This window comes from Kocuria sp. LHG3120, from assembly GCF_049897445.1.
Lineage (GTDB): Bacteria > Actinomycetota > Actinomycetes > Actinomycetales > Micrococcaceae > Kocuria > Kocuria rosea.
This window is the reverse complement of record NZ_JAFCWG010000008.1, coordinates 54,646-110,690: the sequence shown is the minus strand read 5'-3', so window position 1 is coordinate 110,690 and position 56,045 is coordinate 54,646. Positions and strand designations below refer to the sequence as shown.

Here is a 56,045-nt window from a genome sequence, read left to right as displayed (position 1 = left end):
CCCAGTGTACGCTTGCGAACTCCGCCGGCCCGCCGGAGCCTCCCTCCGTGACCGTCCCCACTTGGGCGGACGCCGAGGGGCCCGCCGCGCGGTTGCGCGACGGGCCCCTCGGCGGACACCGGGCCGGCTCAGCCCTCGGAGCGGTTCTCACCGTCGCCGCGGGCGACGTCGACGTCCTCGAGGCCGCCCATCGGGTCGACCATGCCGTCGCCGGTGAGGTCGGACATCGGGGTGGAGGAGAAGGTCAGCTTCTCCGCGTCCCCCTCGCCCTCGGTGTCCACGAAGATCTTCTCCCCGGTGCTGATCTCCCCGAAGAGGATCTTCTCGGACAGCTGGTCCTCGATCTCCCGCTGCATGGTGCGGCGCAGCGGGCGGGCGCCCATGGACGGGTCGTAGCCCTTGCGGCTGACCCACCGCTTCGCGGCGTCGGAGAGCTCGATCGACATGCCCTGGTCGCGCAGCCGCTCCTGCAGCCGGGCCACGAACAGGTCCACGATCTGCACGATCTCGTTCTCGGTGAGCTGCGGGAAGACGATGATCTCGTCCACGCGGTTGAGGAACTCGGGCCGGAAGTGCTCCTTGAGCTCGTCCTGCACCTTCGCCTGCATGCGCTCGTAGTTGGACGCGGGGTCCACGCCGGTCTGGAAGCCGACCGGGACGGCACGGGAGATGTCCTTGGTGCCCAAGTTCGTGGTCATGATGATCACGGTGTTCTTGAAGTCCACCACCCGGCCCTGCGAGTCGGTCAGGCGACCGTCCTCGAGGATCTGCAGCAGCGAGTTGAACAGGTCCTGGTGCGCCTTCTCGACCTCGTCGAAGAGCACCACCGAGAACGGCTTGCGGCGCACCTTCTCGGTGAGCTGGCCGCCCTCCTCGTAGCCCACGTAGCCCGGAGGGGCGCCGAAGAGCCGGGAGACGGTGTGCTTCTCCTGGTACTCGGACATGTCCAGGGTGATGAGGGCGTCCTCGTCCCCGAACAGGAACTCCGCCAGCGCCTTCGCGAGCTCGGTCTTGCCGACGCCCGTGGGCCCGGCGAAGATGAACGACCCGCCCGGGCGCTTGGGGTCCTTCAGGCCCGCCCGGGTGCGGCGCATCGACCGGGAGAGCGCCTTGATGGCGTCGTCCTGGCCGATGATGCGCTTGTGCAGCTCGTCCTCCATGTGCAGGAGACGGCCCGTCTCCTCCTCGGTGAGCTTGTAGACGGGCACTCCCGTGGAGGCGGAGAGGACGTCGGAGATGACCTCGGGGGTCACCTCGGCGAGCTCGTCGCCGCCCTCGCGCCAGGCACGGTCCTTGTCGTCCCGCTCCGCGATGAGCTTCTGCTCCGTGTCGCGCAGCGAGGCGGCCTTCTCGTAGTCCTGACCGTCGATCGCGGCCTCCTTGAGCCGCTTGACCTCGACGATGCGGTCGTCGAGCTCCTTGATCTCCGGCGGGGCGGTCATCCGCTTGATGCGCAGGCGCGCACCGGCCTCGTCGATCAGGTCGATCGCCTTGTCCGGCAGGAACCGGTCGGAGACGTACCGGGCGGCCAGGTGCACCGCCGCCTCGAGGGCGTCGTCCGAGATCGAGACGCGGTGGTGCGCCTCGTACTTGTCGCGCAGGCCCTTGAGGATCTCCACGGCGTGCGCCTCGGAGGGCTCGTCCACCTGGATCGGCTGGAAGCGGCGCTCGAGAGCCGCGTCCTTCTCGATGTGCTTGCGGTACTCGTCGAGGGTCGTGGCGCCGATCGTCTGCAGCTCGCCCCGGGCCAGCATGGGCTTGAGGATCGAGGCGGCGTCGATCGCGCCCTCGGCCGCGCCGGCGCCCACGAGGGTGTGGATCTCGTCGATGAACAGGATGATGTCCCCGCGGGTGCGGATCTCCTTGAGCACCTTCTTGAGCCGCTCCTCGAAGTCGCCGCGGTAGCGGGAGCCCGCCACCAGGGACCCGAGGTCCAGGGTGTAGAGGTGCTTGTCCTTGAGCGTCTCCGGGACGTCGCCGCGCACGATGGCCTGGGCCAGGCCCTCGACCACCGCGGTCTTGCCCACGCCGGGCTCGCCGATCAGCACCGGGTTGTTCTTGGTGCGCCGGGAGAGGATCTGCATGACCCGCTCCATCTCGCGGAACCGCCCGATGACGGGGTCCAGCTTGCCCTCGCGGGCGGCCGCGGTGAGGTTGCGGCCGAACTGGTCCAGCACGGCCGAGCCCGCGGGCGTGCCCTCGGACTGGCCGGCCGAGCGCACGCCGGCGCCCTCCTTCTCGGGGGTGCCCCCGCCCTGGTAGCCGGAGATCAGCTCCAGCACGGTGGAGCGCACCTTCTGGGGCTCCGCGCCGAGCTTGGTCAGCACCTGCGCCGCCACGCCCTCGCCCGCGCGGATGATGCCCAGCAGGATGTGCTCGGTGCCGATGTAGTTGTGGCCGAGCTGGAGGGCCTCGCGCAGCGAGAGCTCGAGGACCTTCTTGGCCCGGGGGGTGAAGGGGATGTGCCCGGACGGGGCCTGCTGGCCCGGTCCGATGATGTCCTGGACCTGCTCGCGGGCGCCGGTGAGGGTGATGCCCATCGAGTCGAGCGCCTTGGCGGCCACTCCCTCGCCCTCGTGGATCAGCCCGAGCAGCAGGTGCTCGGTGCCGATGTAGTTGTGGTTGAGCATCCTGGCCTCTTCCTGGGCCAGCACCACGACCCGGCGGGCGCGGTCGGTGAAGCGTTCGAACATGGATACTCCTCAGTCGATGTCTGCACCCGATGCTACGCACCCGAGGGGGTGATCGGGGTGCTGTTCGCCACCGGCGAGAAGACCGGACGGCCGGGGCGCGGGCCGTCCCCGGAACAGCCCGGGGGAAATGCCGGTGTTCGCGTCCGCACCGGCAAAGGCGCAGGTCATCAAAAGAATGCCGGGGCATTTCGTGCCCGGGCCCCGCGGCGGCCGATAGGGGCACGGGCCCGGCGGAAGGAAAAGGGAAAGGAGGGACCGGCGGACCGGCCCCTCCTCTATTCCGCCGGACGCGGAACGCGCGCTCTTATTTGTGGGCGTCGTAGTACGCCTTCTGCACGTCCTGGTGAATACGGCCGCGGTCGGAGACCGGGTGGCCGTTCTCTCGGGCCCACTGCCGGATGGCGGCGGTGTCCGGATTGGACTTGCCGGTGGGCCGGGCCTGCTTGGACGTCTGCTTGCCCTGCTGGGCGCGCCGGGCCTTGGCGATGAAGGGCCGCACGGCGTCGCGCAGCTTGGCGGCGTTCTCCTCGGAGAGGTCGATCTCGTACTGCGCGCCGTCGAGGCCGAAGCGCACGGTCTCCTCCGCGGGCCCGCCGTCGAGGTCGTCCTCGAGAATGATCTGCACGGTCTGTGCCATAACTGGAACTCTCCTCCGCCTTTCGGCGCTCGTCTCTGCCCGGCCGCGCCGAGAGCGGCGCTTCCTGAGGCGGTGCTGATTCCCCCGTGTGATACCGGATGATCCTGATCGTGAATTCCGGAGAACTCCGACGGACCCGAACACCCGGCGTCGTCGAGTTTATCCTACAATTACCGGGCGGAATTCAACAGCACGAAAAGGCGGACAAACAGGGCGCCAATTCGAATTCATTCGAAAGACGGTGCGGCGGGGGCCGGGAGCTCAGCGCTCCGTCCGGCGGCCGCGGCGCGGGGAGTGGCCGAACGGCAGGTCCTCGCCGTCGCGCTGCTTGAGCTCCTCGTACCAGCGCTCGGCGTCCTCCTGCGAGCGGGACTCGACGGCGCGCTCCGTGCGGTCGCCGCGGAAGATCCAGCGGAGGATGAACCAGAAGATGATGCCGATGCTGATCGAGGGCAGCAGGACAGCGATGTATTCCATGGGTGCGATTCTCCCGGGGAGATCTGGGCGGAGGCTGGGGACGGCGAGGGGCCGCGGCACGGCCGCGGCCCGGGCTCAGTCCTGCTCGGGCTTCATGAGGGGGAACAGGATGGTCTCCCGGATCCCCAGGTCGGTGAAGAGCATGATGAGCCGGTCCAGGCCCAGGCCCAGGCCGCCCATGGGCGGGGCGCCGTGCTCGAGGGCGCGCAGGAAGTCCTCGTCCAGCCGCATGGCCTCGTCGTCGCCGGCCGCGGCCCGGTGGGACTGCTCGGTGAGCCGCTCGCGCTGGACCACGGGGTCGATCAGCTCGGAGAACGCCGTGCCGCGCTCCATCCCCCCGATGATCAGGTCCCACGCCTCGATCAGGCCGTGCTCGGAGCGGTGCTGGCGGGCGAGCGGCTGCGCCGAGGGCGGGTAGTCGCACACGAAGGTCGGCTGGACCAGGGTGGGCTCCACGATCTCGCCGAACAGCTCGAGCACGTACTTCTCCGCGTCCCACATCGGGCCGACGGGGACCTCGTGCTCCTCGGCGATCCGGTGCAGGGTCTCCACGGGGGTCTCCGGGGTGATCCGCTGCCCCACGGCCTCGGAGAGGGCGGGGTAGACGGACAGCCAGCGCCAGTCCCCGCGCAGGTCGATCGTGCCCTTGTCCGTCTCGATGGTGTCGACGCCCAGGGCGTCGGCGCACGCGAGGATGATCTCCTTGATCCGCTCGGCCATCGTGAACTGGTCGGCGTAGGCCTCGTAGGCCTCCAGGGTGGTGAACTCGGGGCTGTGCGAGGAGTCGACGCCCTCGTTGCGGAAGACCCGCCCGATCTCGAAGACCCGCTCGATCCCGCCGACCACGGCGCGCTTGAGGTAGAGCTCCGTGGCGATGCGCAGGGTCATGTCCTGGTCGAACGCGTTGAGGTGCGTCTCGAACGGCCGGGCCGTGGCCCCGCCGTGCACGAGCTGCAGGATCGGCGTCTCGATCTCCACGTAGCCGCGCTCCACCAGGACGTTGCGCACCGTCTGGATGATCCGCGCCCGCTGCACGACGACGTCGCGGGCCTCGGGCCGGACGATGAGGTCGAGGTAGCGCCGGCGCACCCGGGTCTCCTCGCTGAGCTCGTTGTGCAGCGTGGGCAGAGGCCGGAGCGCCTTGGACGCCATGGTCCAGGCGTCGGCCATCACGGAGAGCTCGCCGCGGCGGGAGGCGATCACCTCGCCGTGCACGGCGACGAAGTCGCCGAGGTCCACGAGGGACTTCCACTCGCCCAGGGACTCCTCCCCCACCTTCGCCAGGGAGAGCATCACCTGCAGGCGGGTGCCGTCCCCCTCCTGGAGGGTGGCGAAGCACAGCTTGCCGGTGTTGCGCACGAAGACCACGCGCCCGGCCACGCCGACGAACTGCCCGGTCTCCTCGCCGGGCTCGAGGTGGCCGTGGGCCTCCCGCACCTCGGCGAGGGTGTGCGTGCGCTCCACGCCCACGGGGTAGGCCTCCCGGCCCGACTCGAGGAGCCGGGCGCGCTTGGCGAGGCGGAACTGCATCTGGTCCGAGAGCTCGGCCTGCTCGGCCTCTGCCTGGGCGGTCGGGGAGGTGTTCTGCGCGTTGGTCACAGTTGTCCAGGATAACGGGGAGGGTCAAATCCCGGCCGGGGCCCTCACAGCACGAGGTTGTCGATCAGCCGGGTGCCGCCCACGTGGGCGGCCACGAGGGCAAGGGCGCCGGGCGCCGGCTCGACCGGCGCCAGGGTGCGGGGGTCGACGACGACGAGGTAGTCGAGCCGGACCCCGTCCTCGGCGGCGATCCGCCGCCGGGCGGCCTCGAGCTCCAGCTCCCCGGCGGCGAGCGCCCGCAGGGTGCGCGGGAGCACGAGCGCGGAGCGGCGCTGCGCGGCGTCGAGGTAGCGGTTGCGGGAGGACAGGGCCAGCCCGTCCTCGTCGCGCACGATGGGCACGGGCCGGACGGTGACGGGCAGGTCGAAGTCGGCGACCATCCGGCGCACGAGGAGCAGCTGCTGGGCGTCCTTCTCCCCGAAGTACGCCCGGAACGCGGCCGGCCCGGGCGGGGCGGTGATGTTGAGCAGCTTGTTGACCACGGTCAGGGCGCCGTCGAAGTGGCCGGGGCGGCTCGCGCCGTCGAGCACGGCGCCGAGCCGGCCGGAGGTGACGCGCACGAGGGGCTCCCCGTCCGGGTACATCTCCGCCGTCGACGGGGCGAAGACGAGGTCGGCGCCGAACCGGCCGAGCAGCTCGACGTCGGCCTCGAGGGTGCGCGGATAGCGCTCGAAGTCCTCGTCGGGGCCGAACTGCAGCGGGTTCACGAAGACCGAGACCGCGACCACGGTGTTCTCCTGCCGGGCGAGGCGCACCAGGTGGCCGTGCCCCTCGTGCAGGGCGCCCATGGTGGGCACGAGGCCCAGGGACGCCCGCTCACCGGGCGCCCCGTCCCGGGCCGCGCCGAGCCGGTCGGCCAGCGCGGCCCGGAACTCCTCGATGCCCCGGCAGACGCGGGGGACGCCGGTGGGGGCGCCGGTGGGGTCGCTCACAGGGTGTCCTCTCCGTCGGTGCCGCGGGTGCCGTCGGTGCCGTCGGTGTCCCGGGTGAGCTCGAGGGCGGCGAGCACGGCGTCGTAGCGCGGGCGGTCGAGCAGGCCGCGGTCCAGGGCACGGCGGGCGGTGACGCGGGCGAGGTCCAGGTAGGCGAGCAGGACGTCGTCGCTCCCGTGGCCGTGGGCGTACTCGTCGAGGGCGTCCCGGTGGGCGGCCACGGTCCCGGCGTCGCCGCGGGCCACGGGTCCTGTGAGCGCGGACTCCCCCGCGGCCAGGGCGTTGTCCAAGGTCGCGCGCAGCAGGGGCCCCACCATCCGGTCGGGGCGCTCGACGCCGATGTCGCGGAGCACCTGCATGGACTGTCCGGCGACGGTCATCAGGTGGTTGGCGCCGTGGGCGAGGGCCGCGTGGTAGAGCGGGCGGTCGGCCTCCGCGACGACCACCGGCTCGGCGCCCATCTCGACCACCAGCGCCTGGGCGATGGGCAGCACCGGTCCCGGGGCCGTGATCCCGAACGAACAGTCGCTCAGCCGGGCAAGGTCCAGGCTCATGCCCGTGAAGGTCATGGCCGGGTGGATCGCGAGCGGGATCGCCCCGAGCCGGCGGGCCGGGTCCAGGACGCGGGTGCCCCAGCGGCCCGCGGTGTGCACCACGAGCTGCCCGGCCTGCCACAGCCCGGCGTCGGCGAGGCCCTGCACGAGCCCGGGCAGCTCGTCGTCGGGCACGGCGAGCAGCACGAGCTCGGCGCGCTCGAGCACGGACGGGACCTCAAGGACGGGCACGCCGGGCAGGAGGGCCTCGGCGCGGTCCCGGCTGGCCTCGGAGACGGCGTTGACGCCGACGACGGCGTGGCCGGCGGCGCGCAGCGCGGCGCCCAGGACGGCGCCCACCTTCCCGGCGCTGACGACCCCGACCCCGAGGCGTCCCGGGCGGTCGGACGGGTGGCTCATGGTCTCTCCTGGCGGGGGGTGTGGGGGTGGCTCGGGCCGTCGGCCAGTCTACGGGCCCCGGCCGCGTGCACCGCCTGGGCCGCGGCGAGCGCCCGGGCGTCCCCGGCGTCGAGATGCGGGACCATGACGCTCACGGGCCCCGGCGTGGAGTGCAGCTGGACGTCGGCGAGCCCCAGGGCCCGCTCGAGCGGGCCCTGGCTCACGGCCACCGACTGGGTCTTCTCGTGCGGCAGCACGGCGGTGCGCCGGCTCAGCCGCCCGGACCGGACCGCGAGGACGTCCTCGGTCGCGGCGAAGCCGGTCCGGCGGTGCACGAGGGGGTCGAGCCACCGGGCCCGGCGCGGAGAGGTGGTGAACCGGCCCTGCGCGCCCAGGCCGTGCAGGCCCTCCCGCAGCAGCGCGGCGAGGTCACCGTCCCGGGCGCCGGGCAGCGCGAGGTGCAGGACCTGGTGCACCTGGGGCAGGGTGCCGACGGGCAGCAGGGTCGAGCGCATGGCGTCGCCCTCCCCCGCCGCGGGCCCGTAGCCGGCCACGTTGACCCGCACCCGGTACCAGCCGAAGGGCCGCCAGAGCAGCGGCTGGTCCACGCCCACCGCCTGGATCCGCCCCGCCGGGACGGTCTGGGAGCGGACGCTGAACAGGCCGTAGCGCACGCGCATGCCCTCGGGGACGCGCAGCAGCCGGAAGTGGTAGCCCTGCTCGACCCGGCGGTAGGAGACCGCACCGAAGCTGATCAGCCCGGGCAGCCAGGCGGCGAGCATCGCCGGGGCGGCACGGGCGTCCACCAGCAGGGCGGCCGGTGCGGCGGCCAGCAGCACGGCCAGGGCGACCGACGAGCCCGAGGCGAGCACGGAGCCGATCAGCCGCGGCACCGGCACGCCGAGCACCGGGCGCTCCTGGTCCCCGGTGACCGCCCAGGGGGCCGGTCGCCGCGCGGGCAGGCCGGGCGCCGCACCGGGTGCCGGGGCGGCGGGGTCCTGGCCCGGGGCGGCCAGGCCGAGCCGGCCCAGCAGCTCCCCGCGCAGCACGCGCGCCTGGGGGTGGGTGAGGTAGGACAGGGACACCGCGGACTGCCCGGCGTCGGCCACCTCGAACTTCAGCTCCGCCAGCCCCAGCAGCCGGGGCAGGAACGGGCGGTGGATGTCGATGGCCTGCACCCGGTCCAGCCGCGCCTGGCGCTCCTGCCGGAAGAGCACCCCGGAGCGGATCCGCACGTGCTCCGGGGTCACCTGGTAGCGGGTGAACCACCAGGAGACCAGCACGGCCGCGGCGAACACGAGGAGCACGACCGCCACGAGCCCGGCCAGCACCCACCAGAAGACGGCGCCCATCCGGGCCGGGTCGAAGTCCTGGGGCGGCACGGCGTCCCCGCGGCCGAGGAAGGCGTTGAGGAAGTCGTCGAGGAGGATGTTGACGAAGGCGCCCGCGATCACGACCATCGCGAGCCACCCCTTGACCACCGGGGTCAGCGGGTGGACACGGTGCCACTGCGGGGCCGGCGCGGGGGCGGGGGCAGCGCTCACAGGCCCGCCAGGAGGGCCTCGCCGCGCGCGGTGAGCCGCTCGCGCAGCCGGGACGCCTCGGCGTGCTCCACCCCCGGGATCTCGGCGTGGCTGCCCACGGCGGCGGTGTGCAGCTTCACGGTGGCCAGGCCGAAGCTGCGCTGCAGCGGGGAGACCGACACGTCCACGTACTGCATCCGGCCGTAGGGGATCACCGTGACCCGCTGGTAGAGCAGGCCGCGCCGCACGAGCAGGTCCTCGCCGCGCTCGGCGTAGCCGATCGCCCGGACCCGCCGCGGGGCCAGGAGCACGGAGAGCAGCCCGGCCGCCAGGACGGCCGCGGGCGGCAGCAGCAGCAGGCCCAGGGGGGCGCCGGACCACACGCCCGTGGCCGCCAGCACCGCCGGCCAGCCGAGGGCGGCGAGCCAGAAGAGGGTGCTGAGGAGGGTGGAGAGCACCACCACGGAGAGGTGCTTGGGCGAGACCCGGGTCCAGGCCAGGCCCTCGGGGTCGATCGCGGGGTTGCTCAGGGGCACCCGGTCACCGGGCGTCCCCGCCACGGGGCCGCCGACGGGCCCGTGGGCGGATCTCTCGGGCATAACCACCTTCTCCCTCGGGAAGCTCCTTCTGCCGCCCCCTACGGTACTCGGCGCCCTCCTCCGCGTCGGGATCGTCCGGCGGCAGCTTGCAGAAGCCCTCCACGATCCAGCCCACCACCACGAGCACGAGCCCGGCCCCGGCGTGCACCAGGCTGGCCCACAGCGGGCCCTGCTCGGAGCGCACGGTCACCAGCGCGAGCTGCTCGACGGCCACGGCGGCGTGCCAGCCGGTCAGCATCGCCCCCGCCCAGGCCACCGCCTGCGCGCCGGCCGCGGTGCGGGCGGCCACGAGCGGGTCGAAACGCTCCGGGCGCGCTCCGTCCTGGTGCCGCTTGACCCGCACGCCCAGCACCAGCAGGGCCGCGGCCACGGCGGCGAGGGCCGCGAGCGAGGCCCACGGCAGGATCAGCAGCGGCCCGCCCGCGCCCGTGGACAGCCGGTTGGCGGTCCAGCCGACGGCACCGGCGGCGGCGGCGCACATCAGCAGCGCCGGGACCGTGAGCACGTGCACGGCGGCTCCCCCTCAGTCCCCGTCCCCGCCGGGAGCGGGGTCCTCGGGCAGCAGGGGGATCGTGTCCGGCCCCAGGCCGCCGAGGTCCTCCGCCCGGCGGGCCAGCTCGGCGACGCTGCGCCCCTCGAGCGTCGCGCCGGGGTCCATGAGGGCCCAGGGCACGAGCACGAACGCGCGGGTGCCGGCGCGCAGGTGGGGCACGGTGAGGTCCGGCTCGTCCAGGCGCAGGTCCCCGTAGACCACGATGTCGACGTCGAGGGTGCGCGGGCCCCAGCGCTGCGTCCGGGTCCGGTGGTGGCGCTCCTCCACCTCCTGGCACGCCCGCAGCAGCCCGAAGGGGCTCAGCTCGGTCTCCACCTCGACGACCGCGTTCAGGTAGTCCCCCTGGCCGGCCGGTCCGCCGACCGGCCGGGAGCGCACGATGGGCGAGGCGCGGACCAGCGTGATCCGCGGGTGGGCGGCCAGCTCGAGGGCGGCGCCGCGGAGGGTGGCCTCCCGGTCGCCGAGGTTGGCGCCGAGGGCGAGGACGGCCCGGGTGCCCACCTCAGCGCTCCCGGTAGATCGTGACGGAGACGTCGGAGAACGTCACCTCGATGGGCGCCTTGGGCTTGTGCACGGTGACCTCCACCGCGTCGAGCGGGAAGCGGGCGAGCAGCCGCCGGGCGACCTGGTCGGCGAGGGTCTCGAGCAGGTTGACGCTGGGGCCGATGACGATGTCCCGCACCTCCTCGGCGACCTCGCCGTAGTGGGCGGTCAGGGCGACGTCGTCCGAGGCCCCCGCCGCGGCCAGGTCCAGGTACATGACGAGGTCCACGAAGAAGGGCTGGCCGCTGCGCTTCTCCTGGTCGAAGACGCCGTGGTAGCCCACCGCGCCGATGCCCAGGAGGTTGATCCGGTCCCGGCGGTCGGGGGCCCTGGTGGTGGACACCGGGACGTGCTGGCGGCCGGCCCGGTCCCCGGCGCGCATCCGGGCGGCGTCCGCGTCCTCGCGCGGCACGCGGTTCACCGGTCCGCTCCGGAGGACGCCGGCAGCACGCCGGCGTCGGCGGCGGGGCGCAGCAGGGCCGGCTCCACGCCGCGCCAGGCGTGCGCGGCGGCCACGGCGTCGGCGCTCGGGCGCACGGCGTGGACGCGCACGCACCACGCGCCCGCGTGGGCGGACAGCGCGCTGATCGCGGCCGTCGCCGCGTCCCGCCCGGCCGCGGGGCGCGGTGCGCCGTCCTGCTCGAGCAGGGTGCCGAGGAAACGCTTGCGGGACGCCGCCACGAGCACCTTGTGGCCGGTGGCCGTGAAGCGCGGCAGCGCCCGGAGCAGCTCCCAGTTCTGCGCCCCGCGCTTGTCGAAGCCCAGCCCGGGGTCCAGGACCAGCTTCTCGGGGGCCAGGCCGGCGGCCAGGCAGCGCTCCGTCAGCGCCTCGAGCTCCCCGAGCACCTCCCCGGCCACGTCGTGGTAGACGGCCCGGGAGTCCTGCACGTCGGGCAGGCCGCGGGCGTGCATGAGGACGTAGGGGGCCTGCCGCTCGGCGACCAGGTCGATCATGTCCTGGCTCGCGCGCAGCCCCGAGACGTCGTTGACGATGTGCGCCCCGGCGTCCAGGACGGCCTCGGCGGTCCCGGCGTGGAGGGTGTCGACGCTGAGCACCGCGCCCGCGGCGGCGAGGGCCTCGACCACGGGCAGGATCCGGCGCCGCTCCTCGGCGGGGTCGATCCGCTCGGAGCCGGGCCGGGTGGACTCGCCCCCGACGTCGACGATGTCGGCGCCCTCGGCGAGCATGCGCAGCCCGTGCGCGATCGCGGCCTCGTGCCCGGCGTGCTCGCCGCCGTCGCTGAAGGAGTCGGGGGTGACGTTGAGGATGCCCATGACCAGCGTGCGCCCGATGGGCAGGTTCTCGAAGGAGCCCCAGCCGGAGGGCCGGTGCGCGGGGTCGGTGCGGAGGGGGGTCGTCATGTGCTCAGCGCCCCAGGATGAGGCTCATCGCCTCGGCGCGGGTGGCGGGCTCGCGCAGCTGTCCGCGCACGGCCGAGGTGACGGTCTTGGCGCCCGGCTTGCGCACCCCGCGCATGGACATGCACAGGTGCTCGCACTCGAGCACCACGATCACCCCGGCCGGCTGGAGGTGCTCCACGATCGCCTCCACCACCTGGGTGGTCAGCCGCTCCTGGACCTGGGGCCGGCGGGCGAAGAGGTCCACGAGGCGGGCGAGCTTGCTCAGGCCGGTGACCATCCCGTCGTGGCCGGGGATGTAGCCCACGTGGGCGTGCCCGTGGAACGGGACGAGGTGGTGCTCGCAGGTCGAGTAGAAGGGGATGTCCTTGACGAGGACCATCTCGGAGTGGCCGATGTCGAAGTTCGTCCCGAGGATCTCGGCGGGGTCCTGGTGCAGGCCCGCGAACATCTCCGCGTACGCCCGCGCCACGCGCCCCGGGGTGCCCTGCAGGCCGTCCCGGTCCGGGTCCTCGCCGATCGCCAGCAGCAGCTCGCGCACGGCCGCCGCGACGCGCGGCTGGTCGACCGCCCCGGCGCCGGCCTCCAGCGCGGGGGCGGGGTCGGGGTACGGCGGGTCGAACGCCTCCGCGCGCAGGTCGTGCGCGCTCGTCTGCTTCGTGCGGGCCTCGTGGGGCAACGCGCCCTCCTTCGGGATCTGCCGGTGCGGCGGGGTCTGCCGGACGGGACGGGAGTCGGCGGACGCGACCGGCTGTCGCTCCATCCTAGGCCCGACTCAGTCCGTGCCGGCCCCCGGGGCGCGCTCCGCGGAGGGTCCGGTGGTGCTCGAGGAGCCCGCCCCCTCCCCCGGGGGCACCGAGTGCCCGCGCTCCGGGACCTCGAGGGGGTGCTCCGGCTTCGCGGCGGCCGCCTGGTCCTGCGGGGCCAGGGTCGCGGGGTCCTGGGCGTGCAGCCGCCGGGCCTCCTCGCGCTCGGCCTGCGTGACCACGGGCGGGTCCTCGGAGAGCGGCCGGGTGTCCTTGGACAGCCACACGGGCCGCAGGTCCCGCTTGCGGATGTCGTGGAAGAGGTCCGCGATCTGCGCCTCGTTGAGCGTCTCCTTCTCGAGCAGCTCGAGGGCGAGCCGGTCGAGGACGGGACGGTTGTCCATGAGGATCGCGTGCGCCTCGTCGTGGGCCTGGTCCAGCAGGGCCCGCACCTCCTCGTCGACGATCGCGGCGGTGCGCTCGGAGTACTCCCGGCCCGAGCCGGCGGCGTCCCGGCCGAGGAACGGCTCGGAGCTGTCCCCGCCCAGCTTGATCGAGCCCACACGGGCGCTCATGCCGTACTGGGTGACCATCTTGCGGGCCGTGTCGGTGGCCTTCTGGATGTCGTTGGACGCGCCGGTGGACGGGTCCCGGAACACGATCTCCTCCGCCGCGCGCCCGCCCATGGCGTAGGCCATCTGGTCGAGCAGCTCGTTGCGGGTGGTCGAGTACTTGTCGTCCATGGGCATGACCATGGTGTAGCCCAGGGCCCGGCCGCGGGGCAGGATGGTGATCTTCGTGACCGGGTCCGTGTTGCGCAGGGCCGCGGCCACGAGCGCGTGCCCGCCCTCGTGGTAGGCGGTGACCTTGCGCTCGAGCTCCTTCATGATCCGGCTGCGCTTCTGCGGACCGGCGATGACCCGGTCGATCGCCTCGTCCACGGCGCGGTCGTCGATGAGCTGGGCGTGGGAGCGGGCCGTCAGCAGCGCGGCCTCGTTCATCACGTTGGCGAGCTCGGCGCCCGTGAAGCCGGGGGTGCGCTTGGCCACGGCGGCGAGGTCCACGTTGTCCGCGAGCGGCTTGCCCTGCGAGTGCACCCGGAGGATCTGCAGGCGGCCCTTCATGTCGGGGGCCTCCACGCCGATCTGGCGGTCGAAGCGGCCCGGGCGCAGCAGCGCCGGGTCCAGGACGTCGGGGCGGTTGGTCGCGGCGATCAGGATGACGTTGGTGGTGGCGTCGAAGCCGTCCATCTCGACGAGCAGCTGGTTGAGGGTCTGCTCGCGCTCATCGTTGCCGCCGCCCATGCCCGCGCCGCGCTGGCGGCCCACGGCGTCGATCTCGTCCACGAAGATGATGGCCGGCGCGTTCTCCTTGGCCTGCTGGAACAGGTCTCGGACCCGGGAGGCGCCCACGCCCACGAACATCTCGACGAAGTCGGAGCCGGAGATCGAGAAGAAGGGCACGCCGGCCTCGCCGGCCACCGCCCGCGCGAGCAGGGTCTTGCCGGTGCCGGGAGGGCCGTAGAGCAGCACGCCCTTGGGCACCTTCGCGCCGAGGGCGGTGAAGCGCTCCCGCTCCACCAGGAACTGCTTGATCTCGTCGAGCTCCTGCACGGCCTCGTCCGCGCCGGCGACGTCGGCGAAGGTCACCGTGGGGTTGTCCTTGTCGAACATCTTGGCCCGCGAGCGGCCGAAGCGCATGACCTGGGACCCGCCCCCCTGCATCCGGGAGAACACGAACCAGAAGATGGCGAGGATGATCAGGAACGGCAGCATGAAGCCGAGGAGGCTGGTGAACCAGTTCGACTCGACGGGCTGGTCCGTGAACCCCTGGAGGTCCGCCGCGTTCATCGCGTCGACGACCTCTTCCCCGCGCGGGGTGACGTAGTAGAACTCCACGCTGCGCCCGAGGTCGCGGCCGTCGAGGGAGAGGTCCTCCTCCAACTGGAGCTCGACCTTCTGCTGGCCGTCGTAGATCTTCGCCTCGGCGACCTGGCCCTCGCGGAGCAGCTGCAGGCCGACGTTGGTGTCCACGCGCCCGGAGGAGCCCGTGGTGAGCGTGCCCACCAGGGGGAAGAGGATCAGAGCGGCCAGCAGGACCCAGAACCAGGGTCCTCTGAAGAAGTTGTTGGGTTTTTTCGCCGTGGCCAAGCCGCTGATCCTCCCGTGGATGGTTGTCCGGGCCCCCTCGAGCCCGTGCCCGCCCAGGGCCGGAGGTCCAGGGGACGCAGACCTACAATGTACAGCCCGGACTCGGGGTCGGGCCCCGGACGGGCCGGGAGTTCCCTGTCAGCGGACACCCGGCCCGGGAACCGCCGCGGCGCACGCCCGCCCGGGGCGCCGGCTCACTCGTAGACGTGCGGCGCCAGGGTCGCGATGCAGTCGAGGTTGCGGTACTTCTCGGCGTAGTCGAGCCCGTAGCCCACCACGAACTCGTTGGGAATGTCCCAGCCCACGTACTTGACGTCGATGGAGGTCTTCGCGGCCTCGGGCTTGCGCAGCAGGGCGCAGATCTCCACCGAGGCCGTGCCGCGGGACTCGAGGTTGGCGCGCAGCCAGGACAGGGTCAGGCCCGAGTCGATGATGTCCTCCACGATGAGCACGTCCCGCCCCGTGAGGTCCGTGTCCAGGTCCTTCAGGATGCGGACCACGCCCGAGGACTTGGTCCCGGAGCCGTAGGAGGACACGGCCATCCAGTCCATGGGGTACTGGCCCTGGAGCGCCCGGCACAGGTCGGCCATGACCATCACCGCACCCTTGAGCACGCCCACGAGCAGGACGTCCCGGCCCCGGTAGTCGGCGTCCACGGCGGCCGCCAGCTCGGCGATCCTCGTGTCGATGTCTTCCTTGCTGTACAGGACCTCGGTGAGATCCCCCTGGACGTCCTCAGCCTTCACGGCGCTCCTCGGGTGATGCGGATGCGGGTCGGGTGGCGCTCGCGGGCCGCGGGCGGACGAGCTCCAGGTGCCCCGGGCCACGGGTGCCCGCCGTCGGGCGGCGGCGCCACACCGACACCTTACCCGCCATCTGCACGGGCCCCGCGGCCCCGTGCCCGGCGGCGAACTCGTCCAGCGCGCCGAGCCGCTCGTAGGCCGGGGTCTGTCCGCCGGCGGCGACCACGGCCGCCGATAGGGCGCGGCGGCGCAGCGCGGGGTGCGCGGCCCGCACCGTGGCGAGGTCGAGGGCCAGGGAGCCGGGCAGCTCCGGGGCGGCGGCGCGGGCGCGCTCGAGCAGCTCCCCCGCGGCGCCGTCGAGGTAGTCCGCGTCGGGGCCGAGGATCGCGGCGGACCGGGCCAGGGCACGGGCCAGACCGGGGCCGAGCTCGTCCTCCAGCAGCGGGAGCACGCGGTGGCGGACCCGGGAGCGCATCAGGGTGGTGTCCTGGTTCGTGGGGTCGTGCCAGGGCTCGAGCTGCTCGGCGGCGCAGATCTCCAGGGTCTGCGCGCGGGAGAGGTCGAGGAACGGGCGGAGGTAGGTGACGCCGTCGAGCTCGCGCACGGGGGGCATCCCGGCCAGCGAGCGGGTGCCGGAGCCGCGGGCGAGGCCCAGCAGGACGGACTCCGCCTGGTCGTCCAGGGTGTGCCCGAGCAGCACGGCGTCGGCGCCCGTGCGCCCCACGACCTCCGCGATGCCCGCGTAGCGGGCGGTGCGGGCCGCCATCTCGGGGCCGCCCGCGTCCCGGCGCACGGTCACGGCCGTGACGACGACGGGCGCCAGCCCGGTCTGCTCAAGCGTGCGGGCGGCGCGGGCCGCGACCGCCGCGGAGTCCTCCTGGAGGCCGTGGTCGACCACCACGGCGCCCACGCGCAGCGTGCCGCGCCGGGCGAAGTGGGCCGCGGCGGCGGCCAGCGCGAGGGAGTCGGGGCCGCCGCTGCAGGCCACCAGCACGAGCGGGGGCTCCGCGGAGGTCCGGGGGACGTGCTGCCGGACGGAGTCGAGCACATGGCGCCGCCCCGCGGCGACGTCCGGGGACAGTCGGCCGCGGCGGGCGAACTGGGTCACCGGCGGGCGTCCTCGCGGTCGCTCGCGGCCTGCTGGTTCTGCGACTCCCGCACGGCCAGGCGCACGACCTTGGCGAGGGTCGGGGCGGTCTCGCCGAGCAGGTCCAGGGCGGCCTCGAGCTCCTGCCGCGGGACCACGTGGGCGAGGGCCGCCACGGCGTTGGTCTCGCTGTGGATGCCGGCCTGGATCTGCGTGGTCGACAGCACGGGCTGCGAGGCCTCGACCGCGGCGAGGACCTCCTCGATGTCCGGGGTGCCGATGCGCTGCTCCAGCATCACCAGGCGCTCGTAGACCGCCGGGTTGCCGATCTTGATCCGGCGGCCGCTGTTGAGCTGCGACAGCATGGGGGCGGAGAGGCCGAGGACCTCGGCCAGTCGCCGCTGCGTGATGCCGTAGGCCTGGACGACCGTGCCGAAGCGCTCCGACAGGGGCTGGCCGTACAGCTTGACCTGCTGTTCGATATTCTCTGTGCTCACGTAAAGATTTTGTCACACAAAGGTGATCCGACCTACCGCGTGTCGCGCCGTGACCGAGGTCTCCGAGGCGGGACGCCCCACCCCTAATGTGTATGAATCTGCATGTCAAACGGGGGTGCGTGGTGTCTACCACATTCCCGGCGGCTCCGGGGCGGGGAGGGGCCGGCGCGGCGGTGCGCCCGGGCCCAGCACGCGCTCGATCCAGCGCTCCGGGGCGTGGATCTCGGCCTCCGTGGGCAGGTGCTCCGGGGCCTCCCAGATCCGGTTGAACGACTCCAGCCCCACGGTCCCCACCACGGTCGTGACGAACCGCTGGCCGTCGCTGTACTGGCGCATCTTCGCGTCCATCCCGAGCAGGCGCCGGACGAAGCGGTCGAGGCTGCCCTGGAGCTCGGAGCGCCGCTCGAAGCGCCGCCGGATCGTCTTCACGGAGGGCACCACGGAGGCGTCCACCCCGTCCATCACGAAGTTCGCGTGCCCCTCGAGCAGGCTCATCACGGCGGTGAGGTGGGAGAGCACCTCCCGCTCCCGCCGCCCCATGAGCAGGCCCACCACGCCGAGGGAGGCCCGGGGCTCCTCCGCCCCCGCGCCGCGCCCGGGCAGGGCGCGGACCGCCTCCGTGAGCCGCGCCCCGAGGGTCTCGGCGTGCCCCATGAGGGAGTCGGCGAGCTCGTTGATCTGCTCGATCATGTGCTCGCGCAGCCACGGGGCCGCGGCGAACTGGACGCGGTGGGTCTGCTCGTGCAGGCAGACCCACAGCCGGAAGTCCTCCGGCTCGACGTTGAGCTCCCGCTCGACCGTGAGGATGTTGGGCGCGACGAGCATCAGCCGTCCGCCGGGGTGCCGCTGCGCGGCCACGGCGGAGACCAGCCCGGCGTACGGGTCGTACTGGCCCAGGACCTTCGCGGAGAGGAACCCGAGCACCGCCGCCATCTCCATGGCGGTGGCCGTGCCGCCGAGGGCGGTGGCGGCCGCGCCGAACTGCTCCGGGCGGCGCCGGCGCAGGGCCTCGACCGCCGGCTCCATGAGCACCTCGAAGGCCTGGGCGTTGGCCTTCGACCACCCGGCGCGGTCCACGACCAGCACGGTGGAGTCCCGCAGGTCCCGCGCCGCCTCGAGCCCGGTGATCCGGTGGACGTGGTCCACGGACGCCTCGGCGTGGCGGCGCATGGAGGCCACCGCCGCCTGCATGGCCCGGGCGGACATCCTCGGCCCCGGCGGCGTGAGCCGGGCGGCGGCTGAGGCCGCGAGGTCCCACCGGACGATCCCGGGCGCGTCCGTCTCCGGCGGTCGTTGTGCTGCGCTCATGGCCTCATGCAACCACACGCGCCTGGGAGCGCCCGGCGCGGGCCGTCACAGGAGGGCCAGGGCCGCCACCGCGCGGTCCACGGCGTCCCGGGCGGCGGCGGGGTCGGCGACCTCGTTGAGCACCACGGAGAACGTCAGCAGCCGCCCCCCGTCCGTGCTGACGTGCCCGCTGAGGGCGACCACGGAGTTCAGCGTGCCCGTCTTCGCCCGCGCCAGGCCTCGCCCGGGGCGCTCGGCGTCGTCGTCGAACCGGCCGGCGAGGGTCCCGCTGCCGCCGGCCACCGGGAGCGCCCGGGCGCCGGGGGTCAGCACCCCCGTGGGGTCGGTGACCATGGCCCGCACGACCTGCTCGAGCGCGCGGGCGGGGATGCGGTTGCGCAGGGACATCCCGGACGCGTCGGAGAGCACGGCGCCCGGCGCCGGGACGCCGTGCGCCTCGAGCGCCGCGGCCGCGGCGGCACGGCCGCCGGCGATGCTCGCGGGCCGGTCCGCGGCCCGGGCCGCGAGCCGCGAGAGGACCTCGGCGAGGTGGTTGTCGGAGTCCTGCAGCATGAGCTCGGCCTGCTCGGCGAGGGTCGCGGACTCGACGGCGGCCAGCTCGGCCGCACCCTCGGGCGCCCGGTCGGGCGCGACCGCGGGGACGGAGGGCGCCCCGCCCCCGGGGAGCCGGGCCGCGAGCTCGGCCGCGAAGACCTCGGCGACGTCCTGCGCCGCGTCCACGGGCCGCTCCGCCGACGGGCCCTCCCCCGCGGGCACGCGGTGGGACCAGAACGCCATGGGCGCCACCGGCCCGATCTGCCCCGCCGCGACGTCCCCCGAGGCCCAGTCCTCGTTGACGTCCGGTCCGGCGAACAGGCTCGCGTCCCACCGCACGGCGGTGGGCCCGGCCGCCCCGCGCTCGGCGAGCGCCTCGGCCGTCTCCTGCGCCAGGGTCCGGATCCCGGCCCGGCCCAGCACGGCGTCCGGGTCGGAGCCGCCCGGGCTCAGCAGGGTGTCCCCGCCGGCCACCAGCACCACCGTGCCCGGCTCCGGCCCCTCGACCACCGTGGTGCGCAGGCGCCGGCCGGGATCGGCGTGGGTGAGCAGGGACAGCGCCGTGACGAGCTTCTGGTTGGAGGCCGGGACCAGGGGCGCGTCCGCGTCCCGCTCGAGCAGCGGCTCCCCGGTGAGGGCGTCGGCCACGAGGACGGAGCGCCGTCCGGCGGTGCCGGCGAGCACGGGCTCCACCGCCGCGGCCACCTCGGCGGCGCCGGGCACGGGGGCGGCCGGGTCGGGGGGAACGGCCCCGGCGGGGGCGGGCGCCTCCGCGGGGAGGACGCGGGCCGCCGGGAGGTCGTCCCCGCCCAGGCCCAGCGCGGGGGCCCAGTGGGGGTGCAGCCAGCCCGCCACGCCCACGCAGCCGGCGGCGAGCAGCGCCGTCAGGGCGCGGTGACCGGGGCCCGGACGGGCCCGCGGCCGCCGTCGCCCGGCGGGGGGACCGTGGCGTCGGGGACTGCTCATGCCCCCATTGTGGCCCGGTCCGCGGCGCCGCGGCGGCTCCGGCGCCGGCCCCGGAGCGGCGCCGCGGCGGGCCGGGCGCGGCCCCGTGGCGGGCCGGACGGTTACCGCCGCCCGCGGGGCCGCCGCTATCGTGGGTCTCGGATCTGCCCCACCCCGCCCAGGGTGGTGCGGCCGCGCTCGGCCGCTGTCAGCCCTTTCCGGCCCTTCCGGGCCCATCCAGCACGAGGAGAAGCACCATGGAGTTGGACGTCACCATCGAGATCCCCCGGGGATCGCGCGTCAAGTACGAGATCGACCACGAGACCGGCCGCCTCCGCCTGGACCGCGTCCTGTTCACGTCGATGCAGTACCCCGCGCACTACGGCTACTTCGAGGACAGCCTGGGCGAGGACGGCGACCCCCTGGACGCCCTCGTGCTCCTGGACTTCGAGATCGTCCCGGGCGTGCTCGTGGAGTCGCGCCCCATCGCCGTGTTCAACATGAACGACGAGGCCGGCGGGGACGCGAAGATCCTGTGCGTGTCCACGGACAAGCGCTACGACCACATCCAGGGTCTCGACGACATCGACGAGTACAAGCTCAAGGAGATCCAGCACTTCTTCGAGCGCTACAAGGACCTCGAGCCCAACAAGTGGGTCAAGGGCGAGGGCTGGGAGGGCCGGGAGACCGCCGAGCGCCTCGTCGAGGAGGCCCGCGAGCGCTTCGAGCAGTCCCACTACGACTCGGCCGCCGAGGCCGAGGAGAAGGCCCCGTCCACCGACTGAGCGGACGGGCACGCGCGGGGGCCGGGGACCGGAGGGTCCCCGGCCCCCGCGCGTCCGGGGCCCCGGGCCCGACCCGGGTCGGCGCGTGACGTGCGCCCTACAGGGATTCCATGAATTTCGTTATATTGGGATCGGCCGGCTCAGCCGGCCCGACGGCCCCAGGATGCATCCCCCCATCGGCATCCGGGCCGCCGACCGGGATCGAGGTCGCCGGAGCGCACCCGCGAGGTGCCCGGTGGCGGCGGGGGTCCCCCCACCCGCGCCGCATCCCATCGATCTCTCCCGGTCCATCCCGGCGGGCCGGTCACCGGCCCCCGGGAGTCGGCCGGCAGGTCCGAGGACCTGCCGGCCGATCCCCGTCCTGCGCTGCCGGTCCCGCCCTCCTTGTGACGTCCGGTCCCTGTGGTTCGATGGACGCGGACCCGGGACGGACCCGGCGCCGTCGGAAGGATGCGCATGTTCCTGCTGGGCCCCGAGGCGGACCTCGTCTTCTCCGCGAGCGACCTGGTGCGCGCGGCCGAGTGCCCCTACGCGAGCCTGTGCGTCCTGGACGAGAAGCTGGGGCGGGCGCCGCGCCGGGCCCCGGAGCGGGACGCGATGCTCGCCCGCACGGCCGAGCTGGGCGACGCCCACGAGCACCGGGTCCTGGCCGCGCACCTGGCGGCGTTCGGCCCGTGGGACGCGGCGACCGGACGGGGGGTGCACGAGGTCGAGCCGGCCCGGCGGATGGACCGGGACGAGCTGACCGCCAAGCACGCCGAGTCCCTGGACGCCCTGCGCGCGGGCGCCGACGTGGTCTTCCAGGCCTCCTTCTTCGACGGTGCCTTCCACGGCCGCGCCGACTTCCTCGTCCGCCGCCCGGACGGCGCATACGCGGTGCACGACACCAAGCTCGCCCGGCACGCCAAGGTCACCGCCCTGCTCCAGCTCGCCGCCTACGCCGACCAGCTCGAGCGGGCCGGGGTGGACGTGGCCCCCGAGGTCACCCTGGTCCTCGGCGACCAGCGGGAGGCGGTCTTCCCCGTCTCCGAGCACCTGGCGGTCTACCGCGAGCGCCGGGAGCGGTTCGTCGCGGCCGCCGCCGCGCACCGGGCGCGGACCGGGCCCGTGGACTGGCAGGACGACGACGTCGCCCGCTGCGGCCGGTGCGAGCACTGCGCCCGGGCCGTCGCCGAGCACCGGGACCTGCTGCTGACGGCGGGGCTGTCCGTGCGGGTGCGCCGCACGCTGCGCGACCGGCACGGCGTGCGCACCGTCGACGAGCTCGCGCTGCTGGAGGACCGGCGGCTCCCCGCCGCGCTGCGGCGGCTGCGGGACCAGGCTGCCATGCAGACCGGCCGGGGCGGGGAGGACGGCTCGGTCGAGTACCGGAAGGACGGGGGGACCCGCCGGGTCGCCTACCGGGTCACCGCCACGGACCCCGTGCGGCGGCTGCCCGCCCCGGACGCCGGGGACGTGTTCTTCGACTTCGAGGGCGACCCGCTGTGGCAGGACCCGGGGGACCCGACGTCCTGGGGGCTCGAGTACCTGTTCGGCGTCGTGGAGCAGCCCCCGGAGCCCGGCGCCGCCCCCGTCTTCCGGCCGTTCTGGGCGCACTCCCGGGCCCAGGAGCGGGACGCGCTCCGGGCGTTCCTCGACTACGTGGCCGAACGGCGCCGGCGCTTCCCCGGCATGCACGTCTACCACTACGCCAACTACGAGAAGGCGGCCCTGCGCCGGCTCTCGCTCGTGCACGCGGTGGGCGAGGACGCCGTGGACGAGCTGCTGCGCGAGAACGTGCTGGTGGACCTCTACGACACGGTGCGGGGAAGCCTGCGGCTGTCGGAGAGCTCGTACTCCATCAAGAAGCTGGAGCCGCTCTACATGGGCGAGCACCTGCGCACCGGGGACGTCGTGGACGCCGGTGCGTCGGTGGTCGCCTACGCCGACTGGTGCACGGCCCGGGCGGCCGGGCGGGAGGAGGACGCGGCGCGGCTGCTGGCCGGGATCGCCGACTACAACGCCTACGACTGCCTCTCGACCCTGCGGCTGCGGGACTGGCTGCTGGGCCTCGCCGGGATCTCCCCGGACCCGGCGGACCACCCGCCGCGCCCCGCCCAGGAGCGGCTCGAGCTGCCCGAGGAGCTGCCGGACGCCGGGATGACCGGTGCCGAGCAGCGCCTGCACGAGCACCTGGACGACCCGTCCGCGCGGGACGTCCTGACCGAGGAGCAGCGCACGGCCGTCGCGATGGTCGCCTCCGCCACCGGCTACCACCGGCGCGAGCGCAAGCAGTACTGGTGGTCCCACTTCGACCGCCTCGAGGGCCCCGTGGAGGACTGGGAGGACACCCGCGACGTGTTCGTGGTCCGGCGCGCGGAGGTCCTGGAGGACTGGGCGAAGGACCCGGGCAAGCGCAGCAGCGCCGCACCCACCCGGCTCCTGCGCCTCGCGGGCCGGTTCGGCGAGGGCTCCACCCCCAGACCCGGCACCGCCGGGCTGTTCCTGATGTACGGGGCCCCCGTGCCCGCGCACCTGGCCGAGGACGCCGCCCCGCGCGGCAGCGGCCGCGCCGGGGACTGGACCGCCGCCCTCGAGCACGTCGAGGAGCACGAGGACGGCACGGCGGTGCTCACCGTGCGCGAACGGCTCAAGAAGCCGCGGGACGCCCCGGCCCCCGAGCCCTGGGCGGAGCTGCCGATCGCGCTGGGCCCGGCCCAGCCGATCGCCACCCGCTCCCTCGAGGAGTCCCTGCAGACCCTCGCCGCCCGCACGGCCGACGCCCTGCCGGAGCTCCCGCGGCAGCCCGGCCTCGAGCTGCTGCAGCGCCGGGCGCCGCGGCCCGCGGACGGCAGCCCCCTGCCCCGCCCGCACGACGGCCCCGACGGCACGATCGACGCCGTGGTGCGTGCCCTGCGCTCGCTCGACCGCAGCTTCCTCGCCGTCCAGGGGCCCCCGGGCAGCGGCAAGACGTTCCTCGGCTCCCACGTGATCGGCCGGCTCGTGGAGGCCGGCTGGCGGATCGGCGTGGTGGCGCAGTCCCACGCCGTCGTCGAGAACCTCCTCACCGGGGTGCTCGAGAAGGGCGGGGTCGCCCCCGAGCGCGTCGGCAAGAAGCCGCCCTCGGGCCGGCCCGCGGACCGGGAGACGCCGTGGCGCGACGTCCCGGGGAAGGACTTCGCCGCGTTCCTGGCGGACGGCGGCGCCGTGGTGGGCGGCACCGCGTGGGACTTCTCCAACGCCAAGCACCTCGAGGACGAGGCCCTGGACCTGCTCGTGGTCGACGAGGCCGGGCAGTACTCGCTGGCCAACACCCTGGCCGTGTCCCGGGCCGCGCGGCGCCTGCTGCTGCTGGGCGACCCGCAGCAGCTGCCGCAGGTCTCGCAGGGCACCCACCCCCTGCCCGTGGACGAGTCGGCGCTGGGCTGGCTCTCCCACGGCTCGCCCACCCTGCCCGCCGAGCACGGCTACTTCCTGGACCGCACCTGGCGGATGCACCCGGCCCTGTGCGAACCGGTCTCCGAGCTCTCCTACGCCGGGCGGCTCGGGTCCGCCCCGGCCGCGGGCCGCCGAGAGCTCACCGGCGTGGCCCCGGGCCTGCGCACCTGCTACGTCGAGCACACCGGCAACCGCACGGCCTCCCCCGAGGAGGCCCGGCGCGTCGTGGAGCTGGTGCACGAGTTCGCCGGGACGCCGTGGCGCTCCGGTCCGGGGGCACCCCCCGTGCCGCTGGCGCCCGAGGACGTGCTCGTGGTGGCCGCGTACAACGCCCAGGTCGATTTGATCGGCCGCGAGCTCGCCGCCGCGGGCCTGCGGGACGAGGACGGCGGCGGGGTCCGGGTGGGCACCGTCGACCGGTTCCAGGGCCAGGAGGCCCCCGTCGTGATCGTGTCGATGGCCGCCTCCGCGGCCGACGGCCCCCGAGGGATGGAGTTCCTGCTCTCCCCCAACCGGCTCAACGTGGCGGTCTCCCGGGGGCAGTGGTGCGCCGTGGTGGTGCGCTCCCCCGCCCTGACGGACTACCTGCCCGCCACCCCGGAGGCGCTGCAGGTGCTCGGCCGCTTCACGCGGCTGTGCCGCCGCGGACGGCCCGCGGGGCTGCCGTGAGCACCGAGCGCGTGCCCTACGTCCTGCACTTCGAGTCCAGGACGGTGGTGCTCGGCGAGCCGGCCCACCTGGAGGAGCTGGACGCCCTGCTGCGGCGCGCCGACGTCCGGACCCGCCCCACCTACTGGCACGGCATGCACCAGGACGATCCCGGGGCGGCGCTCAACAGCGTGGGCACCGACCTCACCGCGGAGCAGTTCTGGGACCGCGTGGACGCCGGGGCGTTCGCCGCCGCCCGGTGGCCCGTGGACCTCGACGGCCCGCTCTACCTCCCGGCGCCGCCCGCGTGGCTGCAGCAGGCCCGGGCGTGGGAGTACGACCCCCTGGCGCCGGCCCTGGGCGCGGCGGCACCGGGCGGGTGGCTGCGGGTCCCGGGCTGGGCCGGGACCGAGAACAACGACGCCGGGGCGGCCGTGGGACTGCTCCAGCTGACCGACCCGGACTCCTTCTGGGTGCTCGGCTCCGACGCCGACCTGGCGGAGGTCGCCGCCACGGCCAAGGAGCTGGCCTCGTTCCGGCAGGGCTTCGACCGGCTCACCGCCTACTTCGGCCCCGACGACCGCATCGGCTGCCTGCGCCTGCCCGTGGTGTGCCGGGAGCCCCTCGAGGACGAGCTCATCGTGCAGGGGGTCGACATCGAGCCGCGGTTCTGGGAGTGAGTCCCCGCCGCGCCCCCGCTCCCCCGCGGCCCCCGTGCCCGATACTGGGACCGTGTACGTCGTGACCCTGGACCAGCGCCGCCGCGAGGCGGGCGACCTCGTGCCGGGCCTCCTGCGCCGCCTCGCGGACCTCGAGACCGTGGTGCCGTTCCAGCGCGCCCGGGCGCACGCGGTGCAGGGCATCACCGCCGATCCCGGCGCCGCGGTCGCGGCCGCGCTCGCCGGTCTGCGCGGATCGGCCTGGAGCGTGGGGGTCGGGGTGGGGCCGGTCCGGCTGGAGACGGCGACCGACCCGGAGGGCCGGACGGGCCTGCGCGCCGACGGCCCCGGGACGGCGCACGCGCGCGCCGCCGCCGAGGCCGCCGCGGGCCGGGTGCCGGTGCGCGTGGTCGCCGAGGACGCGCCCGCCGCGGCGCAGGCGCAGGCCGTGCTGCGGCTGCTGGGCCGGATCGTGGCGGAGCGCAGCGACGCGGAGTGGCGCGTGGTCGACCTGCTCGTGCCGGGGGCCCGCGGCCAGCAGAAGGCCGTGGCCGCCGAGCTCGGCATCTCCCCGCAGGCGGTCTCCAAGGCGGTGGCCCGCTCCCTGTGGCAGGAGGAGCAGGACGCCCGGCCCGCGGCGGCCCGGCTGCTGGGCCTGTGCGAGCCGGCCCGGGGCGGCCCGGCGGGCGGGGCTCAGGGCTCGACGATGAACCCCTCGGAGATCATCCACTCGTAGGCGACGTCGGCCGGGTCCCGCCCCTCGACGTCCACCTGCCGGTTGAGCTCCTGCATCACGTCGTCGGTGAGCGCCGCGGCGATCGGCTCCAGGACCTGCTCGAGCGCGGGGAACTCGTCCAGCAGCTCCGTGCTGAAGACGGGGGCGGCGTTGTAGGCGGGGAAGAACTGCCGGTCGTCCTCGAGCACGGTCAGGTCCAGGGCCGGGATGCGGCCGTCCGTGGAGAAGACCTCCCCGAAGTTGCACTCCCCGTCGTCGGTCGCCGAGTAGATCGCGCCGGTGTCGTAGATGCCGATGTTGCCCTCGGGCACCTCGCTGCCGCGGTCCAGGTCGTAGTGGGCCAGCAGGGGGGTCATCCCGTCGCTGCGGGAGTTGAACTCCGACTCCACGCAGAACGTCCGCTCGGCCACCGGCAGGTCCGCGATGTCCGAGACGGTCGCCAGGTCGTTGGCCTCGGCGTACTCGGAGCGCACGGCCATGGCGTAGGTGTTGTTGAGGGCCGCCGGGGCGCCCCAGGTCAGCCCGTTGCCGAGGTCCTCCTCGTACACGGCCCGCCACTGCGCCTGCTGGTCCGGGATGCCCTCCGCCCGGCCGAGGTAGGTCAGCCAGGCCGTGCCGGTGTACTCGAAGGTGAGATCGGCGTCCCCGGAGAGCATGAGCTCGCGCACCGGCTGGGACCCGGGCACGTTGGTGATGTCCTCGGTCTCGAAGCCGGCGGCCTGCACCGCGAGCACCCCGATCTTGCCGAGGATCAGCTGCTCGGTGAAGTTCTTGGACGTCACCCGCACCTCGGTCCCCTCCGCGCCCTCGACGGGCCGGATGGAGCCGGGCGCGGCGTCGGGCACGTAGGCCGTGGACGGCTCGAGCCCGCAGCCGGTCAGCAGCAGGCCGGCGCAGGAGAGCAGCAGGGCGCCGCCGGCGGCGCGGGAGGTTCTCATCGCAGTCCCTTCGGCCGCGCGACGTGCTCCACGACACGGCCGACCCAGTCGATGGCGAGGGCGAGCAGCGCCACGAGGATCGAGCCGGCGATCAGCACCCGCACGAGGTTGAGGTTGACCCCGGTGGTGATCAGCAGCCCGAGCCCGCCGCCGTTGATGAACGTGGCGAGGGTCGCGGTGCCGACCACCAGGATCAGGGCGGTGCGCACGCCGGCCAGCATGACGGGCACGGCCAGGGGCAGCTCGACCCGGAACAGGACGGCGGCGGCGCTCATCCCCATCCCCCGCCCGGCCTCGACGAGGCTGCGGTCCACCCCGTCGAGGCCCACCATGGTGTTCTTCAGGACGGGCAGGATCGCGTAGACGATCAGGGCGACCACGGCCGCCCGGAAGCCGAAGCCGAACCAGAAGGCGAACAGGACGACGAGCCCCACCGCCGGGGCGGCCTGGCCGATGTTCGCCAGCGCGATGACCGGGCCCGTGAGGAAGCGCAGCGGTCTGCGGGTCAGGAGGATGCCGACCGGGATCGCGATGAGCAGGACCACCACCGTGGCCACGACCGTCAGCTGCAGGTGCTCCAGGGTCAGGGCCCACAGCGATGCGGGGCTCAGGGTCACGGCCTCCGTCTCGGTGAGCTCCGCCGTGGTCAGCCAGAGCACGAGCAGGCCCAGCGCCGCGAGGATCGCCACGGGCTGCAGGAGCAGGCCCTTCCAGGTGCGCTGGTCCGGGTCGGCCGTGGCCGGGCGTGACACCGGGTCGTCGGCGGGCTCCGGCTCCGCGGCGGCGGGGCGCTCGGTCTGCGCGCTCATCGGTCCCCGCCTCCCGGGCTCGCGCTGACGGCGGGCATCTCGCCCGTGTTGTGGCCGAGGGGCGCGTCCTCCGCGGCCACGGTCCGGCGGGCCTCGGTGATCGCGGCCATGACGGTCTCGACGTAGATGACGCCCTCGAACCGGTCCCGCGGCCCCACCACGAGCGCGGCCCCCGTGCTGGAGACGAGCATCGTGTCCAGCGCGTCGTTGAGCGTGGCGCCCGTGCCGACCAGGGGCAGGCGGTCGTTGCGCTCCCCGGGGACGGTCCCGAAGCGCTCGAGCTGACGGCGGGAGGGCCAGGACAGCGGCCGGCCGCGGTCGTCGACCACGACGACGTCCCGGGTGCCCGCCTCGTCGACCCGCCCGAGCACCGCCCGGACGTCCTCGCCGGGGCGGGTGGTCACGGCGGGGACGAGGTCGACCTCCCGGACTCGGGTGAGTGTGAGCTGCTTGAGCCCCGCGCCCGAGCCGATGAAGTCCTCCACGAACTCGTCCGCCGGTTCCGCCAGGACGCGCTCCGGGGCGTCGTACTGGACGATCCGGGCGCCCTCGTCGAAGACCGCGATCCAGTCGCCGAGCTTGACCGCCTCGTCGAAGTCGTGGGTCACGCACACGATGGTCTTCTGCAGCTCGTGCTGGATGTTGATGAGCTCGTCCTGGAGCCGCTGGCGGGTGATGGGGTCCACGGCCCCGAACGGCTCGTCCATGAGCAGCACGGGCGGGTCCGCGGCCAGGGCGCGGGCCACCCCGACGCGCTGCTGCTGACCCCCGGAGAGCTCTCTCGGGTACCGGTCGCGGTAGACGGCCGGGTCGAGGGAGACGAGCTCGAGCAGCTCGTCCACGCGGGCGGCGATGCGCTGCTTGTCCCAGCCGAGCATCTTCGGGACCATGCCGATGTTGGTGGCCACGCTCATGTGCGGGAACAGCCCGCCGGCCTGGATCACGTAGCCGATGCCGCGGCGCAGCTCGTCGCCGTTCATCGAGGTCACGTCTTGGCCGTCGATGACGATCCGGCCCTCGGTGGGTTCGATGAGCCGGTTGATCATCTTCAGCGTGGTGGTCTTGCCGCAGCCTGAGGGGCCCACGAGCATGACGATGCTGCCCGCGGGGATCTCGAGCGTCAGGCCGTCGACCGCGGCCTTGGCCTGCCCGGGGTAGCGCTTGGAGACGTTCTCCAGCAGGATCCGGGCCCCGGTGACGGAGGAGTCTGTGCGGGGGGTGGTCATGGAGTCAGACACGGATACCTCGCGATGTGGTGAGCCGGCCGAGCAGCACGAGCAGCCCGTCCAGGATGAGTGCGACGACGATGACGGCCACGACGCCGGTGACGACCGACGCGAAGGAGTTGGCGCCCCCGAGCCGCGACAGGCCCGAGAAGATGAAGCCGCCCAGGCCGGGGCCGAGCACGTAGGCGGCGATGGCGGCCACGCCCATCACCATCTGCGCCGAGACCCGCATGCCGGCCTGGATGACCGGCCACGCCATCGGCAGTTCCACGCGCAGGAAGGTCGCCGCCCTGCTCATGCCGAGCCCGCGCGCCGCCTCAACGGTGGCCTGCGGGACCCCGGCGAGCCCCACGAGCGCGTTGCGCAGGACGGGGAGGACGGCGAAGAAGGTGACGACGACGACGGCGGGGGCCACCCCGAACCCCAGCGGGGCGATCAGCAGGCCGATGAGCGCGAAGGACGGGATGGTCAGCCCCACGGCCGAGACGTTGTTGGCCACGGTCGTGAGCCGGGGCGAGCGGTAGCACAGCGCCGCGAGGGCCACCGCCAGGACCGTGGCCAGGACCAGGCACTGGACCACCAGGGAGAAGTGCTGCCAGCTGGCGAAGAGGATCTGTTCCCACCGGTCGGAGACGTACTCGATCACGGCACACCCTTCGGTCGTCGTCGATGACGTGGTCACCCGGCCTGGCAAGAAGGCTAGCACTCCGTTCTCATGGAGATGGCCCGGATCACACCTGCCCGAGCCCCGCCGGGGCTGTTGTCGGGCGGCGCGCCCGTTGGCAGACTCGGGGCATGACAGAGCCCCGGGACAGGTACGACGTGGTGGTGATCGGCGGTGGTCCGGTCGGCGAGAACGCGGCCGACCGCGTGGTGCGGGGCGGGCTGAGCGCCGCGCTCGTCGAGGCGGAGCTCGTGGGCGGGGAGTGCTCCTACTGGGCGTGCACGCCCTCGAAGGCGCTGCTGCGCCCGGGCGCGGCCCTCGAGGCCGCCCGCGGAGTGGCCGGGGCGGCCGAGGCCGTCACCGGCCCGCCGGACGCGGCGGCGGTGCTGCGCCGCCGGGACGGGTTCGCGGCGCACTGGGACGACACCGGCCAGGCGGAGTGGCTGGCCGGGGCCGGCGTGGACCTGGTCCGGGGCCGGGGCGCGCTGGCCGGGCCCCGGCGGGTCCGGGTCACCGCCGAGGACGGCGGCGTCCGGGTGCTCGAGGCCCGGCACGCCGTGGTGCTGGCCACGGGCTCGCGGCCGGTCGTGCCCCCGGTCCCGGGTCTCGGGGACGTGCCGTTCTGGGGCACGCGCGACGCCACCGCCGCCCAGGAGGTCCCCGGGTCCCTGGCGGTGCTCGGCGGGGGCGTGGCCGGCACGGAGCTCGCGCAGGCCTTCGCCCGCCTGGGCTCCCGGGTCACGGTGGTCGCCCGCAGCCGGCTGCTGAGCGCCTTCCCGTCCACCGCCGCGCGGCTGGTCGCCGAGGCCCTCGACGCCGAGGGCGTCACGGTCGTCGAGGGGCGGGCCACGGAGCGGGTCCGGTCCGCCGGCGGCGGTGTCGAGCTCGACCTCGAGGGCGGCGGGACCGTGTCCGCGGAGCAGCTGCTGGTGAGCACGGGGCGGCGGCCCGCGCTCGCGGACCTGGGCCTCGAGGAGCTCGGCCTGGACCCCTCCGCGCTGCGGGTCGACGGCTCGGGCCTCGTGGCGGGTGCGGAGGGCGGCTGGCTCTACGCCGCCGGGGACGCGGCGGGCGGGCCCCTGCTGACCCACCAGGGGAAGTACCAGGCGCGCGCCGTCGCGGACGCGGTCGTGGCGCGCGCGGCCGGCCGACTGGGGGCGTCCGCGCCCCCGTGGTCCCCGTACGCGTCCACGGCCGACGGGTGCGCCGTCCCGCAGGTGGTCTTCACCGACCCCGCGGTGGCCTCCGTGGGCCGCTCCGCCGAGCAGGCCCGCACGGACGGCCTCGAGGTGGACGTCGTGGAGCACGCCATCGACGTGGCCGGGGCGCTCCTGCACCGCGACGACTACCGGGGCTGGGCCCAGCTCGTGGTCGACCGCCGGCGCCGGACCCTCGTGGGCGCGACCTTCGCCGGCCCGGACGTGACGGAGCTGCTGCACGCGGCGACCGTCGCCGTGGTCGGCGAGGTGCCGCTGGAGCGGCTCTGGCACGCGGTGCCCGTCTTCCCCACCATCAGCGAGGTCTGGCTGCGGCTGCTCGAGGAGTACGGGCTCTGAGCCGCCGGGCTCAGAGCAGGGAGCGCAGGATCCGGGCGACGCCGTCCTCGTAGACCGTGTGCGTCACCTCGTGGCACGCGGCCGCGACCTCGTCCGGGGACTGGCCCATGGCCACGCCGCGGGCGGCCCAGTCGAGCATCTCGATGTCGTTGCGGCCGTCGCCGACGGCGACCGTGTGGGACGGGTCCACGCCGAGCCGGCGGCGGATCTGCTCCAGGGCGCTGGCCTTGGAGACGCCGTTGGCGGCGATGTCGAGCCAGGCGCTCCAGCCCACGGAGTACGTGACGCCGTGCAGCCCGGCCTCGTCGATCGCCCGGGCGAACTCCTCCGGGGTGTGCTCCGTGCTGTACACCACCATGCGCACGGCCTTCATCCGCGCCAGCTGGTGCAGGTCCACGCCGATCGCCTCGATGCCGAAGGACGCGTCCTGGAAGCGCTCCGTGGAGTAGAAGGACCCGTCCTCGGTCTCGAGGGCGAACTTCGCGGTGGGCAGGCGCTGCTCGAGGGCCTCGAGGGCCTGGCCGGGGTCGAAGGAGACGCACTCGAGCACCCGGTGGTACGCCGGCAGCTCCGGGTCCAGCTCGAGCGTCATGCCGCCGTTGGAGCACACGGCGTAGCCGCGCTCCTGGCCGAGGAGCTCCACCACGGGCAGGGTCGCCCCCTTGGAGCGCCCGGTGGAGATCACCACGTGGTGGCCGGCCGCGAGCACGGCCTGGGCCGCCTCGCGCACCGGGCGGGACATGTGGCCGTCGTGGTCGACGAGCGTGCCGTCGACGTCGAGGGCCACCAGGTACTGGACGCCCGCCTCCTTCTTCCAGCCGTTCGAGCGGGGAGGCTGGACCTTGAGGGGGATCCGGACGTCGGCGGCGGAGCGCGCGGGCGCGGTGGTGCCGCCGGCCGTGTCGCTGAGGTCCTCCGAGTGCTCGACCTTCAGCGGGACGGTGGAGTTGATGCCGACGAGTTCGTGCTGGTCCTCGGTGCCAGCGGTCTTTTCTTTTGTCATGCGGGACATGGTGCCACATCACACCGACAGGATGGCCGAGATGTCGATGTGAGATGAACGGGAGCCGAACGCCTCCCGGCGGCTCAGCGCCGGACGGGGATGGTCTCCTGGCCGCGCAGGTAGGGCCGCAGCGCCTCGGGGACGCGCACCGACCCGTCGGCCTGCTGGTGGGTCTCGAGGATGGCGGCCAGCCAGCGGGTGGTCGCCAGCGTCCCGTTGAGGGTGGCCACCGTGCGGGTGCCGCCCTTGCGGACCTTGCCGGCGGCGTCCGTGGTCTCGGGCAGCCGCTCCCGGATGTTGAGCCGCCGCGCCTGGTAGGTGGTGCAGTTCGACGTGGAGGTCAGCTCCCGGTACTTGCCCTGGGTGGGGACCCAGGCCTCGCAGTCGAACTTGCGGGCCGCGGAGGTGCCGAGGTCCCCGGCGGCGGTGTCGATCACCCGGTAGGCGAGCTCGCACTTGGCGAGCATCTCCTCCTCCCACGCGAGCAGCCGCGCGTGCTCCGCCTCCGCGTCCTCCGGGGAGCAGTAGACGAACATCTCGAGCTTGTTGAACTGGTGCACGCGGATGATGCCCCGGGTGTCCCTGCCCCCGGAGCCGGCCTCGCGGCGGTAGCAGGAGGACCAGCCGGCGTAGCGCAGCGGGCCGTCGGAGAGGTCGAGGATCTCGTCGGCGTGGTAGCCCGCCAGGGGGACCTCGGAGGTGCCCACGAGGTACAGCTCGTCCTTGCCGACGTGGTAGATCTCGTCGGAGTGGGCGACGTCGAAGCCCGTGCCGCTCATGATCTCGGGGCGCACGAGGTTCGGGGTGGTCATGGGGACGAAGCCGTTGTCCAGCGCCTGGTCCTGGCCCATGAGCAGCAGGGCGGTCTCGAGCCGGGCGACGTCGCGCTTGAGGAAGTAGAACCGGGCGCCGGAGACCTTGGACCCCCGCTCCATGTCGATGCCGTCCACGAGCTCGCCGATCTCCAGGTGGTCCCTGGGCTCGACGCCCTCCGCGGCGAAGTCGCGGGGCTCCCCGACGGTCCGGAGCAGGACGAAGTCGTCCTCCCCGCCCGTGGGGACGCCGCCGAGGACGAGGTTGTCGACGACCGCTACGAGCTCGTCCTGACCGGCACGGGCGGCCTCCGCGGCCGCCTGCGCCTCCTTGACCCGGGCGGCCAGCTCCTTGACCTCGGCGAGCAGCGCCTGCTTCTGCTCGCCCTGGGCCCGGGCCACCTGCTTGCCGAAGGCGTTCTGCTCGGCCCGCAGGGACTCGTACTCGGTGATCAGCCGGCGGCGCTCGACGTCCGCCTCCAGGATCCGGTCGATCAGGGTGTCGTCCGCCCCGCGGGCACGCTGCGAGGCGCGGAAGACGTCGGGGTTCTCACGGAGCTGGTTGATGTCGATCACCCTGACAGGGTACCCAAGTCCTCCGGACGCGACGGGGGTTAGGGTGGAGGCCCGTCGCGATCCGCCCGGCGCCGCGGGCCCGCGGCCCCGTGCCGCGGCGCCACCGCCCCACCGCACGGCGCCACCGGTCCCCGGCGCCGCAGAACCGAGGAGTCCTTCCGTGACCGCCACTCCCGTGGCCCCCAAACGGGTCGCCGTCGTCATCAACCCCATCAAGGCCGACGCGGACGTCGCCCGCGACGCCGTGATCATCGGGTGCCGCAAGGGCGGGTTCCCCGACCCCGTGTTCTACGAGACCGCGGAGGACGACCCGGGCTCCTCGATGACCCGCGAGGCGCTCGAGCAGGGCGCCGACCTCGTCATCGCCGCCGGCGGCGACGGCACCGTCCGGGCCGTGGCGGAGGCGCTGGTCGGCCACGACACCCCGCTGGGCCTCATCCCGCTGGGCACCGGCAACCTCCTGGCCCGCAACCTGGGCGCCGACCTGGGCGATCCCCACCGCAACGTGGACATCGCGCTCTTCGGCGCGGAGCGGGCCATCGACATGGCCACGTTCCGCGTGGAGCTCGAGGACGGGACCGTGGGGGACCACGCGTTCTGCGTCATGGGCGGGGCGGGCTTCGACGCCCAGATCATGACGGACACCCGGGACGAGCTGAAGAAGCTGGTCGGCTGGGCGGCCTACGGGGAGGCCGGGGTCCGGCACCTGATCGCGCCCCCGCGGTGGGCCCGCTTCCGGATCGACGACGGCGAGTGGCAGAGCCGCCGCGTCCGCTCCGTGATGGCCGCCAACTGCGGGATCCTCACCGCGGGCCTGATCCTGGTGCCGCAGGCGAAGATCAACGACGGCCTGCTGGACCTCGTGGTGATGTCCCCGCGCAGCACGCTGGAGTGGGCGCTGATGGCCGCCAAGGTCGTGTTCCGGCAGCGGCGCGACCTGCCCGTGATCGAGTTCTTCGCCGCGAAGAAGGTGCGCGTGGAGTTCCACGAGCCCATCGAGTCCCAGATGGACGGGGACGGCACCGGGCTGATCAACGGGTTCGAGTCCGAGATCCTCCCGGGCGCGCTCTCCGTGCGGGTTCCGCCCTCCCAGGGCGACTGACCCGCACGGGCGCCCGGGCCCCGCGGGTCAGTCGGCGGGATCGGGCCGGCGGCTCAGGCCCGCCACGAACGCGGCCACGAGGGCGAGCACGGCCAGTCCCACGGCCACGAGCGGGCCCTGCCCGCGGTCCGTGACCGAGGCGACCGGCTCCGGGACGACCCGGGAGGCCGGCACGAGGTCGAGGGCGTCGGCGGTCCGGGGGTCCCCGACGACGGGGCTCGGGCCGATCTCGACGCGGACCACCTGACTCGGCTCGGGCGGCGCGGCCGCCGCGGCCGGCGGAGCGGCGAGCGCGCAGGCCAGGAGGGCCGGGGCGGCGGCGAGGGCGAGGCGGCGGACGGCGGGAGCAGGCATGGTGGCACCTCCGGTCGGGCTCGGTCCCGACCCGGGGGGTCGATCGACACCGGCTGAAGATCGCGGGCACGGACGCGCCCGCACTCCCCATGGTGCATGTATTCGCAATTGCTAACAAGCGGGGGTGCGGTGCGCGTCCTCGCGTTACGCGCCGCCCGGTGCGCCTTGCGCCGGCGGGTTCTCCGGGGTCCGGCGGTCGCTGTCCTGCAGGGCTGCGACCCAGGCCGCCGCCTCGCGGAAGGCGTCGTCGGAGTGGTGCGGGGCCACGGTCGCCACCTTGTGGTCGGCCCGCGGATAGGAGCCGAGGAAGCGCGTGCTGGGACAGACGCGGCGCAAACCCTCGACGGCGTCCGCCACCCGGGCGTCGAGGATGTGACCGTCGACGTCCACGCTGAAGAAGTACTCCCCGAGGAAGTTGCCCGTGGGCCGCGACTCGATCCGCGAGAGGTTGACCCCCCGGGTCGCGAACTGCTCGAGGATCTCCATGAGGGCCCCGGCGCGGTCCTCCCACAGGGGAATGACGAGCGTGGTGCGGTCCGCGCCCGTGCGCGGCGGCAGGGGCACCCCGGGCCGGGCCACGAGCACGAACCGGGTGACGGCGGCCCTGTTGTCCCCGATGTCCTCCGCCAGCACCTCGAGCTCGGGGTGCTGCTCGACGACCACGGGCGAGCAGACCGCGGCGTCGAAGCCCGCCCGGGACGCCGGCCCCTCGCGCCCCGCCCCGCCGGGGAGCAGCGCGAGCGCCGCGGCGGCCGTGGAGGACGCCGGGACGTAGTCCACGCCCGGCAGCCGCTCGTCCATCCAGCCCCGCACCTGGGCCCAGGCGTGGGAGTGCGTGGAGACCGTGCGGACGTCGGCGAGCGCCGTGCCCGGCGGGGCCACGAGGACGAAGCTGATGGGCACCAGCGCCTCACGGACGATGCGCAGCTCGCTGCCGGTGGCCACCGCGTCGAGGGTCGCGGTCACGCCGCCCTCCACGGAGTTCTCGATGGGCACCATGGCGGCGTCGACCTCGCCGGAGCGGACGGCCGCGAGCGCCACGGGCACGGAGGACACGGGGAGGCGCTCCGCCTCACGGGCGCCCGCCACGCTCAGCAGCGCGGCCTCGGTGAAGGTGCCGGCGGGGCCCAGGTAGGCGTACCTCAACGGACGTTCGGGGTCTCGCCCGTCTCGGACACCATGGGCTTCTCGGCGTCCATCCACGCCCCCATGCCGCCCAGGACGTTGATGGGGTCGAAGCCGTACTGCTGGAGGTACGCCGTGGCCTTGAGGGACCGGCCGCCGGAGCGGCAGATCACGTACACGTCCTCGTCCACCGGCACCTCGCCGTAGCGCTCCGGGAGCTGCCGGAGCGGGATGTGCTGGGCACCGGCGATGTGCCCGGCCTCCCACTCCTCGTCCTCGCGCACGTCCAGGACGCGTGCGCCCTCGGGGATCTCCTCCACCGAGGCGCTCGGCAGGCTGTCCAGGTTGTCCATGGTCCGGGTCCTCTCGTCGGGAACGGGCTGTCCCGGACCAGCCTAGTCCGCGGGCACGGGTGCCGGTGCGCCCGCCCCGAGCCAGGCGGCCAGCTCCTGCCGCTCCGCCGCGGAGGGATGGAAGCCCGCCAGGACCGCCTGCTCCAGCACGCTGGCGAGCACCGCCCGGCCGACGGCGGACGCGTCGGGCGGCGGCGCGGCGCACAGATCGGCCCCGCCGTTGCGGGCCCCCCGGATGGCGTAGAGCATTGCCTGGCGGGACACCTGGACACCCAGTTCGCCGGCCCGGTCCCGGGTCCACCGGGAGGCCTCGGACAGGGTGAACTCACCGCGCCGCGCATACTCGGCGAGCACCCGGGACACGATCGTCCACTGGGCCCGGCAGAGCCGCGGCATCTTCGCGACGTCGCAGAAGCGGGTGACGGCCGCCGGCAGCGGCGGCCGGACTGGAGCCGGCGGCGCCGCGGGTGCCGGCTCCGGCGCCCGGTGCCTCGTGCGGTGCCAGAAGTGCAGGTTCGAGAACTCGACCTCCGGCAGGTCGACCAGCTCCACGGCCCGGCGGAAGGAGCCGCTGCCGAACCACCGGGTGCGGGTGACGACCTCTCCCATGTCCGCGTGGATCCGACCTGCCAGGCGGGAGAGGCTGACGGGCTCCTCGGAGGACTCGTAGTCACTGCGCACGACCGCGCAGAACTCGTGCCACGCCCCCGGGTCCTCCGAGGGGCCCGCGATCGGCGCGGCGCCCGGGGAGAAGCACCCTCCGGGGGCCGGCACCCCGTCCCCGGAGCCGGGCACGGGCTCCTCCGCCGGCGCAGGCGCCATGAGGTCGAAGAGGTCCTGCTCGTCGAGGTACTGGTCCGCGAGCGCCTCGTAGGCCACCGCCGTGGCCCCGGTCGCAATGATGCAGGTCCTGCGGTCCTGGGCCCTGAGGACCTGGAGCAGCGGCGTGAAATCGGCGTCGCTCGAGGCCAGGACGAACTCGTCGTAGTGGGCGTGGTGCTGCAATGCGGTCATCACGTCGATCACGATCCGGATGTCTGCCCCGTTCTTCGCGCCCCGGGTGAGACTGGGGCAGTCGACGACCTCGACGCCGGCCTGCGTGAAGAAGGGGCGGAACGTCGAGAAGTACAGCCTCTGCCCCGGGTTCAGCGGATGCGCGACGCTCCCGGACGGGTTCATGTAGCACCGCAGCACCAGCCAGCGCCGGGTACTGTCGGCGCCCTCCCCGCCGCTCGCCGCGGCCAGCCGGTGGATCCACACGGACGGCCGCTCGGCCAGCGCCATGGCCGCCGTCGGATCACTGCCGAGCAGACCGCCGAAGAAGTTGTCGAAATCGATGAACAGGGCGGCCCGGCGCTGGGTCATGGCATCCTCAGGGAAGCGGCGAACAGATTCTCTTTCGCAAAGATACGGTGCCGAGCGAGCTGCGGGCGGCCGGGGGCTTCCAGGCGGCACACAGGGACGAAACAATCCCTGTATAAATTGTGCCCTCGCCGCCGGGAGTGCCGTGCGGCGGGTCCGATCAGGCACCTCGTCCGGGTGTCCTCGACAGAAGGAAGAACTCCCATGAGCACCAGCGAACCCCGCAGCGCGGGGCCCGACGCCCCGGACCGCGAGGACCACGGCTTCAAGAAGGTCCTGGGCCGCCTCGACGCGATCGCCCTCGGCTTCGGCGCGATGATCGGCTTCGGCTGGGTCATCCTCACCGGCGACTGGCTGGCCGAGGCCGGGACCATGGGCTCCGTGCTGGCCCTCGTCACCGGCGGGCTCATCATGGCCGTCGTCGGACTCGTCTACGGCGAGCTCGTCGCCGCCATGCCGTACGCGGGCGGGGAGCACAACTACCTCCTGCGCGGCATGGGCGCCCGGTGGGCCTTCGTCGGGTCCTGGGCCATCACCGGCGGCTACATCACCATCGTGGCCTTCGAGGCCGTGGCGGTCCCCCGCACCCTGCAGTACATCTTCCCGGGCCTGAGCCAGATCCCGCTGTGGACCGTGGCAGGCTTCGAGGTGAACCTGACCTGGGCGCTGGTGGGGTCGCTGACCGCCGTCATCATCACCGCGATCAACATCCGCGGCGTGAAGCACGCCTCCATGGTGCAGATCTTCGTGATCCTCTTCCTGCTGATCGTGGGACTCATGATGATCTTCGGGGCGTTCACCCGCGGCTCGGTCGACACCATGGAGCCGTTCTTCACGAGCGGCACGGCCGGCTTCTTCCTCGTGCTCGTCACCGTCCCGTTCCTGTTCGTCGGCTTCGACGTCATCCCCCAGGTCTCCGAGGAGATGCACCTGCCGGCCAAGCAGCTGGGCGGGACCATCATCGTCTCCGTCCTGCTCGCCGCGGCCTGGTACGTCATGGTCGTGCTCACCACGTCCTCGGCGATGTCCGGCGCGGACATCGCCGGCGCGGACATCGCGGTCGCGGACGCCATGGGAGCCATGTTCTCCAGCACGGCCGTGGCCAACCTGCTCATCGCCGGCGGCCTCGCCGGCATCCTGACGTCCTGGAACTCGCTCCTCATGGGGGCGTCCCGCCTGCTCTGGGCGCTCGGCAACTCCCGGATGGTGCCGCAGTGGTTCGGCCGCCTCCACCCGAAGTACGGCACCCCGGCCAACGCCCTGCTCTTCGTGGGCGCCCTCTCCTTCGTGGCCCCGTTCTTCGGCGCCGAGATGCTGGGCTGGCTCGTGGACTCCGGCTCCCCGTCCATCGTGATCGCCTACGCCCTGGTCTCCGTGGTCTTCGTGATCCTGCGCCGGAGCGAGCCCGGCATGGAACGCCCGTTCCGGATCGGCGGCCACGGCCACGGCGGAACGGCGATCGGCGTGCTCTCGGTCGTGCTGTGCCTCGCCCTGATCAGCCTGTACCTGCCCGGGATGCCCGCCTTCCTCAGCGCGCCCGCCTGGACCATCTTCGGGCTGTGGTGGCTGCTCGGGCTCGTGTTCCTGCTGCGCATCCCCACCGGGATCCGGCCGGGCGCCGACGCCGAGCACCGGCTCGTCGCCGAGGTCGAGCGCCGCAGGCAGCGGAGCTGAGACGGCCGACGCGCCGGGACCCGGCGCGCCGGGCGGTCCCCGGCGCGCCTAGAAGGACAGCGAGGACTGCGGAAGAGGAGGACTGCCCATGGTCACGGTCGCCCAGGTGCTCGGCCTGCCCGGGCTCGGGCTGGAGCCCGTCGTCGAGGCGGCCACCGACCTGCCGGTGAGCTGGGTGGTGACCAGCGAGCTCGCCGACCCCACCCCGTACCTCGAGGGCGGAGAGGTCCTCCTGCTGACGGGCCTCCACACCTCCGCCCGGGCGCACTCCTGGACGGAGTACGTCCGCCGGCTCACGGACCGGGGCGTGGTGGCGCTGGGCCTGGGCGTTGGCGGACGGCTGTCCTACCTCCGCGTGCCCGACGCGCTCGCCGCGGCGTGCCGGGACGCCGGGCTGACCCTGTTCCGGGTCCCCGAGCGCACGCCCTTCCTGGGCATCATCCGCGCCGCGGCCGAGATGCGGGCGGCGGAGGCGCGCACCGCCCTCGAGGCGATGCTCTCCGAGCAGCGGCGCCTGACCCGGGCCGCGGTGGGGCGGAACGGCCCGGCCCGGGTGGTCCGCACGCTGGTGTCGGTGCTCGGCGGCGGGTGGGCGGGCGTCTGCGCGGCGGACGCCCGGATCGTGGAGCGCTCCGGCCCCGGGCTGCCCGAGCTGCCCGCGGGCCGGACGCTCCCCGAGCTCCTCGACCGGCTGCGCCCGGCCGGGCTGCGCGGGTCCCTGAGCGAGTCCGGCCCGGCCGGCGCGGTGGTCGTCCACCCCCTCGGGGTGGACGGCGCCCCCCAGAGCTACCTCGTGGTGGTCCTGCCCGGCCCGGTCGACCCCGTCCGGACCGGCGTGATCGCCACCGCCGTGGCCCTGCTCTCGCTGCACGCGGAGCGCGCGGCGGAGCAGGCGCTGTTCCGCCGCCGGGTCCGTGCGGGGGCCCTCGCCCTCCTGCTCAACGGCGAGGTGCGCTCGGCGGACGCCCTGCTGGGGGTGGCGGACGACACGACGTGGTCGACGGCGCCCCGGGTGCGGGTGGCCCGCCTGCGCGGCGGCGCCGAGGAGCTGCGGGACGGCGTGCGACGCCTCGAGGCGCAGGCCGCCCACGGCGCGAGACCGGTGCTCGTCGGGGCGCCGGCCACGGAGCCCGGCGGCGAGCAGACCGTCGCGGTGCTGCTGGAGGACCTCCCGGAGCGGCTCGCCGAGGTGCGTGCCGCCGCCGAGGCCTCCGGGCTGCGGGCCGGCATCGGCGGCCCGGCGGCCGTGCACGAGACGGACGCGAGCGACCGGGAGGCCCGCGAGGCGCTGGAGCGCACCACGGACCGCCAGCGCGTCGGCACGTGGGACGACCTCGTGGCGGGCGGCGTCGCCGGGCTCCTCCCGCCCGAGACCGCCCGGGCCTGGGCGCGGCAGCTGCTCGGCCCCGTCGACGGGGCCGGGCGGCTGTCCCTGCTGCGCACGTTCCTCGCCCACAACGGCAACCGGAGCGGGACGGCCGAGGCCCTGGGGATCCACCGCAACACCCTGCAGCAGCGGCTGCAGGAAATCGAGGAGGCGCTCGGCCGGTCCGTGGACGACCCGCAGCTGCGCGCGGAGCTGTGGATCGCCCTGCGGCTGTCCGACCGGCCCGACCGAGCGACGCCGTAGCCCGCCGTCGTTCCTCTGTGCACTGTGCACGACGACGTCACGAAGATTCAGCATCCTGCTGGGTCGCCCCGGCGCTAGCCTGGAGCAGTCGGGGGACCGTGGCGGCCCCTCGGCGCCGGCTCCGCCCCGGCTCGGCGTCACCCGGTGACGACGTCCCCGCGGGGGAGCCCGTCCGGAGTCCTACGATGGACGGGCGGGCCCAGTGCTGTCGCCCGCCCGTCCGACGAACCCCCTGACGCAGCGCAGCGCCACCGGTGCCCGGTGGCCCGGCGCGCGTCGAGAAGAGAGGCTGATACATGAGCACCACGGACAAGGCCCCCGCGGCCACCGGCATGAAGGACCGCATCGAGGCGGTCCTCGCCAAGACCCCCACGGGACTGCTGATCAACGGTCAGTGGCGCGACGCCTCGGACGGGGGGACCTTCGAGGTGGAGAACCCGGCCACCGGCGAGGTCATCGCAACCATGGCCTCGGCCACCCGCGAGGACTCCCAGGCCGCGATGGACGCCGCCGCCGACGCCCAGGAGTCCTGGGCACGCACCCCCGCCAGGGAGCGCTCGGAGATCCTGCGGCGCGCGTTCGACCTCGTCCAGGAGCGCGCCGAGGACCTCGCCCTGCTGATGACCCTGGAGATGGGCAAGCCGCTGGCCGAGGCCGCCGGTGAGGTCAAGTACGGCGGGGAGTTCCTGCGCTGGTTCGCCGAGGAGGCCGTGCGCGACTACGGCCGCTACCTCGACACCCCCGAGGGCAACCTGCGGATGCTGGTCACCCACAAGCCCGTGGGCCCGTGCCTGCTGATCACCCCGTGGAACTTCCCCCTGGCGATGGCCACCCGCAAGGTCGCCCCGGCCGTGGCCGCCGGCTGCACCATGGTGCTCAAGCCCGCCCGACTGACCCCGCTCACCTCCCAGTACTTCGCCCAGCTCATGCTCGACGCCGGGCTGCCCGCCGGGGTGCTCAACGTCGTCTCCTCCAAGTCCGCCGCGGCGGTCTCCGAGCCGATCATGGCCGACCCGCGCCTGCGCAAGGTCTCCTTCACCGGCTCCACCCCGGTGGGCAAGCAGCTGATGAAGCTGGCCACCGACAACGTGCTGCGCACATCCATGGAGCTCGGCGGCAACGGGCCGCTGATCGTCTTCGAGGACGCCGACATCGACAAGGCCGTGGCCGGCGCCATGGCCGCGAAGATGCGCAACATGGGCGAGGCCTGCACGGCCGCCAACCGGCTGCTGGTGCACGAGTCGGTCGTGGACGAGTTCGTCGAGAAGATGGCCGCGAAGATGGCCGCGCTCACCGTGGGCAACGGCGTGGACGACGGCGTGAGCGTGGGCCCGATGGTCGAGGCCAAGGCCCGGGACTCCGTCGAGGAGTTCGTCACCGACGCCGTCGAGCGCGGGGCGAAGGTCGTCGTCGGCGGGGCGCGCGTGGACGGGCCCGGCTACTTCTTCCAGCCCACCCTGCTGCGCGACGTCCCCGTCGACGCCCGCGCGGTGACCGAGGAGATCTTCGGCCCCGTGGCCCCGGTCGTCACCTTCAAGGACGAGGACGAGGCCGTGGCCCTGGCGAACTCCACCGAGTACGGCCTGGCCTCCTACGTGTTCACCGAGAACATCTCCCGCGGCCTGCGCATCGGCGACCGCATCGAGTTCGGCCTCATGGGCCTCAACGTCGGGGTGATCTCCAACGCGGCCGCCCCGTTCGGCGGCGTCAAGCAGTCCGGCCTGGGCCGCGAGGGCGGGGCCGAGGGCCTCCACGAGTACACCACCACCCAGTACATCGGCGTGGAGAACCCCTGGGCCAACGTCCCGAACCCCGGCACCGGCACCCCCGCCTGAGGTCCTGACCCGCGTTCCCGCACCGGGACGGCGGTCGTCGCAGGCAGCTGCGGCGGCCGCCGTCCCGTGCCGGGGCACTCCCGCCCGGCGCCCCCGACCGTTCCGTCCCGTCCTCACCGTCCCGTCCTCACCGTCCCGTCCCCACCGAAAGGAGATCTCGTCGTGACCGAGATCCAGTACCGGCTCGAGCAGGTCCGTCGCCTCGACGGCGCCCTCCCGGGCCCCAAGTCCCGCGAGCTGTCCGAGCGGCGCGCCGCGGCCGTCGCCTCCGGAGTCGCCTCCTCCGTGCCCGCCTACGCCGCGGACGTGGACGGCGGGATCGTGCTCGACGTCGACGGCAACCAGCTCGTCGACCTCGGGTCCGGCATCGCCGTGACCAGCGTGGGCGCCTCCGCCCCCGCCGTGGTCGCCAAGGTGCAGGAGGCCGTGGCGCACTTCACCCACACCTGCTTCATGGTCACCCCGTACGAGGGCTACGTGGCCGTCGCGGAGAAGCTCGCCGAGCTCTCCCCCGGCGACCACCCGAAGAAGGCCGCGCTGTTCAACTCGGGCTCCGAGGCCGTCGAGAACGCCGTGAAGATCTCCCGCGTGCACACCGGCCGCCAGGCCGTGGTCGTGTTCGACCACGCCTACCACGGGCGCACGAACATGACCCTCGCGATGACCGCCAAGGTGATGCCCTACAAGCAGGGCTTCGGCCCGTTCGCCGGCGAGGTCTACCGCGTGCCCGTGTCCTACCCGTTCCGGGACCCGGAGGGCATGACCGGCGCCGAGGCCGCCCGCCGCGCGCTGCTCCAGGTGGAGAAGCAGGTCGGCGCCGAGAACGTGGCCGCCGTCGTGATCGAGCCCATCCAGGGCGAGGGCGGGTTCATCGTGCCGGCCGACGGCTTCCTGCCCGCGCTGTCCGAGTGGTGCACCGACAACGGCGCCGTGTTCGTCGTCGACGAGGTCCAGTCCGGCATCGCGCGCACCGGCGAGTGGTTCGCCGTGGACCACGAGGGCGTCGTCCCCGACCTGATCACCGTGGCCAAGGGCGTGGCCGGCGGCATGCCGCTGTCCGGCGTGGTCGGCCGCGCCGAGATCATGGACTCCGTCCACGCGGGCGGCCTCGGCGGCACCTACGGCGGCAACCCCGTGGCCTGCGCCGCCGCCCTCGGCGCGCTGCAGACCATCGAGGAGTGGGACCTCGTGGCCCGCGCCCGCCGGATCGAGGAGATCATCCGCGAGGAGCTGGCCCCGGTGGCCGAGGAGACCGGCACCGTGGGCGAGATCCGCGGCCGCGGGGCCATGATGGCGCTGGAGTTCGTCCGGCCCGGCGGCACGGAGCCCGACGCCGACGCCGCCAAGGCGATCGCCGCGGAGTGCCTCGCGCAGGGCGTCATCATCCTGACCTGCGGGACCTTCGGCAACATCGTGCGCCTGCTGCCCCCGCTCGTCATCGGCGAGGAGCTGCTGCGCGACGGCCTGCAGGTGCTCGCCCAAGCCGTCCGCAACGCGGCGGCCTAGGCCAGCTCGAGGAGTCTCGTTCAGCACCACCCTCACGCCGAGGGGTCTCGTTCGCACGGTCAGTCAGTCACATTCCGTCCGGACGAGCCCCCTCGGCGCGGCGGGCGGCCGGTCGCGACCCCTCGCCCCGCGCACCCCGGCTCGGCCCCGTCACCGGCGGTGCGCGACCCCCATGGCCTCCCACACCAGGGCGACCGCCACCGGCACCCGGCCCCGCGTCGTCGTCGTGTGCCGGTGCAGGTCGTGAGCGCAGATCCGGAGCTCCCGCCACCCCGCCGACTCCGTGGCCCGCAACCGCCTGATGTCCAGCACTCGCTGCTCCGCCCGGTCGTGGTGGGCACCCTCGTACTGCAGGCTCAGCCGGTGGCTCTCCAGGGCGAGGTCGGGCTGCGCCAGCAGCGTCCCGTCCGGCCCCAGCAGCGGATGGTCGAGCACCAGGCCCCGGATCCCGTGGTCCTCGAGCAGCAGCCGCAGCCGTGTCTCGCCGGGCGAGTCCGACCCCACCCGCATCCGCTCGACCGCGGCGCGGGCCGTACGGATGCCACGCCGCCCGGCGTGCGCCCGCACCCCGGTCTCGAGCTCGTCCGGCCGGCACACCGCGGCCACGGCCCGGCGGATCCCGTGGCGGTGGGCGTCGACCAGCCCGTCGGCGAGCACCACTGCCTCCGTCACCGTGAGCTCGGCGCAGACGTCAAGGAACGTGCGCACCGGTGACGTGACGGCCACCCCGTGGACGCGGACCACCTCGTGCGGACCGAGGCGTCCCCTCCGGCAGACGACGCCGGGCCGCCTCAGGGCCCTCGAGTCGTCGGCGCGCGTGAGCCACAGCTGCGAGGACCGCTGCCAGGGGTCAGGAACCCGCATCCGGTGGAGCAGTGCCGCGGAGCGGTGGCTGATCACCGTCCCCGGATACCGGCGGGTCAGTGCCCGTGCCGCTTCCAGCAGCGGAGCGGGACAGCCGGCGGGGACCCGCACTCCCCTGCCGACGGGACTGGTGAGGTCGGAGTCCCGGAGCCGGTGCTCCGCGACGCCCAGGGCGAGTGCCTCCTGACGTGAGAAGCCGATGCCACGGAGCTCGGGCGGCAGGGGCACGGGGTGTCTCATGCCGGGAGCATGACCGCCGGGGACGGGCGGAGGAGGGCGCGAGCACACGGAGTGGCGCAGTCCTGCCCTCCCGGACCGTCATCGTGCCCCGGTGGAGTGCGGTTGCGCCGCCCGGCATTCTGCGGCCCCTCCAGGGCGAGGGGGCGGGTTCTGCACGTCGCCATCACCGACGGGTCGCTGCCGGACCCCCGCGACGCTGTTTCCCACCGAACGCGACCCCTCGCGCCCCGGGAGCGCCGAACGCGACCCCTCGCGCACGGCGGGAGGTCAGCCGGAACAGCGCTCCTGCAGGCCTCTGACCTCCTGGACCACGCTGATGAAGGAGCGCTCGCCCTGCTGGAAGCCGGCGACGGCCTCACGGACCGAGGTGAGCTGCCCGGACAGCTCGTCCGGGGCGGTGGCCGCGAGCTCGTCGACCTCGGTGAACAGCCCGGCGGGATCGTCCCGCAGCTGCTGCGGCGCGGTGCGCACGGTCTCGAGCACGCGGGCGCACGTCTCCTGGACGGTGGCCGGCGAGGCCCCGCCGGAGGCCGTGGGGGCGCTCGCGGCGGCGGACGCCGTCGCATCCGGCCCGGCGCCGGCCGCACTGTCCCCGTCGGAGGAGGAGGACGAGCAGCCGGCGAGGGCCAGGAGCAGGACGGACGCCGTCGCCGCGCGGATCGCCGCGGGACGAGGCGCACAGGCGGTGGGCACGGGGGTCTCCTGCGGGTCGGGGAAGATCGGGAACCGGGGCGCGCGGGCACGCCCCGGACAGCCGACAGCCTACTAGCCTGGGCTCAGCGCCCTGCGGAGCCCCGGACGGGGACCGCGCGACCGTCGGACAGGAGCCTGCCGTGACCTCGATCGGAGACCTCAGCGCCGTGCAGCTGCGGGACGCGCTCGCGCGCGGCGAGCTGGGCGCGATGGAGACCGCCGAGCACTTCCTGGCCAGGATCGAGGCGCGCAATCCGGCCCTGGGGGCGTTCGTCCACGTCGCGGCGGACCTCGCCCTCGACCGGGCGCGCGCGCTCGACGCCCTGCCCGCCGGGGCCGCCCGCGGAGCGCTGCACGGCGTGCCGCTCGCGGTGAAGGACCTGCACGACGTCGCCGGGATGCCCACCGCCTACGGTTCCGCCGCCGTGGCCGGGCGGCGCGGCGGCGCGCCCGTGGCGGAGGCCGACGACGACCTCGCGGCCGTGCTCGGCGCGTCCGGGGCGGTGTGCCTGGGCAAGACCCAGGTGCCCGAGTTCGGCCTCAACTGCTACTCCGAGAACCTCGTGGCCCCGCCCGCCCGGAACCCGCACGACCCGTCGACGGGGGCCGGCGGCTCCTCGGGCGGCCAGGCGGCGGCCGTGGCGGCGGGGCTGCTCCCGGTGGCGCCGGGCTCCGACGGCGGCGGGTCGGTGCGCATCCCGGCGGCGGTGTGCGGGCTGGTCGGGCTCAAGCCCAACCGCGGCCGGGTGCCCACCGCGGACGCGCAGTCGGACGCCGCCCAGCTCGTGGTGAACGGCCCTCTCGCCCGCACGGCCGAGGACGCGGCGCTGCTGCTCGACGTCCTGTGCGCCCCCGCGCCCGGCCCGGCGCACGGCAACGTGGTGCGGCGGGCGGTCCGCGCCGCCCCGCAGGGGTCCTTCCTGGACGGTGTGCGCGCGGCCCGGCGGGGCGACCTCCCGTGGGGGGACCGGCCGCTGCGGATCGGGGTGAGCACCGCCTCCCCGTTCGACGCCGTCCAGGACATCGAGGTCTCCCCGGAGGCCCGCGCCGCCCTCGACGCGGGCGTCGCTCTGCTGCGGGCCGCCGGGCACGAGGTCGAGGAGGCCGAGCTGTCCTACGACCCCGAGTACCCGGGGGCCTTCTTCGACGTGTGGACCACCTCGATGGGCACCGCCCCGCTGGACGACGAGCAGGCGGGGAGGCTGACCGGCCTCGCAGGGGCCTTCCGCGCCCGCGCCCTGCGCCGGTCGGCGGTCGAGCTGGCGCAGGCCGTAGGGGTCCTGCGCCGGATCGAGCAGGACGTGGTGCGGGCCTACGGCGCCTGGGACGTGGTCCTGACGCCCGCGCTCGCCATGACACCGCGGCCGCTGGGCTGGTACTGGGAGGGCTACGACCTCGCGGACCCCGCGGGCGCGGACCAGGACTACCGGCGCCAGTGCGGGTACACGCCGTGGACCTCGGTCGTGAACGTCGTGGGCCTGCCCGCCGTGACCGTCCCGACGCTGTGGACCCGCGCGGCGGGCGACGACGACGGGCCCGTCGTGCCCATGGGCGTCCAGCTCATCGGCCGCCCGAGCGCGGAGGCGCAGCTGCTCGCCGTCGTCGCCCAGCTCGAGGACCAGGGCCGCCCCGGCCCCCGCGCCACCGCCTAGGAGTGGCCCAGGGCCTCCTCCTCCGAGTCGGGGTCGTCCGGATCGGTGGCCGCCTGGGGGTCCTCCTCCGGCTCGAAGCCGGTCGCGTTCTCGTCGGTGGTCAGCCCGATGCCCTGCTCGTTGTCCGGGACGGTGCCCTCCGGGCCCTTGCCCGAGCCCTCGGTCGTCCCGCCGGGTGCGTCGCTCATGGTGTCCCTGCCTCCTCGTTCGGTCCTGCCCTGTCTGGTGCCCTCATCCTGTCCCACCGGCCGCGATTCCTCCACCCCCGCGCGGGCCTCCCGCGCGGCACGGAGCACGAAACCTGGCGACCCGATCGCGTGCCAGCCTCCGCGGGCCCGCCGCCCGGCGGTAGGTTGGGCGCCATGACCAATCGTGCGGGCACCGTCGCCCAACCCAGTGACCTCGTCGACCTCGGCAAGCTCCTCGACGCCTACACCGACGTCGTGCCCGACCCCTCGGACCCGGACCAGCGCGTGGCGTTCGGCACGTCCGGGCACCGCGGCTCGTCCCTCAAGGCCTCGTTCAACGAGCAGCACATCGCGGCGATCACGCAGGCCATCGTGGAGTACCGCGCCGGCCAGCGGATCACCGGCCCGCTGTTCATGGGCAAGGACACCCACGCCCTGTCCGGGCCCGCGCAGGACACCGCGCTCGAGGTGCTGGCCGCCAACGAGGTCACCGTCCTGCTGGACTCCCGGGACGGCTACGTGCCCACCCCGGCGCTGTCCCACGCGATCCTGACCCACAACGCGGGCCGGGCGGAGGCGGTGGCCGACGGCATCGTCATCACCCCCTCGCACAACCCGCCCGGTGACGGCGGCTTCAAGTACAACCCGCCCAACGGCGGCCCCGCGGACTCCGACGCCACCGAGTGGATCGCCCAGCGGGCCAACGAGTTCCTCGAGAACGGCATGTCCGGGGTCCGCCGGGTCTCCCTGGAGCGGGCGCGGGCGGCGGAGACCACGGGCGCCTACGACTTCCTCGAGGAGTACGTGCGGACGCTGCCGGAGGTCGTCGACCTCGACGTGGTCCGGGACTCCGGGCTGCACATCGGCGCGGACCCCATGGGCTCGGCCTCCGTGGCGTACTGGGGCGAGATCGCCCAGCGCTTCGGGCTGAACATGACCGTGGTGAACCCGCAGGTGGACCCGCAGTGGGCGTTCATGACCCTCGACTGGGACGAGAAGATCCGGATGGACTGCTCCTCCCCGAACGCCATGGCCTCCCTCATCGGCAACCGGGACAAGTACGACATCGCCACCGGCAACGACGCCGACACCGACCGCCACGGCATCGTGACCCCGGACGCGGGGCTGATGAACCCGAACCACTACCTGGCGGTGGCGATCGACTACCTCTTCCGCGAGCGCACCGGCTGGTCCCCGGACGCCGGGGTCGGCAAGACCCTGGTGTCCTCCTCGATCATCGACCGGGTGGCGGCCTCGCTGGGCCGCGAGCTCGTGGAGGTGCCGGTGGGCTTCAAGTGGTTCGTGCCCGGCCTGATGGACGGCTCGATCGGCTTCGGCGGCGAGGAGTCCGCGGGCGCGTCCTTCCTGCGCCGGGACGGCTCCGTGTGGTCCACCGACAAGGACGGGATCATCCTGGCCCTGCTGGCCTCGGAGATCACGGCCCGCACCGGCAAGACCCCGTCCCAGCGCTACACGGAGCTCACCGAGGAGTTCGGCGCCCCGGTCTACCAGCGCATCGACGCCCCGGCGAGCCGGGAGCAGAAGGCCGCCCTGAAGAAGCTCTCCCCGGCCCAGGTCGAGGCGGACACCCTGGCCGGCGAGCAGATCACGGCGAAGCTCACGAACGCCCCCGGCAACGGCGCGGCGATCGGCGGGCTGAAGGTCACCACGAAGAACGCGTGGTTCGCGGCCCGGCCGTCCGGCACGGAGGACGTCTACAAGATCTACGCGGAGTCGTTCCTCGGCGAGGAGCACCTGCAGCAGGTCCAGCGGGAGGCCAAGGCGCTGGTGGACGGCGTCATCTCCTGACGGGCCCCGGAGGCGGTCCGGGCCGGTCCCGGGGCCGGACCCAGACCGCCTCCGCGGCGAGGACGTCCACCTCGACGACGTCCCCGTCCAGCACCACGGGCACCGCGCGAAACCGGTGCTCGCCGAGCACGAGCTCGGTGCCCGGCCGGATGCCGGCGGTTCCGAGCCGGCGCAGCACGGCCGGATCCGCGTCCGAGACCCGGGCCACCACCACGGGACTGCCCGGGGCGACGTCGGCGAGGAGCACGGCCGGGGCGGACGGCACGGTGCCGTCCCGCCGCGGGATCGGGTCGCCGTGCGGGTCCCGCTCCGGATGGCCCAGGAGGGCGTCCAGCCGGGCGACGAACTTCTCGCTCACCGCGTGCTCGAGGACCTCGGCCTCCTCGTGCACCTCGTCCCAGGAGTAGCCCAGGTGGCCGGTGAGGAACGCCTCGAGGATCCGGTGGCGCCGCACCATCTGGACGGCGACGTCCCGACCGCGGTCGGTGAGGACGATCCCGCCGTGGGCGGGCCGGCTCAGCAGCCCCTGCGCGGTGAGCTTCTTGACGGCCTCCGACACGGTGGACGGGGACAGGCCCAGCCGCTGGGCCAGCCCGGTGGTGGTCACGGCGTCCGAGGACCACTCCTGGGCCAGCCAGACCGTCTTCAGGCAGTCCTGGACGGACCGGTTCACTTCTTCCGCGCGCACTCCCCCAGGCTAGCGACCCGCAGACGGCGCCGCCCGGCGCCGACCCCGGGCGGGCGGACCGGGGCGCATTGTGCACCCTGCGAGCCCCCGGCACGAGGAGAACCCGCCCGGACGCCCCGTGTTGCGAAGTGTGACGGATCCCGGGACCTTCCGGGGGCAGGAGCCTAGCCTGGCAGGAGTGCCCGAGCGGCGACGACGCCGCCCCGACCCGACGGAAGGAACCCCCATGTCGCTCCACCTGCTCGAGATCGTTCCCGCCTCCGCGTCCAAGGACGCCGTGACCCAGCTCATCGCCACGGTCTCCGAGGCCGTCTCCGCGGCGGGCGCCGAGTTCATCGAGTCCCAGGTCACGGCAGACCACGGACGGGTGTTCGTGATCGTGGAGGCCGACAGCGCCGAGGGCCTCGCCCAGACCGTGCGCACCGCCGCCGGGGACGCCGCCGCGGAGGTCACCGGCCCCGACGCCGTCCGCCTCGTGGGCGCCGAGCTCGACGACATCAAGAAGCTCAAGGGCGACGCGCAGTACCTGGTGGAGTGGGACATCCCCGCCGAGATCACCATGGAGCAGTACCTGGCGCGCAAGAAGGCCAACTCCCCGAAGTACGCCGAGGTCCCCGAGGTCTCCTTCCTGCGCACCTACGTGCGCGAGGACACCGCCAAGTGCCTGTGCTTCTACAACGCCCCCGACGAGGCGGCCGTGGAGCGGGCCCGCCAGGCCGTGGGCACCCCGTTCGACCGGCTGTTCAAGCTCAACGTCTGACGGGCCGCAGCACACGACGACACGGCGGTCCCCGCGAGCCGGGGGCCGCCGTGGTGCTTCGACGCCCGGGCCCGCCCGCCGAGCGGACGAGCCCCGCCCCGCACTCCCCGGCAGAACGGAAGACCATGACCCAGTCCACGCGCTCCCCGTCCACGGCCGGCGGGCCGGACCCCGAGAGCCGGCCCCTGCTCGCGCCGCTCGTCGACTACCCCGAGCACGAGTTCGTCCGCCGCACCGCCGCGGCGCGGGCCCGCGACGTCGACACGGCCGCCGCCTCCCCGCTGGGGACCCTGCGCGAGCTGGGCGCCCGGGGGCTCCTGGACCTCGGCCTGACCGGGTCGCTGGCCCCGCAGGCGGCCGTCGTGTTCGACCTCGCCACCGAGTGCACCGCCACGGCGTTCTCCCTGTGGGCCCACCGGGCGACCGTCGAGTACCTCGCCGCCACCGGGACGGAGATCCCCGCGGACGTGCGCTCCGGGGCCGTGCCCGGCTGCTCGGCGATGGCGCCGGCCTTCAAGGACGCCGCCGGCATCGGCGAGATCCCCGTGACGCTGACCGCCGGCGCGGCGGGACCGGTCCTCGACGGCACCGTGCCGTGGGCCTCCAACCTGTACCCCGAGGGCGTCGTGGTCCTGCCCGCCGTCCGGGAGGACGGCACCCGCGTGGTGGTCCGGACCCGGGTCTCGGCACCGGGGGTGACGGTGCGCCTGCTCGAGAACCTGATGGCGCTCAACGCGACGGCCTCGGGCGTTCTCGTCCTCGAGGGCGTGGCCGTCGACCCCGCCGAGGACCTGCTGAGCGAGGACGTCCCGTCCTTCCTCGCCGCCGTCCGCGGCCCGTTCCTGCTGCTGCAGACCGCCTTCTGCCTCGGCCTCTCGGCCGCCGCGCTGACCGCCGCGCACGAGGCCCTGCAGGGCGTCGCCGAAGTGTTCCGGGAGGAGCTCGAGGAGGCGACCGCCGAGTACCGCCGCCTGCGCGCCGACCTCCTGCGTCTGGCGGAGGCGCCCCGGGAGACCGCCCCCCGGGAGCTGTTCTCCCTCAGGCTGGACGCCGCGCTGCTCACGGGCCGGGCGACCCGGATCGAGGGGAAGGTCGTGGGCGGGCGCGGCTACGCCATGTCCTCCCCCACCGCCCGCCGGGCCCGCGAGGCCGCGTTCCTGCCCGTGCAGTCCCCCACGGAAGGTCACCTGCGGTGGGTGCTGCAGAACCTGGCCTGAGCCCGGCCGCGCCGGCGCTCACCGTCCGCGGGCTGCGCAAGAGCTACCCGGGGGCCTCCGCGCCCGCCCTCGACGGGGTGGACCTGACCCTGCGCAGCGGCGAGACGTTCGCGGTGCTGGGCCCCAGCGGGTCCGGGAAGTCCACGCTGCTGCGGGCGATCGCGGGGCTCGAGCCCCTGGACGGGGGCAGCATCGAGTTCGGCTGCGCCGATGAGCGCTTCGCCGTCGTCTTCCAGGACCCCGGGCTGTTCCCCTGGCTGTCGGTGCGCCAGAACATCGCCCTCGGCGGGCGATACCGGCGCAACCGGGACCGCTTCGAGGACGCCCGCGTGGACGACCTGCTCGAGATCCTCGGCCTGGTCCCGCTCGCGCACACCCCCGTCCAGGAGCTCTCCGGCGGGCAGGCCCAGCGGGTGTCGGTGGGCCGCGCGCTCGCGGTGCGCCCCGACGTGCTGCTGCTCGACGAGCCGTTCAGCGCCCTGGACCCGGCGACCCGCAAGGACCTCCAGCTGTGGCTGCGCGGGCTCGCGACCGAGCTGGACCTGACGGTCTTCCTCGTGACCCACGACGTCGACGAGGCGATCACCCTCGGCGACCGGATCGGCTTCTTCGCCGGTCCGCGCGGCTTCCGCCGGCAGTGGGTCCCGGCGCAGGACGGCACGACGGCCGAGCAGATCCTCGCCCACTACCGCGGGGCCGACGACGGCTCCGGGAACTGGGTCATATGAGCGCCGGCGGGCCGAGCCGGCGGGTCCTGCTGCGGGCCGGGGCGGGGGCCGCGGCCCTCACCGGGCTCGGCTGGGGCGCGGGCTCCCTCTACGCGGACAGCCAGCAGGAGGCGCGCGGCGCGGCCGACCCGGAGCGCCCGGTGCGGATCGGGTACCTCCCGATCACGGACGCCTCCCCCCTGCTGGTCGCCCACGCCAACGGGTACTACGAGGACGCCGCCGTCCCGGTGGCCGACCCCGTGCTCTTCCGCAGCTGGTCCTCGCTGTCCGAGGCGTTCGTGGCGGGCAAGGTGGACGCGATCCACCTGCTGATGCCCATGGCCCTGTACATGCGCTACGGGCTGCGGGCCGACGTGCGGATCACCGCGTGGAACCACACCAACGGCTCCGCCCTGACGGTCCGCCCGGACGTGGCGGAGATCGCCGACCTGGCCGGGGAGTCCGTGGCGATCCCGGCGTGGTGGTCCGTGCACAACGTGGTGGTCCAGAAGCTGCTGCGGGCCGCGGGCCTGACCCCGGTGATGCGCGAGAACCCGTCCCGGGAGCGGCGCACGGTGGCCCTGCTGCCCATGGCGCCCTCGGACATGCTCCCCGCGCTGAACAACGGCGTGATCGGCGGGTACGTGGTGGCCGACCCGTTCAACGCCGCCGCGGAGGCGCGGCAGGTGGGGCACATCCACCGGTTCCTCGGCGACGTGTGGCGGGACCACGCGTGCTGCGTGACCATGATGCGCGGCGAGCTCCTCCGCAACCGTCCCGCGCACGCCGCGGGGTTCATGGACGCCCTCGTCCGGGCCCAGGCCTGGGCCCGGCAGAACCGCCCCGAGACCGCGGCGCTGCTGGCCGCCGGCTACCTCCCCCAGCCCCGGCCCGTGATCGAGCAGGCCCTGACCTACTCCGCCGCCGCGCACGGGGACGCCCTGCACCACCCGGACTGGCACGGCGAGCGCCTGGACTTCCGGCCCTACCCGTACGCGAGCTTCACCGAGGAGCTGGTCCGCGCCATGCAGGACACCGTCGTCGACGCCCCGGCGGGGTTCCTCGACGGACTGGACCCGGCGCTCGTGCACCGCGAGCTCGTCGACGACACGCTCGTGACCCGCAGCATCGAGAAGGCCGGCGGCCTCGCCGCCTTCGGCATGACCGGCACCACCCGGACCGAGGAGATCAGCGCATGAGCGCGCCGCACCCCGCCCCGCACGACACCCCGGCGTCCCCCACCGACCTCGACGACGCCGCCCGCGGCGCTCCGGCCGGGACCGGCCCGGCGGGCCCCGCCCCGGCGCGGACGCCCCGGCGCACCGGGTCCCGCTGGACCGGCCCGGCCTGGGGGGCCTTCGGGGTGCTGGTCACGATCGCCGTGTGGTGGGCGTTCACGCACGCCGCGGCCGGGGCGAACACCATGATCGCCTCCTTCCAGCCCGAGCGCATGCCCGGTGCGGTGGCCTCGCTGGCCGAGCGGGGGGTGGTGGTCCAGGACGGCCTGACCAGCCTGTGGCGCCTGCTGTGCGGGCTGGCCGTGGCCACGGGCCTGGGCGTGCCGCTGGGCCTGCTCATCGGCTCCTACCGCCGCTTCCGGTGGACCAGCGCCCCGGTGGTGCAGTTCCTGCGCATGGTCTCTCCGCTGTCCTGGGCGCCGGTGGCCGTGGCGCTGCTGGGGGTGGGCAACGCCCCCGTCGTCTTCCTCGTGGCCGCCGCCGCGGTCTGGCCGATCACCATGAACACGGCCGCTGGCGTCAAGGCCCTGGACCCGCTGCACCTGCGGGTCGCCGAGACGCTCGGGGCCACCCCGGTCGAGCGGCTGCGCACCGTGGTGCTGCCCAGCATCCGGCCGTTCGTCATGACCGGGGTGCGGCTGGCCCTGGGGATCTCGTGGGTGGTCATCGTGCCGGCCGAGATGCTCGGGGTCAGCAGCGGCCTGGGCTACGAGATCCTCAACGCCCGGGACCGGCTGGCCTACGACGAGATGCTCGTGGTGATCCTCGTCATCGGCCTGCTGGGCATGGCGCTGGACCAGCTCGCCCAGTGGCTGCTGCGCGAGCCGGGACCGCGCCGCTGAGCCTCAGCGGGCCCGGAACCGGGCCCGCTTGTGCGAGCCGTCGCAGAACGGCTTGATGGACGACGCCCCGCAGCGGCACAGCGCCACGGTGGCGCGCCCGGGGTCGATGGGCCGGTCGTCGCCGTCCAGCAGCTCGTAGCCCCCGCGCACCAGCAGCGGGCCGTCGGGGCACACGGTGATCGTCGCCGCCGCGCCGGACCCGGCAGCAGCGGCCGGTCCGGGGTCGGGCACCGGCGCAGACTCGGGCACGGGCTCGGCGGCCGGGGCGGGGCCCGGGACCGCCCGGACGTCCTCGGGGCGGTGCGCCGCGCTCACCGGACGAGCTCCGCGGCGCCGCGCCGGGACGGCTCCGCCGCGGCCGGGCGCAGCGCGGACTCCCCCGCCTCCCACCGCGCGAGCGCGTGGCGGGCGGCGAGCGCGTCCAGGTGCAGGACGCAGCGCGCGCCGAAGAAGACGTCCGCCGCGACGGCGGGCTCGTCGACCACGAGGCCGCCGGCCATGTCCCGGGCCGCGATCTGCT

The 56,045-nt window shown here is 74.4% G+C and carries 52 protein-coding genes (1 of these 52 running past the window's edge); 17 read left to right on the top strand and 35 right to left on the bottom strand.

What is annotated here, in order from left to right:
- Positions 1 to 128: 128 nt before the first annotated feature.
- From ACP7CD_RS15610 to dacB, 19 genes are all read right to left on the bottom strand, one after another.
- Positions 129 to 2,693, bottom strand: coding sequence for an ATP-dependent Clp protease ATP-binding subunit (locus ACP7CD_RS15610; protein ID WP_035926045.1), 2,565 nt, complete (start codon positions 2,691 to 2,693; stop codon positions 129 to 131).
- A 304-nt stretch (positions 2,694 to 2,997) separates the two neighbouring features.
- Entirely contained in the window at positions 2,998 to 3,330 is a 333-nt protein-coding gene (locus tag ACP7CD_RS15605) for a histone-like nucleoid-structuring protein Lsr2 (RefSeq protein ID WP_017832025.1), read from the bottom strand.
- A gap of 261 nt (positions 3,331 to 3,591) precedes the next feature.
- The gene (locus ACP7CD_RS15600; RefSeq protein WP_017832026.1) at positions 3,592 to 3,807 is read right to left on the bottom strand and encodes a hypothetical protein; all 216 of its coding nucleotides are present in this window, start codon (positions 3,805 to 3,807) and stop codon (positions 3,592 to 3,594) included.
- A gap of 75 nt (positions 3,808 to 3,882) precedes the next feature.
- Positions 3,883 to 5,406, bottom strand: coding sequence for a lysine--tRNA ligase (lysS, locus tag ACP7CD_RS15595; RefSeq protein WP_109243854.1), 1,524 nt, complete (start codon positions 5,404 to 5,406; stop codon positions 3,883 to 3,885).
- A 44-nt stretch (positions 5,407 to 5,450) separates the two neighbouring features.
- Positions 5,451 to 6,338 carry a pantoate--beta-alanine ligase gene (gene panC, locus ACP7CD_RS15590; RefSeq protein WP_109243855.1) on the bottom strand — a complete coding sequence of 296 codons (888 nt, stop codon included), beginning with the start codon at positions 6,336 to 6,338 and terminating at the stop codon, positions 5,451 to 5,453.
- On the bottom strand, positions 6,335 to 7,291 hold the full coding sequence (locus tag ACP7CD_RS15585; RefSeq protein ID WP_095650871.1) for a Rossmann-like and DUF2520 domain-containing protein: 957 nt from the start codon (positions 7,289 to 7,291) through the stop codon (positions 6,335 to 6,337). Before ACP7CD_RS15585 ends, panC begins: the two co-directional genes overlap by 4 nt.
- Positions 7,288 to 8,814 carry a PH domain-containing protein gene (locus tag ACP7CD_RS15580; protein WP_126346520.1) on the bottom strand — a complete coding sequence of 509 codons (1,527 nt, stop codon included), beginning with the start codon at positions 8,812 to 8,814 and terminating at the stop codon, positions 7,288 to 7,290. The genes ACP7CD_RS15585 and ACP7CD_RS15580 overlap by 4 nt, the downstream gene beginning before the upstream one ends.
- Positions 8,811 to 9,323 (bottom strand): PH domain-containing protein, encoded by a 513-nt coding sequence (locus ACP7CD_RS15575; protein ID WP_031282261.1) that lies wholly within the window; start codon positions 9,321 to 9,323, stop codon positions 8,811 to 8,813. The genes ACP7CD_RS15580 and ACP7CD_RS15575 overlap by 4 nt, the downstream gene beginning before the upstream one ends.
- Before the next feature lie 10 nt (positions 9,324 to 9,333).
- Entirely contained in the window at positions 9,334 to 9,903 is a 570-nt protein-coding gene (locus ACP7CD_RS15570; protein WP_052132870.1) for a DUF3180 domain-containing protein, read from the bottom strand.
- Between the two features lie 12 nt (positions 9,904 to 9,915).
- A complete protein-coding gene (folK, locus tag ACP7CD_RS15565; RefSeq protein WP_017832033.1) occupies positions 9,916 to 10,446 on the bottom strand; it encodes a 2-amino-4-hydroxy-6-hydroxymethyldihydropteridine diphosphokinase in 531 nt (176 codons plus the stop codon).
- A 1-nt stretch (position 10,447) separates the two neighbouring features.
- Positions 10,448 to 10,909 carry a dihydroneopterin aldolase gene (folB, locus tag ACP7CD_RS15560; protein WP_017832034.1) on the bottom strand — a complete coding sequence of 154 codons (462 nt, stop codon included), beginning with the start codon at positions 10,907 to 10,909 and terminating at the stop codon, positions 10,448 to 10,450.
- On the bottom strand, positions 10,906 to 11,850 hold the full coding sequence (gene folP, locus ACP7CD_RS15555; protein WP_426120589.1) for a dihydropteroate synthase: 945 nt from the start codon (positions 11,848 to 11,850) through the stop codon (positions 10,906 to 10,908). The genes folB and folP overlap by 4 nt, the downstream gene beginning before the upstream one ends.
- 4 nt (positions 11,851 to 11,854) lie before the next feature.
- Positions 11,855 to 12,610, bottom strand: coding sequence for a GTP cyclohydrolase I FolE (folE, locus tag ACP7CD_RS15550; protein WP_426120588.1), 756 nt, complete (start codon positions 12,608 to 12,610; stop codon positions 11,855 to 11,857).
- 12 nt (positions 12,611 to 12,622) lie between these two features.
- On the bottom strand, positions 12,623 to 14,743 hold the full coding sequence (gene ftsH, locus ACP7CD_RS15545) for an ATP-dependent zinc metalloprotease FtsH (RefSeq protein ID WP_035926025.1): 2,121 nt from the start codon (positions 14,741 to 14,743) through the stop codon (positions 12,623 to 12,625).
- A gap of 194 nt (positions 14,744 to 14,937) precedes the next feature.
- Positions 14,938 to 15,489: a hypoxanthine phosphoribosyltransferase gene (hpt, locus tag ACP7CD_RS15540; RefSeq protein ID WP_017832038.1), complete on the bottom strand. Its 552-nt coding sequence runs from the start codon at positions 15,487 to 15,489 to the stop codon at positions 14,938 to 14,940.
- Entirely contained in the window at positions 15,479 to 16,594 is a 1,116-nt protein-coding gene (tilS, locus tag ACP7CD_RS15535) for a tRNA lysidine(34) synthetase TilS (RefSeq protein ID WP_284562711.1), read from the bottom strand. The genes hpt and tilS overlap by 11 nt, the downstream gene beginning before the upstream one ends.
- Entirely contained in the window at positions 16,591 to 17,070 is a 480-nt protein-coding gene (locus ACP7CD_RS15530) for a hypothetical protein (RefSeq protein ID WP_035926022.1), read from the bottom strand. The genes tilS and ACP7CD_RS15530 overlap by 4 nt, the downstream gene beginning before the upstream one ends.
- A 126-nt stretch (positions 17,071 to 17,196) precedes the next feature.
- Positions 17,197 to 18,378 carry a zinc-dependent metalloprotease gene (locus ACP7CD_RS15525; RefSeq protein ID WP_176337922.1) on the bottom strand — a complete coding sequence of 394 codons (1,182 nt, stop codon included), beginning with the start codon at positions 18,376 to 18,378 and terminating at the stop codon, positions 17,197 to 17,199.
- 45 nt (positions 18,379 to 18,423) lie between these two features.
- Positions 18,424 to 19,878 (bottom strand): D-alanyl-D-alanine carboxypeptidase/D-alanyl-D-alanine endopeptidase, encoded by a 1,455-nt coding sequence (gene dacB / locus ACP7CD_RS15520; protein WP_426120587.1) that lies wholly within the window; start codon positions 19,876 to 19,878, stop codon positions 18,424 to 18,426.
- Between the two features lie 236 nt (positions 19,879 to 20,114).
- Between dacB and ACP7CD_RS15515 the strand changes: the two genes are divergently transcribed.
- The 4 genes from ACP7CD_RS15515 (at position 20,115) to ACP7CD_RS15500 (ending at position 26,102) form a co-directional block, all read left to right on the top strand.
- Positions 20,115 to 20,642 carry an inorganic diphosphatase gene (locus ACP7CD_RS15515; protein ID WP_017832043.1) on the top strand — a complete coding sequence of 176 codons (528 nt, stop codon included), beginning with the start codon at positions 20,115 to 20,117 and terminating at the stop codon, positions 20,640 to 20,642.
- Between the two features lie 456 nt (positions 20,643 to 21,098).
- The gene (locus ACP7CD_RS15510; RefSeq protein ID WP_368827738.1) at positions 21,099 to 24,728 is read left to right on the top strand and encodes a TM0106 family RecB-like putative nuclease; all 3,630 of its coding nucleotides are present in this window, start codon (positions 21,099 to 21,101) and stop codon (positions 24,726 to 24,728) included.
- Complete coding sequence (locus tag ACP7CD_RS15505) at positions 24,725 to 25,387, top strand: hypothetical protein (protein WP_126349843.1); 663 nt, start codon at positions 24,725 to 24,727, stop codon at positions 25,385 to 25,387. The genes ACP7CD_RS15510 and ACP7CD_RS15505 overlap by 4 nt, the downstream gene beginning before the upstream one ends.
- A gap of 52 nt (positions 25,388 to 25,439) precedes the next feature.
- The gene (locus tag ACP7CD_RS15500) at positions 25,440 to 26,102 is read left to right on the top strand and encodes a hypothetical protein (protein ID WP_035926011.1); all 663 of its coding nucleotides are present in this window, start codon (positions 25,440 to 25,442) and stop codon (positions 26,100 to 26,102) included.
- On the opposite strand, the gene ACP7CD_RS15495 is transcribed toward ACP7CD_RS15500, so the two are convergent.
- Genes ACP7CD_RS15495 through ACP7CD_RS15480 form a run of 4 tightly spaced genes read right to left on the bottom strand, consistent with a single transcriptional unit; the run spans position 26,060 to position 29,721 of the window.
- The gene (locus tag ACP7CD_RS15495; protein ID WP_426120586.1) at positions 26,060 to 27,040 is read right to left on the bottom strand and encodes a glycine betaine ABC transporter substrate-binding protein; all 981 of its coding nucleotides are present in this window, start codon (positions 27,038 to 27,040) and stop codon (positions 26,060 to 26,062) included. The two genes, ACP7CD_RS15500 and ACP7CD_RS15495, sit on opposite strands and share 43 nt — an antisense overlap.
- Positions 27,037 to 27,849: an ABC transporter permease gene (locus tag ACP7CD_RS15490; RefSeq protein WP_323633485.1), complete on the bottom strand. Its 813-nt coding sequence runs from the start codon at positions 27,847 to 27,849 to the stop codon at positions 27,037 to 27,039. The genes ACP7CD_RS15495 and ACP7CD_RS15490 overlap by 4 nt, the downstream gene beginning before the upstream one ends.
- The gene (locus ACP7CD_RS15485; protein ID WP_017832049.1) at positions 27,846 to 29,075 is read right to left on the bottom strand and encodes an ABC transporter ATP-binding protein; all 1,230 of its coding nucleotides are present in this window, start codon (positions 29,073 to 29,075) and stop codon (positions 27,846 to 27,848) included. The genes ACP7CD_RS15490 and ACP7CD_RS15485 overlap by 4 nt, the downstream gene beginning before the upstream one ends.
- Positions 29,076 to 29,079: 4 nt before the next feature.
- The gene (locus tag ACP7CD_RS15480) at positions 29,080 to 29,721 is read right to left on the bottom strand and encodes an ABC transporter permease (protein ID WP_017832050.1); all 642 of its coding nucleotides are present in this window, start codon (positions 29,719 to 29,721) and stop codon (positions 29,080 to 29,082) included.
- 149 nt (positions 29,722 to 29,870) lie between these two features.
- Here ACP7CD_RS15480 and ACP7CD_RS15475 point away from each other — a divergent pair, with 149 nt between their 5' ends.
- The gene (locus ACP7CD_RS15475; protein WP_031282274.1) at positions 29,871 to 31,295 is read left to right on the top strand and encodes a dihydrolipoyl dehydrogenase family protein; all 1,425 of its coding nucleotides are present in this window, start codon (positions 29,871 to 29,873) and stop codon (positions 31,293 to 31,295) included.
- Positions 31,296 to 31,305: 10 nt separating this feature from the next.
- On the opposite strand, the gene ACP7CD_RS15470 is transcribed toward ACP7CD_RS15475, so the two are convergent.
- Together ACP7CD_RS15470 and serS are read right to left on the bottom strand one after the other, a co-directional pair.
- On the bottom strand, positions 31,306 to 32,307 hold the full coding sequence (locus tag ACP7CD_RS15470) for an HAD family hydrolase (protein ID WP_426120583.1): 1,002 nt from the start codon (positions 32,305 to 32,307) through the stop codon (positions 31,306 to 31,308).
- Between the two features lie 74 nt (positions 32,308 to 32,381).
- Positions 32,382 to 33,686: a serine--tRNA ligase gene (serS, locus tag ACP7CD_RS15465; RefSeq protein ID WP_426120581.1), complete on the bottom strand. Its 1,305-nt coding sequence runs from the start codon at positions 33,684 to 33,686 to the stop codon at positions 32,382 to 32,384.
- Between the two features lie 160 nt (positions 33,687 to 33,846).
- On the opposite strand from serS, the gene ACP7CD_RS15460 reads away from it, so the two are divergent.
- Positions 33,847 to 34,788, top strand: coding sequence for a diacylglycerol/lipid kinase family protein (locus tag ACP7CD_RS15460; RefSeq protein WP_035925994.1), 942 nt, complete (start codon positions 33,847 to 33,849; stop codon positions 34,786 to 34,788).
- 27 nt (positions 34,789 to 34,815) lie between these two features.
- On the opposite strand, the gene ACP7CD_RS15455 is transcribed toward ACP7CD_RS15460, so the two are convergent.
- The 4 genes from ACP7CD_RS15455 to ACP7CD_RS15440 all read right to left on the bottom strand — a co-directional run bounded on the left by ACP7CD_RS15455 (position 34,816) and on the right by ACP7CD_RS15440 (position 37,985).
- On the bottom strand, positions 34,816 to 35,142 hold the full coding sequence (locus ACP7CD_RS15455) for a hypothetical protein (protein WP_017832055.1): 327 nt from the start codon (positions 35,140 to 35,142) through the stop codon (positions 34,816 to 34,818).
- Positions 35,143 to 35,286: 144 nt separating this feature from the next.
- Positions 35,287 to 36,288: a prephenate dehydratase gene (gene pheA / locus ACP7CD_RS15450; protein WP_426120579.1), complete on the bottom strand. Its 1,002-nt coding sequence runs from the start codon at positions 36,286 to 36,288 to the stop codon at positions 35,287 to 35,289.
- Positions 36,285 to 36,620 (bottom strand): rhodanese-like domain-containing protein, encoded by a 336-nt coding sequence (locus tag ACP7CD_RS15445; RefSeq protein ID WP_017832057.1) that lies wholly within the window; start codon positions 36,618 to 36,620, stop codon positions 36,285 to 36,287. The genes pheA and ACP7CD_RS15445 overlap by 4 nt, the downstream gene beginning before the upstream one ends.
- Before the next feature lie 42 nt (positions 36,621 to 36,662).
- Complete coding sequence (locus ACP7CD_RS15440; RefSeq protein ID WP_426120578.1) at positions 36,663 to 37,985, bottom strand: NYN domain-containing protein; 1,323 nt, start codon at positions 37,983 to 37,985, stop codon at positions 36,663 to 36,665.
- Between the two features lie 201 nt (positions 37,986 to 38,186).
- Here ACP7CD_RS15440 and ACP7CD_RS15435 point away from each other — a divergent pair, with 201 nt between their 5' ends.
- The 4 genes from ACP7CD_RS15435 (at position 38,187) to gabT (ending at position 44,627) form a co-directional block, all read left to right on the top strand.
- On the top strand, positions 38,187 to 39,656 hold the full coding sequence (locus ACP7CD_RS15435) for an APC family permease (RefSeq protein WP_126349840.1): 1,470 nt from the start codon (positions 38,187 to 38,189) through the stop codon (positions 39,654 to 39,656).
- 88 nt (positions 39,657 to 39,744) lie between these two features.
- Positions 39,745 to 41,286, top strand: a complete 1,542-nt coding sequence (locus tag ACP7CD_RS15430; protein ID WP_426120577.1) for a PucR family transcriptional regulator — start codon at positions 39,745 to 39,747, stop codon at positions 41,284 to 41,286.
- A gap of 296 nt (positions 41,287 to 41,582) precedes the next feature.
- Positions 41,583 to 43,121 carry an NAD-dependent succinate-semialdehyde dehydrogenase gene (locus ACP7CD_RS15425; protein ID WP_017832060.1) on the top strand — a complete coding sequence of 513 codons (1,539 nt, stop codon included), beginning with the start codon at positions 41,583 to 41,585 and terminating at the stop codon, positions 43,119 to 43,121.
- 162 nt (positions 43,122 to 43,283) lie between these two features.
- The gene (gene gabT, locus ACP7CD_RS15420; RefSeq protein ID WP_426120576.1) at positions 43,284 to 44,627 is read left to right on the top strand and encodes a 4-aminobutyrate--2-oxoglutarate transaminase; all 1,344 of its coding nucleotides are present in this window, start codon (positions 43,284 to 43,286) and stop codon (positions 44,625 to 44,627) included.
- Positions 44,628 to 44,777: 150 nt separating this feature from the next.
- On the opposite strand, the gene ACP7CD_RS15415 is transcribed toward gabT, so the two are convergent.
- Together ACP7CD_RS15415 and ACP7CD_RS15410 are read right to left on the bottom strand one after the other, a co-directional pair.
- Positions 44,778 to 45,719 (bottom strand): hypothetical protein, encoded by a 942-nt coding sequence (locus ACP7CD_RS15415; protein WP_426120575.1) that lies wholly within the window; start codon positions 45,717 to 45,719, stop codon positions 44,778 to 44,780.
- Positions 45,720 to 45,998: 279 nt separating this feature from the next.
- Positions 45,999 to 46,424, bottom strand: a complete 426-nt coding sequence (locus ACP7CD_RS15410; protein ID WP_426120574.1) for a hypothetical protein — start codon at positions 46,422 to 46,424, stop codon at positions 45,999 to 46,001.
- A 140-nt stretch (positions 46,425 to 46,564) separates the two neighbouring features.
- Here ACP7CD_RS15410 and ACP7CD_RS15405 point away from each other — a divergent pair, with 140 nt between their 5' ends.
- The gene (locus tag ACP7CD_RS15405; protein WP_426120572.1) at positions 46,565 to 48,076 is read left to right on the top strand and encodes an amidase; all 1,512 of its coding nucleotides are present in this window, start codon (positions 46,565 to 46,567) and stop codon (positions 48,074 to 48,076) included.
- Here ACP7CD_RS15405 and ACP7CD_RS15400 read toward each other — a convergent pair.
- The gene (locus ACP7CD_RS15400; RefSeq protein WP_109268626.1) at positions 48,073 to 48,264 is read right to left on the bottom strand and encodes a hypothetical protein; all 192 of its coding nucleotides are present in this window, start codon (positions 48,262 to 48,264) and stop codon (positions 48,073 to 48,075) included. The two genes, ACP7CD_RS15405 and ACP7CD_RS15400, sit on opposite strands and share 4 nt — an antisense overlap.
- A gap of 174 nt (positions 48,265 to 48,438) precedes the next feature.
- On the opposite strand from ACP7CD_RS15400, the gene pgm reads away from it, so the two are divergent.
- Complete coding sequence (pgm, locus tag ACP7CD_RS15395; RefSeq protein WP_229588182.1) at positions 48,439 to 50,073, top strand: phosphoglucomutase (alpha-D-glucose-1,6-bisphosphate-dependent); 1,635 nt, start codon at positions 48,439 to 48,441, stop codon at positions 50,071 to 50,073.
- Here the strand turns inward: pgm and ACP7CD_RS15390 are convergent.
- The gene (locus tag ACP7CD_RS15390) at positions 50,063 to 50,746 is read right to left on the bottom strand and encodes a metal-dependent transcriptional regulator (RefSeq protein WP_035925962.1); all 684 of its coding nucleotides are present in this window, start codon (positions 50,744 to 50,746) and stop codon (positions 50,063 to 50,065) included. The genes pgm and ACP7CD_RS15390 overlap by 11 nt on opposite strands.
- A gap of 241 nt (positions 50,747 to 50,987) precedes the next feature.
- Here ACP7CD_RS15390 and ACP7CD_RS15385 point away from each other — a divergent pair, with 241 nt between their 5' ends.
- The 5 genes from ACP7CD_RS15385 to ACP7CD_RS15365 all read left to right on the top strand — a co-directional run bounded on the left by ACP7CD_RS15385 (position 50,988) and on the right by ACP7CD_RS15365 (position 55,525).
- The gene (locus ACP7CD_RS15385; protein WP_017832068.1) at positions 50,988 to 51,521 is read left to right on the top strand and encodes a DUF4242 domain-containing protein; all 534 of its coding nucleotides are present in this window, start codon (positions 50,988 to 50,990) and stop codon (positions 51,519 to 51,521) included.
- A gap of 125 nt (positions 51,522 to 51,646) precedes the next feature.
- Positions 51,647 to 52,738: an acyl-CoA dehydrogenase family protein gene (locus ACP7CD_RS15380; protein ID WP_109268624.1), complete on the top strand. Its 1,092-nt coding sequence runs from the start codon at positions 51,647 to 51,649 to the stop codon at positions 52,736 to 52,738.
- Entirely contained in the window at positions 52,714 to 53,466 is a 753-nt protein-coding gene (locus ACP7CD_RS15375) for an ABC transporter ATP-binding protein (RefSeq protein ID WP_241975670.1), read from the top strand. Before ACP7CD_RS15380 ends, ACP7CD_RS15375 begins: the two co-directional genes overlap by 25 nt.
- A complete protein-coding gene (locus tag ACP7CD_RS15370; RefSeq protein ID WP_426120570.1) occupies positions 53,463 to 54,644 on the top strand; it encodes an ABC transporter substrate-binding protein in 1,182 nt (393 codons plus the stop codon). The genes ACP7CD_RS15375 and ACP7CD_RS15370 overlap by 4 nt, the downstream gene beginning before the upstream one ends.
- Positions 54,641 to 55,525 (top strand): ABC transporter permease, encoded by an 885-nt coding sequence (locus ACP7CD_RS15365; RefSeq protein ID WP_081994338.1) that lies wholly within the window; start codon positions 54,641 to 54,643, stop codon positions 55,523 to 55,525. Before ACP7CD_RS15370 ends, ACP7CD_RS15365 begins: the two co-directional genes overlap by 4 nt.
- A gap of 3 nt (positions 55,526 to 55,528) precedes the next feature.
- Here ACP7CD_RS15365 and ACP7CD_RS15360 read toward each other — a convergent pair whose 3' ends face one another.
- Complete coding sequence (locus tag ACP7CD_RS15360) at positions 55,529 to 55,840, bottom strand: CDGSH iron-sulfur domain-containing protein (RefSeq protein WP_109222238.1); 312 nt, start codon at positions 55,838 to 55,840, stop codon at positions 55,529 to 55,531.
- Positions 55,837 to 56,045, bottom strand: the final stretch of a protein-coding gene (locus ACP7CD_RS15355) for an iron-containing redox enzyme family protein (protein ID WP_426120568.1). 853 nt of this gene lie beyond the right edge of the window; only the last 209 of its 1,062 coding nucleotides appear in the window; the start codon falls outside the window, past its right edge; the stop codon is at positions 55,837 to 55,839. Before ACP7CD_RS15355 ends, ACP7CD_RS15360 begins: the two co-directional genes overlap by 4 nt.

Excerpts from the sequence above, each read along its gene's own strand:
- ACP7CD_RS15610 (WP_035926045.1), bottom strand. The coding sequence starts at position 2,693 with ATGTTCGAACGCTTCACCGACCGCGCCCGCCGGGTCGTGGTGCTGGCC.
- ACP7CD_RS15605 (WP_017832025.1), bottom strand. The coding sequence starts at position 3,330 with ATGGCACAGACCGTGCAGATCATTCTCGAGGACGACCTCGACGGCGGG.
- ACP7CD_RS15600 (WP_017832026.1), bottom strand. The coding sequence starts at position 3,807 with ATGGAATACATCGCTGTCCTGCTGCCCTCGATCAGCATCGGCATCATC.
- ACP7CD_RS15585 (WP_095650871.1), bottom strand. The coding sequence starts at position 7,291 with ATGAGCCACCCGTCCGACCGCCCGGGACGCCTCGGGGTCGGGGTCGTC.
- folP (WP_426120589.1), bottom strand. The coding sequence starts at position 11,850 with ATGACGACCCCCCTCCGCACCGACCCCGCGCACCGGCCCTCCGGCTGG.
- folE (WP_426120588.1), bottom strand. The coding sequence starts at position 12,610 with ATGGAGCGACAGCCGGTCGCGTCCGCCGACTCCCGTCCCGTCCGGCAG.
- ACP7CD_RS15525 (WP_176337922.1), bottom strand. The coding sequence starts at position 18,378 with ATGAGCGCAGCACAACGACCGCCGGAGACGGACGCGCCCGGGATCGTC.
- dacB (WP_426120587.1), bottom strand. The coding sequence starts at position 19,878 with ATGAGCAGTCCCCGACGCCACGGTCCCCCCGCCGGGCGACGGCGGCCG.
- ACP7CD_RS15515 (WP_017832043.1), top strand. The coding sequence starts at position 20,115 with ATGGAGTTGGACGTCACCATCGAGATCCCCCGGGGATCGCGCGTCAAG.
- ACP7CD_RS15510 (WP_368827738.1), top strand. The coding sequence starts at position 21,099 with ATGTTCCTGCTGGGCCCCGAGGCGGACCTCGTCTTCTCCGCGAGCGAC.
- ACP7CD_RS15495 (WP_426120586.1), bottom strand. The coding sequence starts at position 27,040 with ATGAGAACCTCCCGCGCCGCCGGCGGCGCCCTGCTGCTCTCCTGCGCC.
- ACP7CD_RS15490 (WP_323633485.1), bottom strand. The coding sequence starts at position 27,849 with ATGAGCGCGCAGACCGAGCGCCCCGCCGCCGCGGAGCCGGAGCCCGCC.
- ACP7CD_RS15485 (WP_017832049.1), bottom strand. The coding sequence starts at position 29,075 with ATGACCACCCCCCGCACAGACTCCTCCGTCACCGGGGCCCGGATCCTG.
- ACP7CD_RS15475 (WP_031282274.1), top strand. The coding sequence starts at position 29,871 with ATGACAGAGCCCCGGGACAGGTACGACGTGGTGGTGATCGGCGGTGGT.
- ACP7CD_RS15470 (WP_426120583.1), bottom strand. The coding sequence starts at position 32,307 with ATGTCCCGCATGACAAAAGAAAAGACCGCTGGCACCGAGGACCAGCAC.
- ACP7CD_RS15455 (WP_017832055.1), bottom strand. The coding sequence starts at position 35,142 with ATGCCTGCTCCCGCCGTCCGCCGCCTCGCCCTCGCCGCCGCCCCGGCC.
- ACP7CD_RS15445 (WP_017832057.1), bottom strand. The coding sequence starts at position 36,620 with ATGGACAACCTGGACAGCCTGCCGAGCGCCTCGGTGGAGGAGATCCCC.
- ACP7CD_RS15440 (WP_426120578.1), bottom strand. The coding sequence starts at position 37,985 with ATGACCCAGCGCCGGGCCGCCCTGTTCATCGATTTCGACAACTTCTTC.
- ACP7CD_RS15435 (WP_126349840.1), top strand. The coding sequence starts at position 38,187 with ATGAGCACCAGCGAACCCCGCAGCGCGGGGCCCGACGCCCCGGACCGC.
- ACP7CD_RS15430 (WP_426120577.1), top strand. The coding sequence starts at position 39,745 with ATGGTCACGGTCGCCCAGGTGCTCGGCCTGCCCGGGCTCGGGCTGGAG.
- ACP7CD_RS15425 (WP_017832060.1), top strand. The coding sequence starts at position 41,583 with ATGAGCACCACGGACAAGGCCCCCGCGGCCACCGGCATGAAGGACCGC.
- ACP7CD_RS15400 (WP_109268626.1), bottom strand. The coding sequence starts at position 48,264 with ATGAGCGACGCACCCGGCGGGACGACCGAGGGCTCGGGCAAGGGCCCG.
- pgm (WP_229588182.1), top strand. The coding sequence starts at position 48,439 with ATGACCAATCGTGCGGGCACCGTCGCCCAACCCAGTGACCTCGTCGAC.
- ACP7CD_RS15385 (WP_017832068.1), top strand. The coding sequence starts at position 50,988 with ATGTCGCTCCACCTGCTCGAGATCGTTCCCGCCTCCGCGTCCAAGGAC.
- ACP7CD_RS15380 (WP_109268624.1), top strand. The coding sequence starts at position 51,647 with ATGACCCAGTCCACGCGCTCCCCGTCCACGGCCGGCGGGCCGGACCCC.
- ACP7CD_RS15370 (WP_426120570.1), top strand. The coding sequence starts at position 53,463 with ATGAGCGCCGGCGGGCCGAGCCGGCGGGTCCTGCTGCGGGCCGGGGCG.
- ACP7CD_RS15365 (WP_081994338.1), top strand. The coding sequence starts at position 54,641 with ATGAGCGCGCCGCACCCCGCCCCGCACGACACCCCGGCGTCCCCCACC.